General features: G+C 41.6%; 54 protein-coding genes (2 of these 54 cut by a window edge). 37 read left to right on the forward strand and 17 right to left on the reverse strand.

Going from position 1 to position 57,671, the window contains the following annotated elements; translation table 11 throughout:
• Together IEV36_RS14270 and IEV36_RS14275 are read left to right on the forward strand one after the other, a co-directional pair.
• Positions 1 to 129, forward strand: partial view of an AraC family transcriptional regulator gene (locus tag IEV36_RS14270; RefSeq protein ID WP_005256165.1) — the 3' portion only. Its footprint begins 912 nt before the window's first position; only the last 129 of its 1,041 coding nucleotides appear in the window; the start codon falls outside the window, past its left edge; it ends in the stop codon at positions 127 to 129.
• A 236-nt stretch (positions 130 to 365) separates the two neighbouring features.
• A complete protein-coding gene (locus IEV36_RS14275; RefSeq protein ID WP_005256166.1) occupies positions 366 to 536 on the forward strand; it encodes a hypothetical protein in 171 nt (56 codons plus the stop codon).
• 120 nt (positions 537 to 656) lie between these two features.
• On the opposite strand, the gene IEV36_RS14280 is transcribed toward IEV36_RS14275, so the two are convergent.
• The 3 genes from IEV36_RS14280 to IEV36_RS14290 all read right to left on the reverse strand — a co-directional run bounded on the left by IEV36_RS14280 (position 657) and on the right by IEV36_RS14290 (position 5,125).
• Positions 657 to 1,940 carry a ribonucleotide-diphosphate reductase subunit beta gene (locus IEV36_RS14280; RefSeq protein WP_004770757.1) on the reverse strand — a complete coding sequence of 428 codons (1,284 nt, stop codon included), beginning with the start codon at positions 1,938 to 1,940 and terminating at the stop codon, positions 657 to 659.
• 143 nt (positions 1,941 to 2,083) lie between these two features.
• The gene (locus IEV36_RS14285) at positions 2,084 to 2,215 is read right to left on the reverse strand and encodes a hypothetical protein (protein WP_004655460.1); all 132 of its coding nucleotides are present in this window, start codon (positions 2,213 to 2,215) and stop codon (positions 2,084 to 2,086) included.
• 69 nt (positions 2,216 to 2,284) lie between these two features.
• Entirely contained in the window at positions 2,285 to 5,125 is a 2,841-nt protein-coding gene (locus IEV36_RS14290) for a ribonucleoside-diphosphate reductase subunit alpha (protein WP_004770761.1), read from the reverse strand.
• Between the two features lie 544 nt (positions 5,126 to 5,669).
• On the opposite strand from IEV36_RS14290, the gene bfmR reads away from it, so the two are divergent.
• Together bfmR and bfmS are read left to right on the forward strand one after the other, a co-directional pair.
• The gene (gene bfmR, locus IEV36_RS14295) at positions 5,670 to 6,386 is read left to right on the forward strand and encodes a response regulator transcription factor BfmR (protein ID WP_004770762.1); all 717 of its coding nucleotides are present in this window, start codon (positions 5,670 to 5,672) and stop codon (positions 6,384 to 6,386) included.
• 106 nt (positions 6,387 to 6,492) lie between these two features.
• A complete protein-coding gene (gene bfmS, locus IEV36_RS14300) occupies positions 6,493 to 8,133 on the forward strand; it encodes a sensor histidine kinase BfmS (RefSeq protein WP_005256169.1) in 1,641 nt (546 codons plus the stop codon).
• A 119-nt stretch (positions 8,134 to 8,252) separates the two neighbouring features.
• Here the strand turns inward: bfmS and IEV36_RS14305 are convergent, their stop codons facing one another.
• The gene (locus tag IEV36_RS14305) at positions 8,253 to 8,609 is read right to left on the reverse strand and encodes a hypothetical protein (RefSeq protein ID WP_004770764.1); all 357 of its coding nucleotides are present in this window, start codon (positions 8,607 to 8,609) and stop codon (positions 8,253 to 8,255) included.
• A gap of 582 nt (positions 8,610 to 9,191) precedes the next feature.
• Here IEV36_RS14305 and IEV36_RS14310 point away from each other — a divergent pair.
• The 17 genes from IEV36_RS14310 (at position 9,192) to IEV36_RS14390 (ending at position 28,633) form a co-directional block, all read left to right on the forward strand.
• Positions 9,192 to 9,743 (forward strand): NADH-quinone oxidoreductase subunit A, encoded by a 552-nt coding sequence (locus IEV36_RS14310; protein ID WP_004770765.1) that lies wholly within the window; start codon positions 9,192 to 9,194, stop codon positions 9,741 to 9,743.
• Positions 9,744 to 9,749: 6 nt separating this feature from the next.
• Positions 9,750 to 10,427, forward strand: coding sequence for a NuoB/complex I 20 kDa subunit family protein (locus tag IEV36_RS14315; protein WP_004655450.1), 678 nt, complete (start codon positions 9,750 to 9,752; stop codon positions 10,425 to 10,427).
• Positions 10,428 to 10,515: 88 nt separating this feature from the next.
• Positions 10,516 to 12,303 (forward strand): NADH-quinone oxidoreductase subunit C/D, encoded by a 1,788-nt coding sequence (nuoC, locus tag IEV36_RS14320; protein WP_004770766.1) that lies wholly within the window; start codon positions 10,516 to 10,518, stop codon positions 12,301 to 12,303.
• A 12-nt stretch (positions 12,304 to 12,315) separates the two neighbouring features.
• Complete coding sequence (nuoE, locus tag IEV36_RS14325; protein WP_004770767.1) at positions 12,316 to 12,825, forward strand: NADH-quinone oxidoreductase subunit NuoE; 510 nt, start codon at positions 12,316 to 12,318, stop codon at positions 12,823 to 12,825.
• Positions 12,822 to 14,147: an NADH-quinone oxidoreductase subunit NuoF gene (gene nuoF / locus IEV36_RS14330; RefSeq protein WP_005256170.1), complete on the forward strand. Its 1,326-nt coding sequence runs from the start codon at positions 12,822 to 12,824 to the stop codon at positions 14,145 to 14,147. Before nuoE ends, nuoF begins: the two co-directional genes overlap by 4 nt.
• An 11-nt stretch (positions 14,148 to 14,158) precedes the next feature.
• A complete protein-coding gene (gene nuoG, locus IEV36_RS14335; protein ID WP_005256171.1) occupies positions 14,159 to 16,843 on the forward strand; it encodes an NADH-quinone oxidoreductase subunit NuoG in 2,685 nt (894 codons plus the stop codon).
• A gap of 3 nt (positions 16,844 to 16,846) precedes the next feature.
• Positions 16,847 to 17,863: an NADH-quinone oxidoreductase subunit NuoH gene (gene nuoH / locus IEV36_RS14340; RefSeq protein ID WP_004770773.1), complete on the forward strand. Its 1,017-nt coding sequence runs from the start codon at positions 16,847 to 16,849 to the stop codon at positions 17,861 to 17,863.
• A gap of 18 nt (positions 17,864 to 17,881) precedes the next feature.
• Positions 17,882 to 18,424, forward strand: coding sequence for an NADH-quinone oxidoreductase subunit NuoI (gene nuoI / locus IEV36_RS14345; RefSeq protein WP_004655439.1), 543 nt, complete (start codon positions 17,882 to 17,884; stop codon positions 18,422 to 18,424).
• Positions 18,424 to 18,942, forward strand: a complete 519-nt coding sequence (gene nuoJ, locus IEV36_RS14350) for an NADH-quinone oxidoreductase subunit J (RefSeq protein ID WP_171068004.1) — start codon at positions 18,424 to 18,426, stop codon at positions 18,940 to 18,942. The genes nuoI and nuoJ overlap by 1 nt, the downstream gene beginning before the upstream one ends.
• Positions 18,942 to 19,250: an NADH-quinone oxidoreductase subunit NuoK gene (nuoK, locus tag IEV36_RS14355; protein ID WP_004770776.1), complete on the forward strand. Its 309-nt coding sequence runs from the start codon at positions 18,942 to 18,944 to the stop codon at positions 19,248 to 19,250. Before nuoJ ends, nuoK begins: the two co-directional genes overlap by 1 nt.
• Positions 19,247 to 21,142 (forward strand): NADH-quinone oxidoreductase subunit L, encoded by a 1,896-nt coding sequence (gene nuoL, locus IEV36_RS14360; RefSeq protein WP_004770778.1) that lies wholly within the window; start codon positions 19,247 to 19,249, stop codon positions 21,140 to 21,142. The genes nuoK and nuoL overlap by 4 nt, the downstream gene beginning before the upstream one ends.
• A 1-nt stretch (position 21,143) precedes the next feature.
• The gene (gene nuoM, locus IEV36_RS14365) at positions 21,144 to 22,742 is read left to right on the forward strand and encodes an NADH-quinone oxidoreductase subunit M (RefSeq protein WP_004770779.1); all 1,599 of its coding nucleotides are present in this window, start codon (positions 21,144 to 21,146) and stop codon (positions 22,740 to 22,742) included.
• A 3-nt stretch (positions 22,743 to 22,745) separates the two neighbouring features.
• The gene (gene nuoN, locus IEV36_RS14370; protein ID WP_005256173.1) at positions 22,746 to 24,242 is read left to right on the forward strand and encodes an NADH-quinone oxidoreductase subunit NuoN; all 1,497 of its coding nucleotides are present in this window, start codon (positions 22,746 to 22,748) and stop codon (positions 24,240 to 24,242) included.
• A gap of 106 nt (positions 24,243 to 24,348) precedes the next feature.
• Positions 24,349 to 24,984 (forward strand): uracil phosphoribosyltransferase, encoded by a 636-nt coding sequence (gene upp / locus IEV36_RS14375; RefSeq protein ID WP_004770784.1) that lies wholly within the window; start codon positions 24,349 to 24,351, stop codon positions 24,982 to 24,984.
• Between the two features lie 122 nt (positions 24,985 to 25,106).
• Positions 25,107 to 25,397: a cold shock domain-containing protein gene (locus IEV36_RS14380; protein WP_004770785.1), complete on the forward strand. Its 291-nt coding sequence runs from the start codon at positions 25,107 to 25,109 to the stop codon at positions 25,395 to 25,397.
• A gap of 116 nt (positions 25,398 to 25,513) precedes the next feature.
• Complete coding sequence (locus IEV36_RS14385) at positions 25,514 to 26,209, forward strand: cold shock domain-containing protein (protein WP_005256174.1); 696 nt, start codon at positions 25,514 to 25,516, stop codon at positions 26,207 to 26,209.
• A 282-nt stretch (positions 26,210 to 26,491) separates the two neighbouring features.
• Positions 26,492 to 28,633, forward strand: coding sequence for a TonB-dependent receptor (locus tag IEV36_RS14390; RefSeq protein ID WP_171068005.1), 2,142 nt, complete (start codon positions 26,492 to 26,494; stop codon positions 28,631 to 28,633).
• Between the two features lie 54 nt (positions 28,634 to 28,687).
• On the opposite strand, the gene gigC is transcribed toward IEV36_RS14390, so the two are convergent.
• A complete protein-coding gene (gigC, locus tag IEV36_RS14395) occupies positions 28,688 to 29,572 on the reverse strand; it encodes a LysR family transcriptional regulator GigC (RefSeq protein WP_004770787.1) in 885 nt (294 codons plus the stop codon).
• A gap of 84 nt (positions 29,573 to 29,656) precedes the next feature.
• Between gigC and IEV36_RS14400 the strand changes: the two genes are divergently transcribed.
• A complete protein-coding gene (locus IEV36_RS14400; protein WP_005256176.1) occupies positions 29,657 to 30,418 on the forward strand; it encodes a ferredoxin--NADP reductase in 762 nt (253 codons plus the stop codon).
• 48 nt (positions 30,419 to 30,466) lie between these two features.
• On the opposite strand, the gene IEV36_RS14405 is transcribed toward IEV36_RS14400, so the two are convergent.
• Positions 30,467 to 30,889, reverse strand: coding sequence for a hypothetical protein (locus IEV36_RS14405; RefSeq protein ID WP_004770789.1), 423 nt, complete (start codon positions 30,887 to 30,889; stop codon positions 30,467 to 30,469).
• A gap of 205 nt (positions 30,890 to 31,094) precedes the next feature.
• Here IEV36_RS14405 and IEV36_RS14410 point away from each other — a divergent pair, with 205 nt between their 5' ends.
• The 3 genes from IEV36_RS14410 to IEV36_RS14420 all read left to right on the forward strand — a co-directional run bounded on the left by IEV36_RS14410 (position 31,095) and on the right by IEV36_RS14420 (position 33,614).
• Positions 31,095 to 31,295: a hypothetical protein gene (locus IEV36_RS14410; RefSeq protein WP_005256177.1), complete on the forward strand. Its 201-nt coding sequence runs from the start codon at positions 31,095 to 31,097 to the stop codon at positions 31,293 to 31,295.
• 229 nt (positions 31,296 to 31,524) lie between these two features.
• Complete coding sequence (locus IEV36_RS14415; RefSeq protein WP_005256178.1) at positions 31,525 to 33,153, forward strand: mechanosensitive ion channel; 1,629 nt, start codon at positions 31,525 to 31,527, stop codon at positions 33,151 to 33,153.
• Between the two features lie 281 nt (positions 33,154 to 33,434).
• Positions 33,435 to 33,614, forward strand: coding sequence for a hypothetical protein (locus IEV36_RS14420; protein ID WP_005256180.1), 180 nt, complete (start codon positions 33,435 to 33,437; stop codon positions 33,612 to 33,614).
• 49 nt (positions 33,615 to 33,663) lie between these two features.
• Here the strand turns inward: IEV36_RS14420 and IEV36_RS14425 are convergent, their stop codons facing one another.
• The 5 genes from IEV36_RS14425 to IEV36_RS14445 form a co-directional block, all read right to left on the reverse strand.
• On the reverse strand, positions 33,664 to 34,860 hold the full coding sequence (locus IEV36_RS14425) for a BaiN/RdsA family NAD(P)/FAD-dependent oxidoreductase (protein WP_005256181.1): 1,197 nt from the start codon (positions 34,858 to 34,860) through the stop codon (positions 33,664 to 33,666).
• 55 nt (positions 34,861 to 34,915) lie between these two features.
• Positions 34,916 to 35,788 (reverse strand): 1-aminocyclopropane-1-carboxylate deaminase/D-cysteine desulfhydrase, encoded by an 873-nt coding sequence (locus tag IEV36_RS14430; protein ID WP_005256184.1) that lies wholly within the window; start codon positions 35,786 to 35,788, stop codon positions 34,916 to 34,918.
• A 66-nt stretch (positions 35,789 to 35,854) separates the two neighbouring features.
• Entirely contained in the window at positions 35,855 to 37,018 is a 1,164-nt protein-coding gene (locus IEV36_RS14435; protein ID WP_004770795.1) for an HlyD family secretion protein, read from the reverse strand.
• Between the two features lie 29 nt (positions 37,019 to 37,047).
• Entirely contained in the window at positions 37,048 to 38,694 is a 1,647-nt protein-coding gene (locus IEV36_RS14440; RefSeq protein WP_005256186.1) for an MFS transporter, read from the reverse strand.
• A 13-nt stretch (positions 38,695 to 38,707) separates the two neighbouring features.
• Positions 38,708 to 39,256: a TetR/AcrR family transcriptional regulator gene (locus IEV36_RS14445; protein ID WP_005256189.1), complete on the reverse strand. Its 549-nt coding sequence runs from the start codon at positions 39,254 to 39,256 to the stop codon at positions 38,708 to 38,710.
• A 185-nt stretch (positions 39,257 to 39,441) separates the two neighbouring features.
• Here IEV36_RS14445 and IEV36_RS14450 point away from each other — a divergent pair, with 185 nt between their 5' ends.
• The 3 genes from IEV36_RS14450 (at position 39,442) to IEV36_RS14460 (ending at position 41,743) form a co-directional block, all read left to right on the forward strand.
• Positions 39,442 to 40,122 carry a DUF1345 domain-containing protein gene (locus IEV36_RS14450; RefSeq protein ID WP_005256191.1) on the forward strand — a complete coding sequence of 227 codons (681 nt, stop codon included), beginning with the start codon at positions 39,442 to 39,444 and terminating at the stop codon, positions 40,120 to 40,122.
• A gap of 96 nt (positions 40,123 to 40,218) precedes the next feature.
• Entirely contained in the window at positions 40,219 to 40,980 is a 762-nt protein-coding gene (locus IEV36_RS14455; protein WP_005256193.1) for a class I SAM-dependent methyltransferase, read from the forward strand.
• Positions 40,981 to 41,119: 139 nt separating this feature from the next.
• Positions 41,120 to 41,743 carry a LysE family translocator gene (locus IEV36_RS14460; protein ID WP_005256195.1) on the forward strand — a complete coding sequence of 208 codons (624 nt, stop codon included), beginning with the start codon at positions 41,120 to 41,122 and terminating at the stop codon, positions 41,741 to 41,743.
• A gap of 61 nt (positions 41,744 to 41,804) precedes the next feature.
• On the opposite strand, the gene IEV36_RS14465 is transcribed toward IEV36_RS14460, so the two are convergent.
• Positions 41,805 to 42,782, reverse strand: coding sequence for an MBL fold metallo-hydrolase (locus IEV36_RS14465; RefSeq protein ID WP_005256197.1), 978 nt, complete (start codon positions 42,780 to 42,782; stop codon positions 41,805 to 41,807).
• A gap of 121 nt (positions 42,783 to 42,903) precedes the next feature.
• Between IEV36_RS14465 and IEV36_RS14470 the strand changes: the two genes are divergently transcribed.
• Positions 42,904 to 43,734, forward strand: coding sequence for a restriction endonuclease (locus IEV36_RS14470; RefSeq protein WP_005256199.1), 831 nt, complete (start codon positions 42,904 to 42,906; stop codon positions 43,732 to 43,734).
• A gap of 128 nt (positions 43,735 to 43,862) precedes the next feature.
• Here the strand turns inward: IEV36_RS14470 and metG are convergent, their stop codons facing one another.
• From metG to IEV36_RS14485, 3 genes are all read right to left on the reverse strand, one after another.
• The gene (gene metG / locus IEV36_RS14475) at positions 43,863 to 45,920 is read right to left on the reverse strand and encodes a methionine--tRNA ligase (protein ID WP_005256201.1); all 2,058 of its coding nucleotides are present in this window, start codon (positions 45,918 to 45,920) and stop codon (positions 43,863 to 43,865) included.
• 132 nt (positions 45,921 to 46,052) lie between these two features.
• On the reverse strand, positions 46,053 to 46,523 hold the full coding sequence (locus IEV36_RS14480; protein ID WP_005256203.1) for a hypothetical protein: 471 nt from the start codon (positions 46,521 to 46,523) through the stop codon (positions 46,053 to 46,055).
• A 73-nt stretch (positions 46,524 to 46,596) separates the two neighbouring features.
• The gene (locus IEV36_RS14485) at positions 46,597 to 47,094 is read right to left on the reverse strand and encodes a hypothetical protein (RefSeq protein ID WP_005256205.1); all 498 of its coding nucleotides are present in this window, start codon (positions 47,092 to 47,094) and stop codon (positions 46,597 to 46,599) included.
• Between the two features lie 109 nt (positions 47,095 to 47,203).
• Between IEV36_RS14485 and IEV36_RS14490 the strand changes: the two genes are divergently transcribed.
• Entirely contained in the window at positions 47,204 to 47,740 is a 537-nt protein-coding gene (locus IEV36_RS14490) for a GNAT family N-acetyltransferase (RefSeq protein ID WP_032863843.1), read from the forward strand.
• A 21-nt stretch (positions 47,741 to 47,761) separates the two neighbouring features.
• On the opposite strand, the gene IEV36_RS14495 is transcribed toward IEV36_RS14490, so the two are convergent.
• A complete protein-coding gene (locus tag IEV36_RS14495) occupies positions 47,762 to 49,816 on the reverse strand; it encodes a TonB-dependent siderophore receptor (RefSeq protein WP_227591695.1) in 2,055 nt (684 codons plus the stop codon).
• Between the two features lie 413 nt (positions 49,817 to 50,229).
• Here IEV36_RS14495 and IEV36_RS14500 point away from each other — a divergent pair, with 413 nt between their 5' ends.
• The 3 genes from IEV36_RS14500 (at position 50,230) to IEV36_RS14510 (ending at position 53,238) form a co-directional block, all read left to right on the forward strand.
• On the forward strand, positions 50,230 to 50,679 hold the full coding sequence (locus tag IEV36_RS14500) for a hypothetical protein (RefSeq protein WP_004770808.1): 450 nt from the start codon (positions 50,230 to 50,232) through the stop codon (positions 50,677 to 50,679).
• A gap of 308 nt (positions 50,680 to 50,987) precedes the next feature.
• Complete coding sequence (apbC, locus tag IEV36_RS14505) at positions 50,988 to 52,217, forward strand: iron-sulfur cluster carrier protein ApbC (protein ID WP_005256209.1); 1,230 nt, start codon at positions 50,988 to 50,990, stop codon at positions 52,215 to 52,217.
• A 145-nt stretch (positions 52,218 to 52,362) separates the two neighbouring features.
• Positions 52,363 to 53,238, forward strand: a complete 876-nt coding sequence (locus IEV36_RS14510) for a 5'-methylthioadenosine/S-adenosylhomocysteine nucleosidase (protein WP_171067978.1) — start codon at positions 52,363 to 52,365, stop codon at positions 53,236 to 53,238.
• 24 nt (positions 53,239 to 53,262) lie between these two features.
• On the opposite strand, the gene IEV36_RS14515 is transcribed toward IEV36_RS14510, so the two are convergent.
• Positions 53,263 to 53,820 carry a DUF2062 domain-containing protein gene (locus IEV36_RS14515; protein ID WP_005256211.1) on the reverse strand — a complete coding sequence of 186 codons (558 nt, stop codon included), beginning with the start codon at positions 53,818 to 53,820 and terminating at the stop codon, positions 53,263 to 53,265.
• Positions 53,821 to 54,131: 311 nt separating this feature from the next.
• On the opposite strand from IEV36_RS14515, the gene IEV36_RS14520 reads away from it, so the two are divergent.
• The 4 genes from IEV36_RS14520 to IEV36_RS14535 all read left to right on the forward strand — a co-directional run.
• Positions 54,132 to 54,725: a LysE family translocator gene (locus tag IEV36_RS14520; RefSeq protein ID WP_005256212.1), complete on the forward strand. Its 594-nt coding sequence runs from the start codon at positions 54,132 to 54,134 to the stop codon at positions 54,723 to 54,725.
• 105 nt (positions 54,726 to 54,830) lie between these two features.
• Positions 54,831 to 55,400: a dCTP deaminase gene (gene dcd, locus IEV36_RS14525; protein ID WP_002120290.1), complete on the forward strand. Its 570-nt coding sequence runs from the start codon at positions 54,831 to 54,833 to the stop codon at positions 55,398 to 55,400.
• Between the two features lie 252 nt (positions 55,401 to 55,652).
• Entirely contained in the window at positions 55,653 to 57,044 is a 1,392-nt protein-coding gene (locus IEV36_RS14530) for a hypothetical protein (protein WP_005256214.1), read from the forward strand.
• Positions 57,045 to 57,331: 287 nt separating this feature from the next.
• Positions 57,332 to 57,671: the start of a hypothetical protein gene (locus IEV36_RS14535; RefSeq protein ID WP_005256216.1), read on the forward strand. It continues 1,046 nt past the right edge of the window; the window shows 340 of its 1,386 coding nt (coding positions 1-340); it begins with the start codon at positions 57,332 to 57,334; the stop codon falls past the right edge of the window.

Below are 57,671 nucleotides of genomic sequence, written 5' to 3' on the forward strand. Positions count from 1 at the left end.
TCAATCAATGAAATCGCAGTACGGACTGGGTATAGTGATGACTCAGCATTTTCTCAAGCTTTCAAACGTTGGAAGGGCATAACTCCAGGTCAGTGGCGTAGGCATGTTGAACAAGATAAGGATAGATGAAAGGGATATTTCTGCTGATATAGAGTGTAGCTACTCTCTATTGAAGTAAGTAAAGCAGAAGGTTTATCAGAAAGTTTTAGATCTTGTAGCAAGACAGGGCTATAGTTTACCCACAAAAAACTGTAAATACTTGGTTTCTATATTGTGGCTTGCAAAGAGAAATCACGAAAGATATTGCTATATTAATAAGTAAGGTGCATGAGGGTTTATGATTTAAATATAAAGAAATTATAGAGATGCTTGATAATACTGTTTACTCAAGCGAGCTTCTATTAAGCAATATTATCCAAGTGATTCTAAATTTAGATGATGAAGTTGGTAAGTTAGTTTTCGATGGTTTAAAGGCTTCTTTTGCTATAGATTCTAAAGAGTATCAATATTTAGCAAATTTTGATTTGATTCACTGATAAAAAATAGAGCCATTAGGCTCTATTTTTTAATTAATGTAGTTGATGGGATTTGTAACAATCTCGAAATATGTGTCAAAAATCTCACATCAACTGTCATTCAGCGGTTGTTAATCAAACTTACCAGCTTAACGCACCACCAGTTTGGTAATCCGTTACACGCGTTTCAAAGAAGTTCTTCTCTTTACGCAAGTCCATCATCTCAGACATCCAGCCAAACGGGTTAGTTACACCAGCAAACTGCTCTGGTAAACCAAGTTGCGCTAAACGACGGTTACAGATGAACTTCAAGTATTCTTCCATCATGCTTGCGTTCATACCCAATACACCACGTGGCATGGTGTCACGCGCATATTCGATCTCAAGCATAGTGCCTTCAAGAATCATTTGAATCACTTCTTCTTGGAACTCAGCAGTCCACAAGTGCGGGTTCTCGATCTTGATCTGGTTGATCATGTCGATACCGAAGTTCAAGTGCATAGACTCATCACGCAAGATGTATTGGAACTGCTCAGCAACACCATTCATCTTGTTACGACGACCCATACTCAAGATTTGAGTAAAGCCACAGTAGAAGAAGATCCCTTCAAGAACACAGTAGAATGCGATCAAGTTACGAAGTAAACGTTGGTCGTTTTCAGGTGTGCCTGTGTTGAAAGTAGGATCACTTAAAGATTGAGTGTACTTCAAGCCCCATGATGCTTTACGCGCAACACTTGGAATCTCGCGGTACATGTTGAAGACTTCGCCTTCGTCCATACCCAAAGATTCGATACAGTATTGGTAAGCATGTGTGTGAATCGCTTCTTCAAATGCTTGACGCAAGATGTACTGACGACATTCTGGGTTGGTAATGTGACGGTAAATCGCCAATACCAAGTTGTTTGCAACCAATGAATCGGCAGTCGAGAAGAAACCTAAAGAACGCATGATAATGGTACGCTCATCTTCGGTTAAGCCATTTTCAGACTTCCAAAGTGCGATATCGTGGTTCATGTTGACTTCTTGTGGCATCCAGTGGTTTGCGCACCCGTCGAGGTACTTCTGCCAAGCCCACTCGTATTTGAATGGAACAAGCTGGTTCAAGTCTGCACGACAGTTGATCATGGCTTTATCATCAACCTGAACGCGCTGAGCGCCCATTTCAAGTTCTTCTAAACCCGGTGCAACGTCTAGGTGTTCTAGGGCTGCAGATGCTCGAGCCAGCGAATCGGCTGAATCTGTTGATCGCACGGTACTGGTTCCAGCGGATTGTGGAGCTGCCACGCGCGGCGATGATTGCTCTGAATCAGATACCACTTGCGTATTAACCGTTTTTTGCGTGTCGATGGGCGCAGACTTGTGTTCAGGTGCAGTCGGTTTTTGCGAATCATCTTCAAAATCGTCCCAACTAAGGATAGACATATCAATTCTCTCTTCGTTGCTTTATATCTTTTATGAAGACATCTCAATCAAGAAGATGTCCTTACTATACGCTCAATTTGTGTAAGCAAAATTAAGTTTTATTGATTGATTTTTTATAAGTGACCAGTGGGCACTGACAATCCCTAAGACTTATTTTGATTACGCTGTTGTCTACGTATTTTAAAAAACGCGTAAACGAGGGGGATATAAAACACTAGAAAGGCACAAATCAGAACAATCACACCAAATTGATAATTATGACTGAGATGGAACATGATCTATGCCTCTATAGATTTAAATCTTGCAAGGCCCTTCCAGAGTGAGAAGGGCGTATGCGGATTTAATTACTGACAAGCTTCACAGTCTGGATTGTCGATTGAACAAGCCATTGGTACTGGTGCTGCTGTCGTAAAACCATCTTCTTCAACTGGAGTTTCTGGTTTTTTCTCTGCAACCGCCGCAGGTGCTGCTGCAACAACAGGCGCTTCAACCGATGCTGGTTTTACTGCATTGAGTGCACCCGTATTAATGGTTGATTTCTCAGCAGAGGTCGCACCTAAAGCTCGGAGGTAATATGTGGTTTTAAGACCACGTAACCATGCCATCTTATAAGTGATGTCAAGTTTCTTACCGTTCGCGCCAGCGATATAAAGGTTCAATGACTGTGCTTGGTCGATCCATTTTTGACGACGTGATGCAGCATCTACGATCCAGCGCGTATCAACTTCAAACGCTGTTGCGAAGATTGCTTTTAATTCGTCAGGAATACGTGCAATCTTTTGAACCGAACCTTCAAAGTGTTTCAGGTCGTTTACCATCACTGTATCCCAAAGACCACGTTCTTTTAATGCACGAACAAGGTAAGGGTTGATCACAGTGAATTCACCAGACAGGTTAGATTTCACATACAAGTTCTGGAATGTCGGCTCAATTGATTGAGACACGCCACAAATGTTTGAAATAGTTGCTGTTGGTGCAATCGCCATTACATTCGAGTTACGCATACCGTCTTTTTGAACTTTGGCACGTAAAGTGTCCCAGTCTAAACGTTGAGTGCGATCTACTTCGAACATGCGTTCTGGACGTGATTTTGCAACGATTTCTAAAGAGTCGATTGGTAGGATGCCTTGATCCCACAATGAACCTTTGAATGTCGAGTAAGCGCCACGTTCGATTGCAAGATTGCTTGATGTTTCGATTGCGTAGTAGCTGATCACTTCCATCGATTCATCAGCAAAATCAACTGCTGCGTCAGAACCGTAAGCAAGATTCATTTCATATAATGCATCTTGGAAGCCCATGATACCCATACCCACAGGGCGGTGTTTCATGTTTGAGTTTTTCGCTTGTGGAACAGCGTAGTAGTTGATGTCGATTACGTTATCGAGCATGCGTACCGCAGTTTTTACTGTACGAGCAAGCTTCTCACGGTCTAACACACCACCTTGAACGTGTTGTACAAGGTTGATCGAACCTAAGTTACATACCGCGATTTCGTCTTGGTTGGTATTTAAGGTGATTTCTGTACACAAGTTCGATGAGTGAACCACGCCCACGTGTTGTTGTGGTGAACGTAAGTTACATACATCTTTGAACGTGATCCACGGATGACCTGTTTCGAATAACATCGAAAGCATTTTGCGCCATAAGTCTTTCGCACGTACTTTCTTGTGTAGCATGTTTTGTTCTTTTGCTACAGCTTCGTAGTGTGCATAACGCTCAGCAAATTCAGCACCTGTTAAGTCATGCAGGTCTGGTGTTTCAGAAGGGGTGAACAGCGTCCATTCCGCATCTTCAAATACACGTTGCATGAATAGATCAGGAACCCAGTTTGCAGTGTTCATGTCATGGGTACGACGGCGGTCATCACCTGTGTTTTTACGTAGCTCTAGGAATTCTTCAACATCCAAGTGCCAAGTTTCGAGGTACGCACAGACTGCACCTTTACGCTTACCACCCTGGTTAACCGCAACCGCTGTATCATTCGCAACTTTAAGGAATGGTACAACACCTTGTGATTTACCGTTGGTGCCTTTGATATAAGAGTTCAATGCACGTACAGGTGTCCAGTCATTACCTAAACCGCCCGCCCATTTTGACAGCATTGCGTTGTCACGCATTGCGCCGTAAATGTCATACAGGTCATCACCAATTGTGGTTAAGTAACAGCTTGATAACTGTGGACGTAACGTACCTGAGTTAAACAGGGTTGGTGTAGATGCCATGTAATCGAAGCTAGACAATAAGTCATAGAATTCGATTGCGCGGTCTTCTTTATGTTCTTCGTTGAGTGCAAGACCCATTGATACACGCATAAAGAATAATTGTGGTAATTCGAAACGTACACCATTCGAGTGAATGAAGTAACGGTCAAATAAAGTTTGTAGACCTAAATAGGTAAACTGGTTTGAGCGCTCTGGCTTGATTGCAGCTGCCAATTTTTCAAGGTCAAAGTCAAGCAGGTCAGCAGAAAGAAGATCAAGCTCAATACCTTTCTTCAAGAAGGTTTCTAAAGCATTGCCTTCAGGTGTATCTGAAGGTAGACCTAAGAATTCAAGACCTGTGCTCACCAATTCATTTGATAATAAACGTGCAGTCACATAAGTATAGTTTGGCTCTTGTTCGATACGCGTACGGGTCGCCATCATCATGGTCGTCGCGATATCGCTTTCTTTTACGCCGTTATATAAGTTTTTAACAGTCTCATCAACGATCGCTTGAACATCAATACCTTCCAAACCTTCGCTTGCCGTCTGGATGGTTGCAGTCAACGCATCAAGATCTAATGGCTGGAGCTGGCCATTGCTGTCGGTGATCTGAAGAGTAGGGTGATGGTTCGCACCAGTTTGCTGACGGGCACTTGCGCGTTGGTCACGATAGATCACATACGCACGGGCAACTTTTTGCTCGCCAGTACGCATCAGGGCCAATTCAACCTGATCCTGAATTTCTTCGATATGGATCGTGCCACCAGAAGGTAGGCGACGGTTAAATGTATTCATAACCATTTCTGTAAGTTGGGTGATGCGGTCATGGATACGACTAGAGTCAGTACCTTGTTGACCTTCAACAGCTAGAAATGCTTTCCCAATCGCAACAGAAATTTTCTCGGCATTAAATGGCGCAATCTCACCGGTGCGCTTAATGACCTGAAGTTGGCCAGGAGTAGAAGTGATGATGCTCATGTCAGCATAGCTCCATTATCATCTATTTTTATGTTCATTGACCGTTTGAATCGAGCAAAAAGCATGCCACGATGTTTGAGGGATAAACACAATACTTAGTGGTTAAAGTTTATTTTCAACACAAGATACGGGATTTTTAGTACTAGATCAATCCTTGACATTTTACTAATTTTTTTTTCATGTCTTAACTGCTGAATTCACAGGGACATAGCATAACAAAGCCATTAAAAAAGGCTTATAGATAACTCTGTGGATAAGTCAAAAAACAGACACTTAAATTGTTATAGGCGAAGAAAGAAACAAATTGTTTAACATTGGCACAAAATCTATACTAAACATCCATCCTGAAGAAAAAACGCTTACAATTCTGAAAAATATATTAAAATTCATAATTTTAATAAAAAGATAACAAAACAGGGTAAGCGTGTATCAGTTTGGTGAACGGCTACTTGTTTACAATGTAAACGTGTGTATATTGCAATTCATAAACCAATGTATCTGTCAGATTTCATAGACAGATTCACTCAGATTTTAGGGGCAACAAATGAGCCAAGAAGAAAAGTTACCGAAGATTTTGATTGTTGAAGATGACGAGCGTTTAGCGCGTTTAACACAAGAGTATTTGATTCGTAACGGTTTAGAAGTTGGTGTTGAAACTGATGGTAATCGTGCCATTCGTCGTATTATCAGCGAGCAGCCAGATTTAGTGGTTCTCGATGTGATGTTACCTGGTGCAGATGGCTTAACCGTTTGTCGTGAAGTTCGTCCGCATTATCATCAACCCATCTTGATGTTAACTGCTCGTACTGAAGATATGGATCAGGTACTGGGTCTGGAAATGGGCGCAGATGACTATGTTGCCAAGCCTGTTCAGCCACGCGTACTGTTAGCGCGTATTCGTGCCTTATTACGTCGTACCGATAAAACGGTTGAAGACGAAGTTGCACAACGTATCGAGTTTGATGATCTTGTGATTGATAACGGTGGTCGTTCGGTGACTTTAAATGGTGATCTGGTTGATTTCACCAGCGCTGAATATGACTTGTTATGGTTACTTGCCTCAAATGCGGGCCGTATCTTGTCTCGTGAAGATATCTTCGAGCGTTTACGCGGTATCGAATATGACGGTCAAGACCGTTCAATTGACGTACGTATCTCGCGTATCCGTCCAAAAATCGGTGATGACCCAGAAAATCCAAAACGTATTAAAACAGTACGTAGTAAAGGTTATCTCTTCGTTAAAGAAACCAACGGGATCTAAATCCCTAGAATCCTCCTTCTTTAAGGGGGATTCTTTCCTTTCTGCTAAGGACTTGCGTAGCAGGCTGCTCAAGCGGGGTTTTAATGAGCTTGGAATTATTTAGCTTATGGTAAGTCGAGTACTGAAAAACAGCATATTCTTGCGTATTTATGCTGGCTTGGTGGTTTTGGTTGTTGTCGTTGCCGCATTTTGTTATTTGCTGGTGCAGATTATCAACTACCAACGGGCGCAAGAATATCGTGAATCTCTGACCGATGGCATTTCCTATGTCATTAGTGAGGGGGTATCTCGCCAGCCAGAAAAACAACAGAAACTCGACTGGATTTCCGATGCATCTGATTTGCTGGAATTACCAATCTACTATGTGGATGCGGAACGGGTAGAGTTATCGCGTACCGAGAAAAAGCGCATTGCCGAGCAAAAGTCGGTGGTTCGTTATGATGCCAATAATGGGATTGGCTATATCATTATCGGTCTAAAAGACGATCCTAAGCATTTTCTCTATATCAAAGTCGATAAAATTGGCGAACGCCAGATGAAGGCGCTGCCGATTTTTGTACTGGATTATTTAATTTTCTATCCAGGACAAGAGCGTGAATATTTAGACCGAATCAAAAAGCATTTCTATTATCCGATTGAAATTGCAGATATTAAAGATATTAATCTGGATTCAGAGCAAATTGGTCGTTTACGCCAAGATCAAAGTATCTTGCTTTATAAAGACAGTGCAACAGTTCGTGGCACGACCATTTCGATTGTATCTCCAATGCCAAACCATCCTGCACAAGTGCTGATCCTAGGCCCAGTGCCGATGTTTAACTGGATGCCATTCCAGCTTTCAGCAGGGATTACCTTATTCAGCTTATTCTTGCTGAGTTTGGGTGTCTATGGTTTGATTCTGCCGCTTGAACGTAAAATCCGTCAGGTACGTTATGCCTTGAACAAGATGAAGTCAGGTGATTTGTCTTTACGTGTTCCGATTGAAGGAACCGATGAAATGGCGAATCTGGCATCAAGTTATAACAATATGTCGGATCATATTCAGCGTTTGATTGAAGCACAGCGTGAATTGATGCGTGCGGTATCACATGAACTCAGAACCCCTGTCGCACGAATCCGTTTTGGGATGGAAATGCTGGCAGAGGAAGATGACTATAATTACCGTATCCAGCAAGTCGATATGATTGATAAGGATATTGAAGCACTCAATACCCTGATTGATGAAATCATGACCTATGCCAAACTGGAGCAGGGCACACCATCTCTCGATTTTGAAGAAATTGTACTGGTTGAAGTTCTAGACCAAGTGGCAATGGAAACGGAAGCGCTGAAGACACAAAAAGAAATCGAGTTGATTGCACCACCAATGGCGTTGCAGGTCGATGCAGAGCGTCGCTATCTACACCGTGTGGTACAGAATCTGGTTGGAAATGCAGTGCGCTACTGTGACCATAAGGTGCGTATTAGTGGTGGTATCCGTGCCGATGGCAATGCCTATGTCTGCGTTGAAGATGATGGGCCGGGGATTCCTGAGCAGGAGCGCGCCCGTATCTTTGAAGCCTTTGCGCGTCTGGATGATAGTCGTACTCGTGCTTCAGGTGGTTATGGACTTGGTTTGTCGATTGTCAGCCGTATTGCTTACTGGTTTGGTGGTACCATTCAGGTTGATCAGAGTCCAAATCTGGGCGGTGCACGTTTTATCATGACTTGGCCCGCAAAACGATATAAGCAAGTCTTAAAGAAATAATCAAAGAAAAAGGAATGGCAAGCACCATTCCTTTTTTGTTTTAAAGCCCATAAAAAAGCCAAAGCGATAAACGCTTTGGTTCAATTGAAATAAAAACTTTTAAATCAATTCATCTACTTTTACTCATGAACCGAAGGATCTGGTTCGATCAATGGTTTGCCTGAGCGAAGCGCATGTAATGCGTCGGCATTGAAATCAATCAGTAGGGAATTGTTTTTAATATCGATTTTATAGCCTTGGATCAGTGCCTGATCTCCATTTAAGGTTTCAACTTTATAACTGTCTGCAATATTAAGAATACTTTCTAAATTGGTTGTGGTTGCGGCAAAATCCTCTCTAAATACTTCATAGATATCTCTTAAATCGAAAATTGCATTATCAGCATCTGGATGTTTTCGAACATAACTTTCTATATGACGCATGAGTAGTTGTGAAAAAAAGAAATAATCCGAGTCGTGTGTGTATTCTAGATGCATGTTTTTCTCCTTCTTTACTTCTATTAGAATAACGATCTATTGCTCGAGCTGTGTATAAAGATAATTAAAGTATTTAGCTGAATTGCAACATATTATGTCGAAATGACAACTTGATTTCAGTGTGATCTTTTAGTCGGATAAATTGCTTCATCTGCCTGTTTAAATCATTGTTTAATAGAATAGGGATTCTCCGCTTGATAAATACAAATATAGAGGGGGAGGTGAATAATTTTTGTTTAAATTTTCAGCACAAATTTGTATCAATGCAATGATTTAGTTCGTGCTGCCATATTTAGGAACATTACGCAGAAATGATGAATGTTTTTGATGCACTAATAAAGAAAAAAATGATCAATATAGAGTCTTTGATTAGATAATTCGATTTCTAGGGGTGAATTAACCATGATCTTGTATATATCAGTAACTTTATGGACAAAATCATCCGAAAGACTAAAGCGCTTCAACTAGCATGAGAAATTAGAAATCAGGTACAATTGGCGGGATTAATTTTGTGTTTGGTGTATTTGAAGGCCAATACATACATTCTTTGTTAAAAATAGGCCTGCCAGGAGTTATCCCCGCATGAGTGCCATTACTCCATACGATTGGGCAATTATTGCCTTCGTGATCGGCGTTACATTTCTTTGCGTTTTTATGCTCACTGTTCCCTTACTCCTAGGGGGTAAAGCATGGGGACGTGCGAAGCAAGAGCAGTTTGAGTCAGGTGTAGTTGGTGCGGGCGGTGCTCGTATCCGCTTGTCTGCCAAGTTCTATTTAGTTGCAATTTTCTTTGTGGTTTTCGATCTGGAAGCCCTCTATCTCTACGCTTGGTCAACTTCAGTTCGTGAAGTCGGTTGGGTTGGTTTTGCAACTGCCGCAGTCTTTATTCTAGTTTTATTAATTGGTTTGATTTACGAACTTTCAACAGGCGCACTCAACTGGGCTCCTTCTGATCGCCGTAAAGCTGCTGGTGTTAAAACTAATATCGGTTCGCCAAATATGAACATTGCTGACATTACCCGATTCAATAACATTGAAGAGTTGGTTGTCGATCCTACTGGTCATATTCCAGCACAGTCTTCTGGTCGTGTTAAATCTAAAACACCGACTACCTCAACATCTGAACAGGAGTAAGTCGGGATGAAATATACTTTAACCCGTGCGAATCCGGATGCCGATCAATATCCATTACAAGATCGTCAAATTGTCACTGATCCTCTTGAGGAAGAAGTTAATAAAAGTGTGATGATGACACGTCTTGAAGATGTGTTGCATACAGCGGTGAACTGGGGGCGTAAAAACTCTTTGTGGCCATTTAACTTTGGTACTTCATGCTGCTACGTTGAATATGCAACCACATTAACCGGCGTTCATGACTTGTCACGTTTTGGTGCCGAGGTTATTCGTGCTTCGCCGCGTCAGGCAGACTTGATGATTGTTGCAGGGACCTGCTTTGTCAAAATGGCACCTGTAATTCAACGTTTGTATGAACAAATGCTTGAGCCTAAATGGGTCATCTCAATGGGTGCTTGTGCTAACTCTGGTGGTATGTACGACATCTATTCTGTGGTTCAAGGTGTAGACAAAATTATTCCTGTTGATGTGTACATCCCAGGTTGCCCACCTCGTCCAGAAGCATTGATTCAAGCATTGATGTTACTTCAAGACCAAATTCAACTAGAGCGCCGTCCACTTTCAGCGGTTATTGGTGATGATCTTCAGCCTGTGTATAAGCCAAAGATGATGCCAGAACGTGACCGTAAAAATGCTGAACGTATTGCGGTGAAAAACTTACGCTCTATGGATGATATTAAATAATTTTAACGATGAGTTTTTGACGTATCCCGTGATGGATATGGTCATCGGAAAAATTGCCAGAATTTGTATTAAATAGGAAGCCAAGCCAATGGCTGAAACTGACATTGCTATGCCAGAATCAACTCCAGTTGATTCACGCCCAGCATTTGCAATCGTAGAAGAGCTCAAAACCAAATTTGGTGAGAACTTTTACGTGCAGGCGACTTTTGAAGAGTTTCCAACAGTCTGGGTTGAGCGCGCACGCGTGCAAGAAGTCCTTATGTTCCTCCGTAAAGTGGAACGTCCTTATGTCATGCTGTTTGACTTGTCTGCGGTAGATGAGCGTTTACGTGTTCACCGCGATGGTTTGCCAGCATCTGACTTCACCGTGTTCTATCATTTGTTATCGCTTGAGCGTAACAGTGACATCCGTATCAAAGTTGCGTTGAATGAAAATGATTTAAGCATTCCAACGGCAACCAATATTTGGCCAAACGCCAACTGGTACGAGCGAGAAGCTTACGATATGTTCGGTATCGATTTCGCAGGGCATCCAATGCTCCGTCGTATCTTGTTACCAACCTATTGGGAAGGTCATCCGTTACGTAAAGAATATTCTGCGCGTGCGACAGAATATACGCCGTACATGCAAGACCAGGCAAAGCAAGATTTCGAACAAGAACACTTACGCTTTGTGCCAGAAGACTGGGGTCTAAAACGCGGTAATGATGACGAAGACTTCATGTTCCTGAACTTGGGTCCTAACCATCCATCTGCGCACGGTGCGTTCCGTGTGGTATTACAGTTAGACGGCGAAGAAGTTAAAGACTGTGTGCCTGATATCGGTTATCACCACCGTGGTGTGGAAAAGATGGCTGAACGTCAAACATGGCATTCATTCATTCCTTATACGGATCGTGTTGACTACTTGGGTGGTTGTGCGCAAAACATGCCATACGTGATGGCTGTTGAACAAATGGCAGGGATTAAAGTTCCTGAGCGTGCACAAGTCATTCGTGTCATGTTGAACGAATTATTCCGTATCAATAACCACTTATTGTTCTGTGGTACAGCGATTCAGGATGCGGGTGGTATGACACCAGTATTCTATATGTTCGCAGACCGTCAAAAAGTCTATGACATCGTTGAAGCGATTACCGGTTACCGTATGCATCCAGCATGGTTCCGTATCGGTGGTACAGCACACGACCTTCCAAACAACTGGCAAAAACTTGTTAAAGAATTGCTAGAGTGGATGCCGAAGCGTTTGAACGAGTACTACACTGCTGCACTTAAAAACTCGGTATTTATTGGTCGTACGCGTAACGTTGCGCAATACGATGCTAAATCTGCATTGGCTTGGGGTGTAACAGGTACAGGTTTACGTGCGACAGGTATTGATTTCGACGTTCGTAAATATCGTCCATACAGTGGTTATGAAAACTTCGACTTTGATATTCCTGTGGAATATGAAGGCGATGCATACGCACGTGTCTTGGTTCACTTCCGTGAAATCACTGAATCATTGAAAATTATTCAACAGTGCTTGGATAACATGCCATCTGGTCCATATAAAGCGGATCACCCATTGGCTGTTCCACCACCAAAAGATAAGACATTACAAGATATTGAAACCTTGATTACGCACTTCTTAAGCGTATCTTGGGGTCCTGTAATGCCAGCAGGCGAGTCTTCATTTATGACTGAAGTTGTGAAGGGTGCGAGTACGTATTACCTCACTTCTGATAAGTCAACCATGAGTTATCGTACGCGTATTCGTACGCCAACGTTCACGCATTTACAGCAAATGCCATCTGTGATTAACGGCAGTCTGGTTTCTGACTTGATCATTTATTTGGCGACCATTGACGTGGTTATGGCTGACGTGGATCGCTAGGGGTAAACGATTATGATGATTTTGACTGATAAAAAACCACGTGTGAATGTTGAAGGAATTTTGACTGCTGACGAAATCCATGAGATTGAACATCACATTGGTCATTACCCATACCCACGTGCAGCCTCTCTGGATGCATTGAAGTGTGTACAGCGCCGTAATGGCTGGGTAGATGACGCACAAATGAATGCGATTGCACAATTGCTCAGCATGAGTGTGGCAGATCTGGAAGGCGTAGCAACGTTCTATAACCGAATCTACCGTCAACCTGTTGGCCGTCACGTGATTTTATTGTGTGACTCGATTGCATGCTTCTTGATGGGTGCAGAAACTTTGGCAGAAGCGTTCCAGCGCGAGTTGGGAATCCAGTATGGACAAACCACAGCAGATGGTCGTTTTACCTTGCTCCCAATTTGCTGTCTAGGCAACTGCGATAAAGGGCCAACCTTAATGATTGATGAAGATACCCACGGTTTAGTGGATGTGTCATCAGTTAAACAGTTATTGGAGAAGTATGTATGAATACTGAACCAAAACCAATTTATGGCGACGGTAATCCAGAAACTCATCCGCTGACTTGGCGTTTGAGCAAACAAGATGCAGTACGTAATGCTGACGAGTACGAAACACTAGAAGGCTATGCAGGCTTTAAAAAAGCACTGAGCATGCCACCAAAAGATGTACTTGAAGTCATTAAAGCTGCGACGGTAAAAGGTCGTGGTGGTGCAGGTTTCCCAGCAGGGATCAAATGGTCATTGATGGCACCAAACGATGGTGGCCCTCGCTATTTGATCTGTAATGCCGATGAAATGGAACCGGGTACCTTTAAAGACCGTTTGTTGATGGAAAAACTTCCACATCAATTGATCGAAGGTATGTTGATCGCTGGTTATACCCTAGAGGCAACTCAAGGTTATATCTTCATCCGTGGCGAATATATCGAAGCTGCTCAATACTTAAATGAAGCATTAGAGCAAATCCGTGCTAAAGGTTACCTAGGCGAAAATATCCTCGGAACTGGCTGGAACTTTGATTTACACGTTCATACAGGTGCTGGTCGTTATATTTGCGGTGAAGAAACTGCATTGATTAACTCGCTTGAAGGCCGTCGTGCCAATCCGCGTACTAAGCCACCATTCCCGCAAGTTGCAGGGGCATGGGGTCGTCCAACGATTGTAAACAACGTTGAGACCTACAATAACTTGCCAGCAATCATGTTGCGTGGTCCTGAGTGGTATATCAACCTTTCAGCAGGTAAGTCAAAAGATCCAGGCACCAAGATTTATGGTGCATCAGGTAAAGTCAAATTCCCTGGCCTTTGGGAACTTCCATTCGGTACAACTGCGCGTGAAGTGATTGAAGAACATGCGGGTGGTATGCGTGATGGTTTGACCTTGAAAGCCTGGTTACCAGGTGGGGCATCAACTGACTTCTTGGCAGCTGAACACATTGACCTACCAATGGATTCTGAAAGCATCATGAAAGCAGGTTCACGTTTAGGTACGTGTCTGTTGATGGTGGTCGATGAAACTCAATGTATGGTCTCTGCTACACGTAATTTAGAAGAATTCTTTGCGCGTGAATCATGTGGTTTCTGTACGCCATGCCGTGATGGTTTACCTTGGGCAGTTAAAGCGCTTAAAGCACTGGAAACAGGCGAAGGTAAGAAAGAAGATATCGAACATTTACAAGAGCTTACTCGTAAATTATGGATTGGTAAAACTTTCTGTGCTCACGCACCAGGTGCGATGGAGCCGCTTATGGGCGCACTTAAATATTTCCGTAGCGAGTTTGAAGCAAAGGTTAAAACCCATGCTCCAGCTCTAGACGTAGAACAAGCTTAAGGAATTCGACTATGGCTACAATTCATGTCGATGGAAAATCGTATGAAGTCAACGGCTCAGAAAACTTGCTACAAGCATGTCTTAGCCTTGGCATCGACATCCCGTATTTTTGTTGGCACCCATCCTTAGGTTCTGTTGGTTCTTGTCGTCAATGTGCGGTAACTCAGTATGCGAATCCTGAGGACACACGTGGACGCTTGGTGATGTCATGTATGACACCTGCTGCCGACAATACCTATATCTCGATTGAAGACAAAGAAGCAACGGATTTCCGTGCGTCGATCGTTGAATTCTTGATGACGAACCACCCACACGACTGCCCAGTCTGTGAAGAAGGTGGTCATTGTCATTTACAAGATATGACGGTGATGACACAGCACGATCGTCGTCGCTATCGCTTTACCAAACGTACTCACTATAACCAAGAGTTAGGTTCGTTTATTGCGCATGAGATGAACCGTTGTATCGCTTGCTACCGTTGTGTGCGTTACTACAAAGATTATGCTGGCGGTACTGATTTTGGTGTTTATGCCAATGCTTCACGGGTGTATTTCGGTCGTCCAGAATCAGGCACTTTAGAATCTGAATTCTCGGGTAACCTGACTGAAGTCTGCCCAACAGGTGTATTCACGGATAAGACGCATTCAGCACGCTACAACCGTAAATGGGACATGCAGTATGCGCCAAGCGTATGCTTCGGCTGTTCTTCTGGTTGTAACATCTCTCCGGGTGAGCGTTATGGCGAAATCCGTCGTGTTGAAAACCGTTTCAACGGCTCAGTAAACCAATACTTCCTTTGTGATAAAGGTCGTTTTGGTACAGGCTATGTGAACCGTGAAGATCGTCCACGTCAACCGCAGTTCCGTAATGGTGAAACTGTTGCGACTGTGAGTGTGGATCAGGCACTTGATCAGGTGATTGCTCAACTTCAAGGTAAGAAAGTCTTAGGTATTGGTTCACCACGCGCAAGCTTGGAATCAAACTACGCACTTCGCGAACTGGTTGGACAAGACAACTATTCAACAGGTATGTCTCAAAAAGATCAGAATCTGGTTGAATTAGCTGCATCAATCATGCAAACACAGGGTATCTATAACCCGAACATGCGTGAAATTGAAAGCTATGACGCCGTGTTGATCTTGGGTGAAGACTTAACTCAAACTGCGCCACGTATGGCTTTATCTGTTCGCCAAGCTGCGAAAAATAAAGCCAAAGAAATGGCTGCTGCAACACGTACACCAGACTGGTTAGCTGAACCTGTTCAACGTATTGGTCAAGATGCAAAATCACCAATTTATATCCTTGCTGCAACGCAAACCCGTTTAGCGGATGTTGCAACAGGTGAAGTGGTTGCGTCTCCAAATGACATCGCACGTTTAGGTTTTGCGGTTGCTGCTGCTGTTAAAGGCGAAGCGCTTGCTGGTTTAGCTGATGATGCAAAAGCATTTGCGCAAACCATTGCGGATACCTTGAAAGCTGCTAAAAAGCCATTGATTATTTCTGGTACCAGCTTACAAGATCCTGCAATCATGGAAGCTGCGGCTCAAGTTGCGCAAAACCTTGGTGAACATGCAGGCTTGTCATTGACCGTTCCTGAAGTGAACTCAATGGGCTTAGCTCTGTTTGGTGGCTTAAGTTTAGAACAAGCATTTGCACAAGATTATGATGCTGTCGTTGTCATTGAAAATGACTTGACTCGTCGTTTACCAGTAGCACAAGTGAAAGCTGCATTTGACAAGGCTGAAACTGTGATCGTACTCGATCATAGCGAAACTGAAACCTTGAAACTTGCAGATATCGTACTTTCAGCAGCAAGTTTTGCTGAGGGTGATGGTACTGTTGTGAGCCAAGAAGGCCGTGCACAACGTTTCTATCAAGTGTATGACCCAAGCTACTATAAACCTGAATATGCGATCAAAGAATCTTGGCGCTGGTTACATGCCATTGAGACAGGTCTTAAAGGCAAAGCTGTGGATTGGACACTCCTTGATGATGTGATTGATGACATCGTGAAGAATGTTCCTGTGCTTGAAGCGATTCAAGATGTTGCACCTGATGCGGGTTATCGTATCCACGGTTTGAAGATTGCGCGTGAACCACGTCGTTACTCTGGCCGTACAGCAATGCGTGCGCCGTTATCGATTCATGAGCCTAAACAACCGACTGATCCTGATTCGGCATTAACATTCTCAATGGAAGGTTATGTGGGTAATCAGACAGCATCTTCACTGGTACCTTTCGCATGGTCTGCGGGCTGGAACTCACCACAAGCTTGGAACAAATACCAAGATGAAGTGGGTGGTCACTTAAAAGGTGGTGATTCAGGTGTTCGTTTATTCGATCGTTTAGCAAAACGTCCTGCACGTAGCTATGTCGCGCCGTCGGCTGTGGTTGTGAATCCTGAAAGCTTCCGTCTTGTGCCAATGCACCATATTTTTGGTTCTGGCGAATTCACCATTAAAACACCTGCGATGGAATCTCGTATTCCTGAAGCGATGTTTGCTGTGGGCGAGCAAGATGCGACACGTTTAAATGTTCAGGATGGTCAACGTATTACCGTGAAAACGGGCGAGACTAGCATCAGCTTACCGGTACAAGTGATCGAATATTTACCAACAGGTTATATCGGTTATCCAATTGGTCTGGCACCAACAGTTTCATTGGCAGAGCCTGTTTCTGTGGCGGTAGGAGTGTAATTCATGAATCAAGAAATTATACGTCAAACGCCACTTTGGGCTGAGAACTGGCCAATCGCTTATTCAGTGATTCAAGCCATTGTGATCTTGCTGGTGGTGGTTTTGGTTGCTGCGTTAATGTCATTTATTGAGCGTCGTCTCTTGGCATTATGGCAAGACCGTTACGGTCCAAACCGTGTTGGTCCGGGTGGTATGTTCCAGATCGTTGCCGACATGCTCAAGATCATGTTCAAAGAAGACTGGACGCCAAAGTTTGCTGATAAGTTGACTTTCCGTTTAGCACCAGCAGTTGCGATGGCAACTGCGGTACTTTCGTTTATGGTTATTCCAGTAAGCCCTACACTGGGCGTTGCGGATATGAGTATCGGCCTATTGTTCTTTATGGCAATGGCGGGTATCGCAGTTTATGCAGTGCTATTTGGTGGTTGGGCATCTAACAACAAATACTCATTACTCGGTGGTCTTCGTTCTGCTGCTCAAACCATTTCTTATGAAGTGTTCTTGGGTATCTCGTTGATGGGTGTAGTTGCGATTGCAGGCTCATTCAACATGCGTGAGATTGTTGAAGCACAACGTGATATGTGGTTCATCATTCCTCAATTCTTAGGCTTCCTGATCTTCGTTGTTGCTGGTGTTGCAGTCACGCATCGTCATCCATTTGACCAACCAGAAGCTGAGCAAGAATTGGCTGAAGGTTACCACGTAGAATATGGTGGTATGAAGTGGGGGATGTTCTTCGTTGCGGAATATGTCAACGTGGTATTGATCTCTGCTTTGATCGTGACTTTATTCTTCGGCGGATGGCTTGCACCATTTAATCTGGAAATTCCATTTGTTCCACCATTATTCTGGTTCATTATCAAAACAGCATTCTTTGTGATGATGTTTGTCTTGGCACGTGGTTCGTTAATGCGTCCTCGTTATGACCAAGTAATGAACTTTGGTTGGAAAGTTTGTTTGCCATTGGCGTTGGTCAACTTGTTAGTGACTGGTGCTGTGATTCTGATGAATCAGGCCTAGGACAGCAGGGAGTACAAAATGTATAAAATTCTAGCTGGCTTTGGATCGATTGTACGTTCGTTATGGATGGTGTTCAGCCATGTAACGCGTAAACGTGACACGATCTTATATCCAGAAGTACCAGGTGAACAAATTGCACCTCCACGCTATCGTGGTCGTATCGTGTTAACACGTGACCCAGATGGTGAAGAGCGTTGTGTGGCATGTAACCTTTGTGCGGTTGCTTGTCCTGTTGGCTGTATTTCATTACAGAAAGCGGAAAAAGAAGATGGACGTTGGTATCCAGAATTTTTCCGTATCAACTTCTCACGCTGCATTTTCTGCGGTATGTGTGAAGAAGCTTGCCCGACCACTGCGATTCAAATGACACCAGATTTCGAACTCGGTGAATATGTACGTCAAGACTTGGTGTATGAGAAAGAAAACTTACTCATCTCTGGACCAGGTAAATATCCTGACTATAACTTCTACCGTGTCACTGGTATGGCAGTAAGCGGTAAAGAAAAAGGTCAAGCACAAAAAGAAAGTGCACCAGTTGATGTACGGAGCTTATTACCATGATGTGGCCATTTTATTTGATGGCACTCGTGGCCATTGTTTCGACAGTACGTGTTGTGACTAACACCAATCCTGTGCATGCATTATTAAGTTTGATCGTTTCTCTTCTTGCTGTTGCAGGCATTTTCATGATCGTAGGCGCGCCATTTGCTGGTGCGCTTGAGATCATCGTTTATGCGGGTGCAATCATGGTCTTGTTCGTCTTCGTTGTCATGATGTTGAATCTTGGCCAGGATACGGTCGAACAGGAAAGCAAATGGTTGACCTCAGATGCATGGGCATATCCTGCACTCATGAGCTTCTTGTTGGGCTTAATCCTTGTATGGATGTTAGGCGGTGAATACACCACAATTTCTGCGCCAATGGGTACAGAAGTTGTTGGCCCTAAAGCAGTCGGTCAAGCACTATTTACTCACTATCTATTATTGGTAGAAGTTGCCGCGATGTTATTGCTTGCAGCACTAGTTGCAGCATTCCACTTAGGCAAACGTGAACCAGGTGCAGAAGAGGATAAAGAATAATGGGACACATCCCTTTAGAACATGGTTTGATCGTTGCAACCATCCTTTTTGCACTCGGTTTTTACGGTGTGATGGTGCGACGCAACCTATTATTTATGCTAATGAGCCTTGAAATCATGATGAATGCCGCTGCGTTGGCATTCGTTTTGGCAGGTAGTGTTTGGGCACAGCCAGATGGACAAGTCATGTTCATCCTGATTCTGACCCTTGCTGCAGCAGAGGCATGTATCGGTCTTGCGATCGTCCTTCAGTTTTATCATCGCTTCCATCATCTGGATGTGGATGCTGCTAGTGAGATGCGCGGATGAGTACATTATATTTAACCGTTTTATTCCCGCTCATTGGTTTTATCCTTTTAGCGGCAGGGCGTGACAAACTTTCTGAAAATGTAGCTGCCATTATTGGTGTCGGTTCAGTCGGTTTATCTGCGTTATTTGCTTTAATTGCTGGTCTTGCATTTACCAGCAGCGGTCAAACCGTTTTTGTTCAGCACTTATGGACGTGGTTCAGTGTTGGCGGTTTTGAGCCAGGTATCAGCTTGCACCTTGATGGCTTGTCATTATTGATGACCGGTATGGTCACTGGTGTTGGCTTCCTGATTCACATTTTCGCATCATGGTATATGCGTGGTGAAGAAGGCTATGCGCGTTTCTTCTCTTATTTCAACCTGTTCGTTGCCAGCATGTTGTTGTTGGTATTGGGTGATAACCTTGCGTTATTATTCTTGGGTTGGGAAGGCGTAGGTCTGTGCTCATATCTCTTGATTGGTTTCTACTACTCAAACCCTGCAAATGGTTGGGCAGCAATCAAGGCATTCACGGTAACACGTGTGGGTGACGTATTCTTACTCATCGCATTGTTCCTGCTTTATCAACAGTTTGGTACTTTGAATATTCAGTACATTGTTGAAAATGCAGCAACTGTGATGACGCAAAGCTCATCATTGTCAATCTGGACAGCATTGATGTTGTTCTTGGGTGCAGCAGGTAAATCTGCGCAAATCCCATTGCAAACATGGTTGGCAGATGCGATGGCTGGTCCTACACCAGTATCTGCATTGATCCACGCTGCGACAATGGTTACAGCGGGTGTGTACTTATGCTGCCGTATGTTCTCTGTGATGGAAATGGCACCAGAAGTGATGCAGTTCATCTCGATTACAGGTGCAGTGACCTTGCTTGTGGCTGGTTTTGCCGCATTGGTTCAAACCGATATCAAACGTATTCTGGCTTACTCAACCATGAGTCAGCTCGGTTATATGTTTATGGCGGTGGGTGCTGAAGCGTACCAAGCAGGCTTATTCCACATGCTTGCTCACGCATTCTTCAAAGCATTATTGTTCCTTTCTTCAGGTGCCGTAATTCTTGCATGTCATCACGAACAGAACATTTTCAAAATGGGTGGATTACGTCACAAGATTCCATTCGTATTCTGGTGTTTCGTGATCGGTGGTGGCGCATTGGCAGCACTTCCAATCGTAACCGTTGGTTTCTTCTCTAAAGATGCGATCTTGGGCGCGGTATATGCTCAATCGACCATTGCAAACCTTCCGCTTTACAATACCTTGTACTGGGTAGGTGTTGCGGGCGCATTCTTAACGTCTATTTATACATTCCGCTTAATCTGGGTCGTATTCTTCGGCGAAGAGAAAACGCATGCACATGCCATTCATGGTGTAACTTATTGGGGCCCGCTTGCGATTCTTGCTGCACTTTCAACAGGTATTGGTTACTTCTTACAAGCACCAGTTGCCAAGTTATTGACGGCTGCAAATATTCCAAGTTTTGTGATTCCTGAAACATTAGAAGCTGCCGTTTCTCATGCTGAACATTTAGCAAGTGGTGTTGCCCTTGTTGGTCTGGCTGTAGGTATCTTCTTGTTTGCCTTTGCGTATGGTGCAGTTAAATCATTTGCTCAAAGTTCTTTGGGTTCAGGTTTGGCGCATATTTGCCGTACTGCATTTGGTTTTGATGCTTTGTATGACATCGTATTTGTAAAACCTTACTTATTGATTGCGAAAATTTTAGGTCGTGATCCAGTTGATGGTCTATGGTTAGTACTCCCTGCAATTGTGAAGGGTGGTAATAGCTTTACAAGTTCGCGTCAAACAGGTTCATTACGTGAATACGCATCAAGCATGTCACTCGGCGTAGTGGTGTTATTGATGATCTTGATCGTGATTCAGGTTGTGGGGAAATAAAATGGAAAACAATTTAATTTTACCCGCACTGATTTTAGTTCCTTTCATTGCTGGTTTTATTTGCTGGTTGGTTGATAAATTTGACCAGCACTTACCGCGTTGGATTGCCTTAATTGGTATGCTCATTACTTTTGGTTTGGGCATTGCACTTTGGCAAAGTGGTACATATAGCTACGAGTTGGGCGGTAAAGTCCCGACTTGGGCGGCTGAATTCCATCTTCCATGGATTCAGACTTTAGGTATTAGCATTCACTTGGCAGTGGATGGTTTATCTCTTCTTATGGTGTTGTTAACCGCATTACTTGGTGTACTTGCAGTTGGCTGTTCATGGGGCGAGATTCAAAAGAATGTTGGTTTCTTCCATTTAAACTTACTTTGGAGTTTAGGTGGGGTGATCGGTGTATTCTTGGCGATTGACTTATTCTTGTTCTTCTTCTTCTGGGAGATGATGCTTGTACCAATCTACTTCCTGATTGCGTTATGGGGTCATAAAGGTTCGAATGGTCGTTCACGTGTTTACGCTGCAACCAAATTCTTCCTCTATACACAAATCGCTGGTTTGATCATGTTAATCGGTATCTTGGGCTTAGTTGTCTATGGATACATGATGACAGGCATGATCGGTTTCGATTACAACTATTTATTGGCTGTTGCGAACCACTTACCACCTGAAGTTGCTTATGCATTCATGCTGTGTTTCTTCATCGGCTTTGCGGTGAAATTACCAGTATTCCCATTACACGGCTGGTTGCCTGATGCGCATGCGCAAGCACCAACAGCGGGTTCTGTGGATTTAGCGGGTATCTTGATTAAGACAGCTGCGTACGGTTTGCTTCGTTTCGTAATTCCATTCTTCCCAGCAGCGTCAGCACAATTTGCTGATATCGCCATTATTCTGGGCTTGATTGGTATTTTCTACGGTGCTTTCCTTGCTTACCAGCAAACCGATATGAAGCGCTTACTTGCGTATACGTCTATTTCGCACATGGGTTTCATCTTACTTGCAATCTACGCAGGTAATATCCTGACATTCCAAGGCCTCATGATCATGATGTTGGCACATGGCTTGTCATCTGCTGCATTGTTCATTATGTCTGGTCAGGTTTATGAGCGTTTACACACACGTGATTTACGTTTAATGGGCGGCCTTCGTGGTCAGCTTCAATACTTGCCATTCTTCCTGATGTTCTTTGTTGCAGCATTGGTTGGTGTACCAGGTCTAGGTAACTTTATTGGTGAATTCCTGATTCTTATGGGTTCATTTAAAGCTTATCCAGCTTTCACTATCATTGCAGCAGTGAGCTTGGTATTTGCTGGTCTTTATGGTCTGATCCTGATTCACAAAGCATTGTTTGGTGAACCAAACCCAGAGCAAAAACAGCACTATACCAGCCCGCTTAAAGATTTATCTGCACGTGAAGTCAGCATTTTGATGATCTGTGTGATCGGCTTAGTTTGGTTAGGTATTTACCCACAAACCTTCTTGGATATGTCACATTCAAGCATGCAGTGGTTAGTAAATAGTTATATGCCAGTACAAGAAGTTGTTGAAACTGTTCAACAGGCTGCAACTCAACTTGAACATGTGGAGATGCAATAAACCATGAACTTCACAATTTCTTTTTCTGAGCTGATGCCTTTAGCTCCAGTGATGATTGTGGCACTGACCGCAATCGTCGTGATGTTGTTGACTGCGATTAAACGTAATCACAACCTCATTGCGACCACTTCGGTTGTAGGTTTAAACCTTGCTGCAATCTTTATTGCATACACCACGTTTACTGGGCACTTTGCGCCAGTAAACGTGATGGGCATGTTTATGGTTGATCCATTTACCATGCTCTATCAATTCCTGATTTTGATTGCTGCTTTAGCGTGCTGTACCTTGTCTCATGCGTATATCGAGACCTATAAGGAAAACCGCGAAGAACTTTACATCTTGTTGCTGTCTTCAGTTGCAGGTGCAATGTTATTGGTTGCTAGTTCGCACTATGCAGCATTCTTCATCAGCTTAGAATTGATGTCGATTCCTGTATACGGCATGTTGGCGTATACCTATCAGCGTAGCCAGTCTTTGGAAGCGGGGATTAAATACCTTGTACTTTCAGCGACTGCGTCTGCAATGTTGTTGATGGGTATGGCGTATATCTATGCTTATACAGGTTCATTGTCATTCTATGACTCTGTTCAGGCATTGTTTACTGCGATCAAACAACCAATGGTGTTATTGGGCTTAGGTTTAATTATCTTTGCTGTTGCATTCAAACTTTCACTTGCGCCATTCCATAAATGGACGCCAGATGTGTATGCCGGTGCGCCAGCGCCAATGGCAACCTTCTTGGCTACGGCTGCGAAAGTTGCAACGATCGGTTTATTTGTTCGTTACTTACTCACTTCTGGTGCGATCCTGATTGAGTCAATTGTGACAGTGATTACCATCATTGCAGTATTGTCGATTGTCGTGGGTAACTTACTTGCAGTACGTCAAGTTAACTTGAAGCGTATCTTGGGTTATTCATCAATTGCACATTTTGGTTATTTGTTGATTGCTTTAATCAGCATGACTTATGCAAGCCTTGGTAGTGTGACAGTTTATGTGATTACTTATGTACTCACTACAATCGGTGCATTCGGTGCAGTTGCATTAATGTCTAGTCCGTACAACAACGTTGATGAAGCACAAAGTCTTGCAGACTACCGTGGTTTGTTCTGGCGCCGTCCGATCTTGACTGCAACATTAACTGTAATGATGTTGTCTTTAGCGGGTATTCCATTAACTGCAGGCTTCATTGGTAAGTTCCTTGTGGTGATGGCTGCGGTAACCACACAACACTGGTTCCTAGCTGCAATGATCGTTGTGGGTAGTGGTATCGGTTTGTATTACTACTTACGTGTGATGGTTGTCATGTACATGACACCACCAGATGTACCACGTATTGATGCTGATGCACACTGGGGTACTAAAGTGGGTGGCTTGATGGTGCTTGCTGCTGCATTACTTGTATTCGTATTGGGTGTCTACCCAGATCCGATGATTAACCTCGCATTGAAGGCTGAGATCATGTCTCCATTGCACTTTATGTTGTCTCAACAACAGTAATCGTCTGATTTGTACAAAAAAGCCTCCAAAATTGGGGGCTTTTTTATTGCCGAGTAAAAAAACGCTTTATAATAGACAAAGATTAACATTACCTAGGTACTCACTCGTGTCGATTCAAGAAATTCGTCATCCGCTTATTCGCCATAAACTTGGTTTACTACGTCGTTCTGACATCAGTACCAAGAATTTTCGTGAATTAGCGCAAGAAGTCACGATGTTACTGACTTATGAAGCAACAAAGGATCTTCCTGTTGTTGAGCATGAAATTGATGGGTGGGCAGGGAAAGTCTCAACTCAGCGTATCGCAGGGAAGAAAATCACAATTGTACCTATCTTGCGTGCTGGTATTGGGATGTTAGAAGGCGTACTGAGCCTGATCCCAAGTGCGAAAGTGAGTGTTTTGGGTTTAGAGCGTGATGAAGCAACTTTGGAAGTTCGTACTTACTATAAAAAGTTAGTGCCAGATGTTGCGAATCGTTTGGCTATGATCATTGATCCAATGCTTGCGACGGGTAATTCACTCATCGCTGCGATTGATGTATTGAAAGCAAGTGGCTGTAAAGATATTCGTGTTATGGTCTTGGTTGCCGCACCAGAAGGTGTTGCTAAAGTAGAAGCGGCACATCCTGATGTTCGCATTTATACTGCCTCGATTGACCAAGGTTTAAATGAAGAAGGTTATATCGTTCCTGGTCTGGGTGATGCAGGCGATAAAATCTTTGGTAGTGTTCAAAAAGACTAATTTTTGACACATTCTTAAAAGAGACTTGATCTCATCCTGAAGCTATTTTGAGGATTGATTGAAAGTCTCTTTTTTATTTTTATATACTGTCATCATCGCATTGAGAAAATAGGATAAATGTCATGAAGCAAGAATTCTATCAAGGCAAAGTTAAACAATATAATCCAGACAAAGGCTTTGGTTTTATTGGGACATCTGAAGGGGATGTATTTTTTCATATTTCAGAGTATCCAGCCGATGCTGAGCCAAAAAGAAATGAAAAAGTGAAATTTATCGTCGTTGAAAATGACGGGAAGTACAAAGCGACCAAGATTGAACGTCTTGATCCGAATCCTGCCAAAACCAAGAAAACCAAAATTGCTGAGCACAATAATTCGATTACGTCGGCATTATTGTCAAACTTCCGTCGCTAAATACACAACATTTATCCTTTTTTTATTTAGGTATCCACTTAAATATTATGAGAAAAGAGGCTTTTTAGCCTCTTTTTTTATTAGAATAGAAGCAATATAAAAATAGAGCGTACGCAATGTTTCTTGAGGGAAAAATTAAAAAATACAATTCAGAGCGCGGTTTTGGTTTTATTCAGGTAGAAGGAAGAACATCAGATATTTTCTTTCATATTACTGATTTTCCAAAAATGACTGGTGAACCGAAACTAGGGGAAAGGCTTAAATTTCTGATTGTTGAAGAGCATGGAAAATTTAAAGCAACTAATATTGTTCGATTGGACTTAAAAAGGGAAAGCCCGATTTCTGAAATCACTCCTAATGAAAAATTGACTGTACCAACGTTATCTAACCGTACTCAAGAGACTTCCAAGAAAGGAGTAACATTTACCATCGTGGGCTTGATTGTAATTGCAATCTTAAGTGGTTTAGTTTTTCATAAGTATCAATCTTATCAGCAATCAAAAAAACTAAAAGCTGCTCAGTTGATCGAAGAGCAAAGGAAAATTGTAGAACAACAACGACAAGCTATTGGTGAATTACCAGAGGTGAAATTGTCAGAAAAAACCAAGAGGGCACTCGAATCTAGTCATGTCCAATCTGTTCAGAACAAATCATCTACTAAAGCAAATCACCAATTCCAGTGTGATGGACGAGAGCACTGTTCCCAAATGAGCTCTTATGAGGAAGCATTGTTCTTTTTAAAAAATTGTCCTAATACAAAAATGGATGGTGATGGGGACGGTATTCCTTGTGAACGTCAATTCGGACGTTAAATATGGAGCATAGGCAGTGAGGGAGAGTACTGTTTAAATAACACATGTTATTGAATAGACTAAAATTAAGATAAGACAAAATAAAGTTTCTAAGATAGCGGTGTAGACTTTGAGATGAATTTCCGAGGTTGCTTCTTATTGTTAAAGTAATAAATAGTTATTACTTTATTAATGGTTTTTATTATCATTTGTTAATTATTCTTATATAATATGATCAAATTTTTATCGGGGTATGGTCACTTGAAAAAGAATATATTGTTTCTATCTCTCATTGCATTACCTATGTTTGCTGTGGCTGAAGAAAATACAGTTTTACCAACGATTGTCGTAAAAGCCGACTCACAAGCAACAGATGCAACAGGTAAACTTAAAAAAGATGCAAGTTTAGGTATCCTCGGTGAGAAAGCTGTATTGGATACGCCGTTCAGTATCCAGTCCTATACCGAGCAGGCAATTAAAGATAAGCAAGCGGATTCGATCGCAGGCATTCTTAAAAATGATCCAAGTATTCGTACCACCACCAATAGTGGGCATTTAAACGAAAACTTTATGATTCGCGGCTTTGCGGTGACATGGGAAGATGCCAATATTAATGGTGCTTATGGCATGTCGCCAAGTGGTCGTACACCGACTGATATTTTAAGCTCTGCCAGTGTATTGAAAGGTCCAAATGCATTAATTGCAGGCATGGCACCAGGTGGGAGTATTGGTGGAGTCGTAATGGCAACGACCAAACGTGCGGATCGCGATCTGACCCAAGTCTCTGCGATGTACGAGGATGGTGGTTACTACAAATCAGGTTTTGATGTATCTCGCCGTTTTGGTGAAGACAACAAATTTGGTGCGCGTGTCAGTGCGACTTATGGACAAGGTGAACATATTGTTGACGGGCTAGAAGATGAAAATACGGCTGCGGTACTAGCACTCGACTATACGACTGATCAGGCCAAAATTAACTTTGATGCTTATTCGGTACGAGATAAGCGTGATGGTGGTTCACCAGCAATGATCTCTTTTGCGACTTTGGGACGTGTTTTACCAGCACCAGATGGAAAACTGAATTATTTCCCACATTTAGAAGGTATGCAAAGTGCTAATTATGTGGGCTTATCAGGAGAATATAAGCTTCTACCAAATTTAAAAGCATTTGCTGGCGCTGGGTTCAATGAGCGTGAATACCGTGGGCATTTATTTGGTACCCGTATGATCGTAGGCGATTATCCCGTTAATCATCAAGGCATAGGTAATACCAGTCCATTGGTCGGTGCGGATGGCGATGCACTGGCACAATATTATCGAGTCGGTTCAAAGGAACATAACACCACCTTTAATGCAGGTTTAGAAGGTCAGATTTTTACAGGTGATATTTCTCATACACTGGCATTCCGAGCAGATTACCTGAAACGTAAATATAGTCAGCATCAAGGACGTGGTGCAAAAGAAGTTTACTTTCCGACCAATATCTATGATCCAAGTAGCGAAGGGCATATGCCTGATACTTGGCCAGTCATTGTACCTTTCGCAGATGATGTCTATGTCAGCTATAGCTTAAGTGATCAGATTTCTATGCTGGATGACAAGCTACAGTTTATTTTAGGTGTACGCTATCAAGACATGAATTTAAAAGCGCTGACGACCAATGCACCGCCATTGAAAGATGATAAGTTATCTCCAAGTGCCGCCATTGTTGTGAAACCTTTTGGTGAAGAAACTTCATTCTATGTGAGTTATGTGGAAGGTCTGGTTCGAGGTGCAACGGTATCTAATGAGGCAGATGCAAATTACAATAAAACATTTGCCCCATTTGAAAGTAAGCAATATGAAATTGGTGCGAAATATCAAGGTGATCGTTGGTTACACACTTTAGCGCTGTATCAAATTAAAAAACCGAGCACGATGACAGATACAAGCTATCGTGATCCGAACAATGCAAATATTAAGCAAATCACAACAGATGGTGCGAAGACTGAATCAAAAGGTGTTGAGTACGGTTTCTCTGGTAAAGTGACGGAAGACTTAATCGTTTACGGTAATCTGGCTTATATTGATACCGAATATAAGAAAGGACTCTTAACGGGTGGAGTCGATATATCTGGCAATACCATTGAGGGTACACCAGAGATTACCGCAGGCGTTGGTGTAGATTACACCTTACCCTATGTAGAAGGTTTAAGCGTAAATGCATTTGTGACTTATGTGGATGACCAATACTTAACTGCGAACAATAATTTAAAATTACCTGATTATACCTTGGTTGATTTAGGGGCGAAGTACGCAACTAAATTGGGTGGAGTAAATACAACTTTCCGTGCCAATGTGGATAATGTCGCTGATAAGAAATATTGGGATGGCGTGTTTACCAGTGGCTTTACTACAGTTGGCGCAGGTCGTACTTATAAACTTGGTGTGAGCTTCGACTTCTAAACCGAACTGCATAAAAAAATGCTTCCAAGTGGAAGCATTTTTTTATTTGAAAATTTAAACCTTTGCTTCGCAAAATTGCAAAAAGGCTTTTAAACCTGGCCCTTGATATTTTTGGCGATGGACGAGCATATAAAGCGGACGGGTTAATTCCCAATAAGGCGTATCTAGAATGACTAACTGGCCTTTTTCCTGAAGAGGTTCAATCGCCAGTTTGGAAATACATGACATGCCCAAACCACCTGCGACTATTTTTAAAATCGCTTCATTATGGCCCAGTGTTAAACGGATATTGGCATCTGGTAAATCTTGTAAAATAGCATTATCAAACACTTCACGTGTTCCTGAACCTTCTTCACGTAAGATCCATTCTACTTCATCAAAATCTGCCGGTGTAATGGGGCGGTTGAGCTGTGCAAGAGGATGATCAGGCGCACAACATACAGCCAGTTCATCATTACGCCAATGAATACATTGCAGTTGTGGTAAATGACATGAACCTTCGATTAAGGCGAGATCAAGCTGAAATTGATTCACTGCTTCAATCATTTGACGGGTATTACCCACTTGCAGTTGGAGATGCGCTTGCGGATGACGTTGTAAAAAATCAGCCATCAAATCAGGCATTAAATAATCACTGATGGTGAGTGTTGCCCCAAGGCGTAAATCAATGCTTTGCAACTCGCCTTTGGCCGCTTGTTCAAAAGCTTCACAACGCCCTAAAATCTCAAGCGCTTGAGGAAGTAAAAAACGTCCTAGATCATTCAGTTGTAAGCGTTTTCCTAGACGGTCGAATAGTGGTGCGCCCAGACCATCTTCTAAATCTGCTAAGGCCATACTTGCCGCACTTTGTGTGAGACGAACAGCATCACTCGCTTTGGTTACAGTTCCCTCTTGAGCGACCGCCACGAAAACAGCCAATTGGCGTAATGTCATGCGCATGTTAAATAGCCTTAATGTTTTGAGTATCCATCATTTATTCGATCATGCTAACATGAGCCTACTGTTTCGTGCCACGTTCAAATCATGTCAATTGAAAAATTTAGCGTAGAAAAGGTTTTATCTGTACACCGCTGGGCTGACAATCTGTTTAGTTTTACCATGACCCGTCCAGCCCATTTTAAATTCACCGCAGGGCAGTTTGCCCGTATTGGTTTAATGGTGAATGGCGAACTGGTGGTTCGTGCTTATTCGGTGGTGTCTTCACCCTTTGATGAAACGCTAGAATTCTTTTCAATTGTGGTACCCGATGGCGCATTTACTTCAAATCTGCAACACCTTAAAGTGGGTGATGAGCTGTATCTGGAAAAGATCTCGTATGGTTATTTAACCCTTGCGCGTTATCAACAACCTTTACCGCAGGATTTATGGTTATTGGGGACAGGGACTGGTCTGGCGCCGTTCTTATCGATGCTGCAAGATTTTGAAACATGGAATAAATATCAGCACATCAATCTGGTTTATAGCGTTCGTACCGAGTCTGAACTGGCTTATGTAGATCGTATTCAAGAGATTGCGGCGCTGTTTGGTGAAGGGCATACGGGCTTTAAATTTGTCCCGATCATCACGCGTGATCCAGAGGCGCCATTACATGATCGTTTACCTGTGCTGATTGGTAATGGTGAACTGGAAAAAGCCGTTGGCTTGGATTTGAATCCAGCCAGCAGTCATGTGATGTTATGTGGTAATCCGCAAATGGTGGAAGACACCAAAGAAGCGCTAAAACAGCGTGGTTTAATTATGAATCGTCGTGGTGAAGGTAATATTGCCGTAGAAAATTACTGGTAACAGACTTCGGTTGAGACGATTCATTTGAATGGGAGAGGAGGGATATGTTTAGTGAACAAACATATCCATAAATTCACGGATTTCCTGAATCGCCGTGTCTACATCGGTGGTTAACCAAGTCGGTTCAAATAACCCAATGTAATGCTCAAGGCGTTCTTGAGGAACGACCAGACGTACAGGACAATCTTCTTCCAGTAAGCGCCACGGCAAGATGGGAACTTCGTTGTCTAAAAAAGGCTGTACATTACGAATATCAATGATCATGGCATTGATACAGTCTGGTAATGGCATCACCGAAAACTCTTCTGTGCGGCGACGAAAATATTCCAGATCACCCCATTTCAGGATATAGCTTGGCTTATTAAATTCAATAATTCCAATCAAATGTTCATCGCGTGTGTGATGTAAAAAACATTGATGTGTTACATCAGTGTCCAAATCAAGAGAAACACTTTGTTGGCTATAGGACATAAAGCAAAACATTTAAAAAACGGGACTGAGCATTATAGCTTATTTTTGTTGCCCGCTAAAGCCGCCTATATTTTAAACAAAAAATAAAATAAAAAAAGTAGAGTTCTGCAACCAGCGCAACGATAGTCCGAAGCTTCTTCACACAATGCTACACAGCACGTTGCTAATATAAATATTGAAAAGTAAAAGGATGAGGGCTGCTATCATGCATGATTTTAGTAAGCCACAACCCCATGTGGCGAGCAAAGAAGAAATTACCAAAAAGAGAAGATTACCCGTTTATATTTTGATTCTGGTGGGAATCTTCCTGATTGCATTACTTGTTTATATGGTTGCTGATCATTCAGCCAATCCAACTGCACAAGTGATTCTGTCACAAATGCAGTCGGCAGTTCTGAATGCTTAGACAAGCATATTTTAAGACCGAGAATTAATTCTTCAAAAAGCTCATTGGTGTGAATCAATGAGCTTTTTTGCAATATTTTGCGCACTTTTTGTTGTATTAGTGCTGCCATTTATTGATTGGAAAATAGACAAAAATTATGGTGGAAGCATCCATAAATCATGTTCTTAGTTCATAGAGCAACCATGGGTGGACTGTACAAGACTGAAAAACACAACATAAGGATAACAACATGAATGAATTTTTTAATGACCCCTCCAACCGAGGAGGATTTGATGCAATGTATTATTGGGATCAATTTCACCCGATTTTAGCTGCAATTGTAATTCTGCTGGTCGGCTGGATTATTGCTCTGGTGGTTGCAGCGGGTGTAAAAAAATTACTGCAAAAACTTGATACCAATCATAAATTGTCGTCTGCAACTGGTCGTACCCCAAATATTGAGAATCTGATTTCCAAGCTGGTATTCTGGTTTATCATGATTCTAGCGGTTGTGGGTGCATTAAATGTCTTAAATATCAGTGGTGTGAGTGATCCATTTAGCAATATGGTCGGGCGGATTCTGGCCTTTATTCCTAACCTGTTTGCTGCTGTTGCAGTCGGTTTTATTGGCTGGATTGTTGCCCGTCTGGTACGCGCAGGATTAACCAATGTACTTGCCAGAACCGAGCTGGATGAGAAGCTGAGCGGTGAGGTCGGTGTCAGTTCACTGAGCAGCAATATTGGTGAGATTTTTTACTGGCTGGTTTTATTACTGTTCTTGCCGATTGTTTTATCGATTCTCGGTTTAACAGGGCTATTAATTCCTGTACAGAACATGGTGAATGATGCCGTTGCTTATTTACCGAATTTATTTATTACTGGTGTCATTATCTTCGTCGGTTATATTCTTGCGAAGATTGTACGTGGCATTGTTGAAGGTTTAAGTAATAGTCTGGGTTTACAAACACAGGCTGAAAAAGTAGGGCTATTTAAAAATTCAAATGTCTCTAAATTTTTAGGCTCTTTTGTCTTCGCCGTCATTATTATTACCACTTTAATTGTGGCATTTGAAGCACTTGGTATCGAAGCGATTTCTCAACCAGCGACATCAATGCTGAATGAAATCATGCACGCGATTCCACAAATTATTGCGGCAGGCCTGATTCTAATTGTGGCTTATATTGTTTCGCGTTTTGTTGGACGTTTAGTGGCTGAATTGATTTCAGGTGCGGGTGTCGATGAAATTCCAATGAAACTCGATGTACAACGTTTCCTTGGACAGACTCGTGTTTCAGATGTGGTTGGCTGTCTAATCGTGTTCTTCACCATGCTATTTGCTGTTTCAGAAGCAGCGAATCGTCTGGGGCTGGAACAGGTGAGCGTACTCATCGCCATGTTTATCCAGTTCGGTGCAAGTATCCTTCTAGGTGCAGTAATTCTGGTGATCGGCTTCTGGCTGGCGAATGTGGTTGCCAATGTCGTTCAACGCGGTGAATATAATAGCTCTCGCTGGTTAGGTAATCTGGTCCGTATTTTAATTATGGGACTTGTGATTGCGATGGGCTTGAAAGCAATGGGTATTGCCGATTCTATTGTTAATCTGGCATTCGGTTTAACACTGGGTTCAGTTGCAGTCGCATTTGCATTGGCCTTTGGTTTAGGCGGTCGTCAACCGGCAGAGCGTTTACTTGGTGATTTACTGGATAAGGCAAAAACAGAAGGCAACAAACCAAATCCGTTGCACAAGGATGAGGTTAAGCCAGCAGCGCCTGTGAGCCCAGCGCCAACGACTCCAGTGAATCCTGTGAGTCCGACACCAACTTCATCAGATACTCCGGCGAATCCAACACCACCAACTCCGCCATATTCGGATGAATAGTAAAAAATAATCTTTGATTTTTTCAATCAATTCGACCACTCTAAGCAGGGTGGTCGTTTTGTTTTTATTCGCACTTTTGACCTTTATTTGTAATGCTGTCCAGAGTTGTTAGGACTCACGTTTTGCATCCAGCTCAGCTCACAATGTGGAAAATTCTGAGCGAAGTGGAATGGGCAAGTTGCGCATTCGATTGGGTCGAAGTGAAAACTTGGCCTAAAAAGCAATTCATTTATAGATAAAGTCCCCATAGTCTCTCAATAAAAAGTTAATAGGAGAACAGAATGAAGAGGCCAAATCGTGTATTTGCACCGATTATTATTGCAGGTATTACTGTTGGTTTTTTGGCAAGTGCTTACAAATTTGTCGTGGCGAAATCAAGCCCAACCAAAGAGAAATCAATCGAAAATACCCAGAAAATCCCGTCTTCGGAAGCTGCTAATTCTTCAGATGAACCACATTAAGTATTGATTCATCTGAAGCCAAAGCGAAGGGTAAGTATCAAAACCGTATTTAAACGAATTGGGCTGCTGCCTGTGCAGATGACCATGCCCATTGGAAGTTATAACCGCCTAAGTGTCCTGTCACATCGAGTACTTCACCAATAAAATATAGGCCTTTCTGCTTCTTACTTTCCATGGTTTTTGATGAGACTTCGCTGGTATCTACACCACCCAGTGTCACTTCTGCTGTGCGATAACCCTCGGTTCCAGACGGTTTGACAGAAAAAGCATGGAGCTGTGCAGCAATTTGCTCTAGTTGAAGGTCGCTTATATTGCCAATCGCAGTTTCACTTTGCTCTGCCCAGATCAATTGCTGTAATTCAAGTACGATGCTTTTGGCGGTAAATTCGCTTAGCAAGGTCCGTAACAGCACTTTCGGCTGAGATTTTTTCTTTTCTTTGAAAAATTGAGCGAAGTCCTGACTCGGAAAGAAATCAATTTTAAAGCTTTCACCGACATGCCAATAGTTGGAAAGTTGCAAAGCGCTTGGGCCGCTGAGGCCACGATGGGTAAAGAGCAAAGCTTCGGTAAATTGATGACGTTCATTAATTAACGTTGCATCTAGCGCATTACCGCTTAAACGGGTGGTCACTTCCTTAAATTGATCTGAGAAGGTAAAGGGAACCAGACCTGCGCGTGTTGGGTAGACATGATGTCCGAACTGTTGTGCAAGCTCATAACCAAAGCCAGAACCGCCTAACGTTGGAATAGACAAACCGCCTGTCGCAACCACCAGTGATTCACATTGATAAGTCCCTTGACTGGTTTCAATGATAAAGCCTGAATCTGCTTGTGCTTTGACTTGCTGTACTTCGCAATGGGTTTGAATCTGTACACGTTTGGCTTTATCACATTCTGAAAGTAACAGCTCAAGGATTTCTTTTGATCCTTTTAGGGTAAAAAGCTGACCGTGCTTGCGTTCTTCATATTCAATTCCGTATTCACACACCAGACCAATAAAGTCCCAGTTGGTATAGCGGGTGAGGGCAGAAATAACGAAATGTGGATTTTCAGAAAGATAGTTCGCAGGCTCGACATCCAGATTGGTAAAGTTACATTTACCCCCACCAGACATCAAAATCTTTTTACCGACTTTATTGGCTTTTTCAAGCACTGCAACCGAGCGCCCACGTTTGCCTGCTTCCGCAGCCAACATCAAGCCTGATGCACCTGCACCTAAAACAACAACATCAACTTGATGGATCATGGGGGAAATACTCAAGAGCGGAAAAGCGGGCAATTATAAAAGATTTATGCAGCTTTTAGTATGTTTTCAATTTTCCTTGTAAACCACCTGTGTGAATCGCAAGAATACGGGTATTTTCTGGGAAATGTTGCTGCTGAATCAGGTCAAAAAGTCCCATCATCATTTTAGCGGTATAAACTTGTTCTAATGGAATCGCATATTGCTGTTCAAACTGTTGCATAAATTGCAGTAGCGCTGGACTGGTTTTGGCATAACCACCACTACAATAGGCATCAGTTAAAGACCAATTTTTTTTATCTGTCCACTGTTGAATGTCTTGTTGTAGAAAATCACCTTTTAAGGCAGAAAAGCCCAGCACATGCTGTCGATCTGAACTGCTTTCAATCAGCCCTGCAATGGTTCCACCTGTACCAACTGCACAGCAAATCACGTCATGATTTTCTCGATCATGAGCAGATAGTATTTCTTGGCTGCCTTGCAAGGCAAGTGCATTGGTCCCTCCCTCTGGAACGATGAAAGCTTGCGGATATTGTTGTTGTAGCTGTTGTAAATATGCGGCTTCATGGCGCAGTCGATATTCGGCCCGACTCACAAAATGCAGTTGCATACCGAAATCATGCGCAGTTTGTAGTGTTGGATTTAAGACTTGCGAAGCCAACTCGTCTCCGCGAATAATGCCAATACTTTGAAAACCAAAACGTTGAGCGGCATACGCCGTTGCGGCAATATGGTTAGAAAAAGCCCCACCAAAAGTCAGTATTTTTGAGCAGCCTTGTTGCTGTGCGGCAAGCAGGTTGTATTTGAGTTTGAAAAACTTATTACCCGAAATGTGGGGATGAATCTGATCCAGACGCTTCACGGTGAGTTGAACTGGCGCAGGAAGATCTAAGGTCTGATAGGGAGTGGGAAAAGCAATGTGATCAAACATCTTAGATCATGAAAAAAGAGCTTGATCACATTGTAAATGGATTTGATTGAAAATGTCAGTATAGGTTTAGGAACTGGTGTCTACCGAAGTAATGACAGACATCCCTGGACGTAAATTTTCCATCCCTTTCTGATTTGGATCTACGGTGATCCGTACAGCAATACGTTGTACCACTTTGGTGAAGTTACCTGTCGCATTGTCAGGCTTCAATACACTGAATTCTGAACCAGCGGCAGGAGAAATCTGCTCTACCTGTCCAGTGAACTTCTGATGATTCATTGCATCCACAGTAAAATAGGCTTTTTGCCCAATTTTCATATTGGCAATTTGAGTTTCCTTAAAATTGGCAATGACCCAGGTTTGTTGTGGAATTAAATAGAGCAGTTGTGTGCCTGCTGCAACGTATTGGCCTACACGTGGATTGACTTCACCGAGTTGACCATCCAGTGGCGCAACAATAGTGCTGTAATCCTTGGTGGTGTTGGCTTGATCCAGTTGTGCCTGAGCGCTATTTACTTGCGCTTTTAAGCCTGCTTCAGCGACTTGCGCCGTTTTTAAGGCTTCTTGCGCAACCAGAATATTGGCTTGAGCCTGTTTGAGCAAAGCAAGGTTATTCTGTGCATCAGCCGCAGCTTTATCCTGTTCTGATTTTGAGGCAGCGCCACTATCGCCCAGTTGTTGATAGCGTTTAAGTTGTGCAACAGATAGATCGTATTGCGCTTTGACCTGATCCAGTTTGGCTTGGGCTGCAACGACATCTGCCTGACGTTGGGCAATGGCTTGAGTCTGATTGGCAAGGCTATTTTCCGCTTGTTCTACCCCAGAAACAGCTTGCGTCACCTTTTGGTCATAGGTGGTTGCATCAATATGCATGAGTACCTGACCCTGTTTAACATGATCAAAGTCCTTAACCAGAACATCCTTGATATAGCCATTAATCTGTGAAGAAAGAATAGTGGTTTTACCTTTCACATAGCTATTGTCAGTATGTTCAATCGCCGAGTGAAATGGTCCGATTCGCCATGCCCATAAAATAATCGTAATTCCGACAATTAACACCAGCAGCATCCACCACAAGGTTGAACGCTTGGTCTTGATCAACTTACTGGTTGGCGGTGGAGGAGGCGGTGGCATTTGCGTCACAGCTTCTGGTGCCTTTTCAGGTTGAACCGTCTGGTTTTGCTCATTGTTCTGAGCATTTGTATTTTCTGGTTTATCTTGTTCAGACATAATGTTTTCTCAATCAAATACCATAAGGGTTAACTGGCTGCTTGCAGATTTTTTCGGGTCATGTACTTATTACGTACATATTTAAATAACCCCCATAGCAGTAAAACAACAGCAAAAATGCCATTTAATACAATTACATCGTTATAGGCGCGAACCTGTGCTTCGCGTGTCACCACTTTATTCAGGTTTTGTAGTGCCTGATTATTTTGTAGAACGGGATCATTGGTGGTTACCATTGCACTATGCTGATAAGTCTGTAAGCGTTGTGCAACCAAAGGATCAGTCGGATTAAGATTGCTGTTAATCTCGACTTTATAACCATAAGTATGATGTTGCTGGTAAGTATTAAAGAAGGATGAACCGACCAGACCACCAAAGTTTTGTGTGGCTGAAAAAAGAATAATAAAGGTCAAGACATATTGAGGTCCACGCTGCAAGGTGCGCATAAAGCCCATCAATAGTAATGGCCCGATAAACACGCCACCTGCAAAACTCACTAAAAATTGACTGCGATAGAAATTGGCTGGGCGCACATCACTGGTGAGGTGATAGTCCAGTGCACAGGCAATGAAAATCAGGATTTCAGCAAGGAACAAATTTAAAATGAGCCGCTCGCGATGGAAGGTCAAAGCACTAAACACTGAACCTGCAATCGTCCCACAAAAGATCACCACATATAGGGGAACAAATTGATCCGGCCCCATACCCATGGTTTTCAGAAAATTCACCGCTGCATAACTTTGTTCTGACATGAGCAAACGTAATGCAAAGGCACTGAAAACAAAACTGAGTAAATCACCAGCCGCTAACCAGCGGGTCATAATTAATGGATTGGTCCGATAATGTTCGTAAGTGAGGCCCAATACAATCAGACAAAAACCTGCGATCAAGATATAAGCCAGCCAAGGACTATCGAACCACCACAGAATAGGCCCTTGCGTCAGTACGATACAGAGGCAGGCGAAACCAGGTGCCAACAGGGCAAAGGTAAAGAAATCCTGCTTCTCAAAGACCTGCAGACGTAAGCTACGTGGCAATTTGAGTGAAACAACCATTGCAAAACAACAGATGGCCAGACCTAATTCAAAGGTATAAATCACATCCCACGGATTTGCTTTGAGTAGGAATGGGGAAAGAATCCATGCCAATGGCAATCCCAGCTGCTGAAATCCGAAAGCCAGATAAATCCCTTTGGCCATATCTGCTTTGCCAAAGGCCTGCATGGTGTAATACATGCCAAGTGAACTGAGTGGCGCTGCGGCCAAGCCTGCAATAAAGCGGGCAAAGAGTGCCATTTCATAGGTTTGTACAAAGAGATGCAGAACCAGTACGCCAATAAATACCAGTAATCCCAGTTCTGAAAACAGGCGTAAGCCATATTGTTGCCGAGCTTTAAACAGAATCAGGTTGGCACTGACATTGGCCATGACATAAGACGCAGGAAGCCATGCTGCCTGTGATGGTGTTAAACCATATTCACCCTGAAAGATGGGCAAATTGGCAATAATAAAACCATTACTGAGACTTGCTGCAATACTGATAATCAGACCAATAGTAAAATAGGCAATACGTTTTGGTCGGGTATGCGCAATAGCTGCAGGCGAACCTGGTAAGGCTGGGCGCTCTTCAGCAGTCCAATCTGGGGGAGTCTCTAGATAGCGAGGGCTTTTATCCATTTTATTCCTCGACCTACACTTTAATGCCGTTTAATAATAATTCTATTGCGCGTTTTGCCAGTCTTAACTGATCGCTCGCCTGATGTCCTTGAAATGATGCCCCTAAAATCCCCGTAATCATACCGAAATCTTGAGGGGTAAGATCAGGGCGACATAATTGGTGCTGAATCGCTTGATCAATCAGAGGCTGTAGCGCTTTATTCCGTCGTTCATAAATGTTTAGCATGATTGGGTCTTCACGATCAATAATGCGCCAGTAATCAATCAGCACGACGAGCTGAGGTATTTGTTCAATATGGCTTTCAATTAAACGGATAAAACCATCATTAAAGATAAGTAATTCTTTCGCCTTTTGCTCCAAACGGGTAATGGCGCGTTCCAGCAACGCTGCGATTAAGGCTTTACGATCGGCAAAATTACGATAAAAAGTTGCCCGCCCAACACCAGCATGATCAATGATGGCCTGTAGTGGCACATGCACACCTTGCTTGCGGAAAACTTCCTCTGCGGCATTGAGGAGTTCATCACGATTGTGAGCCGCCAATTGCTGACGTTTTACCATGACCAAAGCTCGTGGAATATTTAATGTGAATTAAACGGACATTTTTGTCCGAAGTAAATATGTAGCAGAAATTTATTTTGTTTAATTTAGGTAAAATCCATCATAGAAGGTACTTTTCTAAGTCCATACAGTGTTAAAAAATAAGACTTAATCAATCATGAATAAAAACGACAATCAGGTGAAGTATGCAGGGATTTGTACAACGTTTTGCAACAGGGATAAAACATCGTCCATATCTCTCCGCAACTTTTAGCTTAGGTTTGCTGATCTATGCAGCATTGCACTTTTTTACTGACTGGAAATGGGCTACCTGCTTGCAGTTAGGCTGGAATATTGCGATTTGGCTGTATCTATTCCTGATTTTGAAAATGATGTGGCATCTGGATGCAACACATATTTTAAAACGTGCCCAGCAACAGGATGAAGGGAAGTGGGTGATTTTAACTGTGGTACTGATTGCGATCGTGGTGTGTTTTATTTCGATCGTGGTGCAACTCAGTCATGTACCAAAAGATTCTCCTATTTTAAAAAGCGCACTGATTCTGCTGACCATTGGCACAATATTTTCAACTTGGTTATTGCTGCATACTTTATTTACGATTCACTATGCCCATGACTATTACCTGGCAAAAAGCCGTCACCAAGAAGCTGGGTTGGATTTTCCCAAGACAGATCAACCCGACTATCTCGATTTTATTTATTTCAGCTATATCATTGGTACGTCTGCGCAAACAGCAGATGTGTCCATTACCAGTTCATCGCTTAGGCATTTAAATATTTTTCATTGTGTACTGGCATTTATCTTTAATACGGTCATTTTGGCGGTCGCGATCAATGTTGCGGCAAGTTTGATTGGATTTAATTGATAACTTATTTTTATTGATTAAATTAAAATTGATCATTTTTATTTTTTGTTGTGCTTGGCTATTTTAAATAGAGACAGGCACAGCAAGGATAAAAACATGATCACCCAGCATCAAGTCAATCAACAGCAATACCAAGATAAATCTCAGGCCTATTTAAGCAGTACTGTGCATGCGCAGGGGATTGAATTTCAGAAAATGCAGCAGTTGATCCAGTCACATCAATTTAAAACAGTGCTGGATTTGGGCTGTGGCGGCGGACATGTCAGCTATCAAGTTGCACCGTTTGTAGATCAGGTGACTGCCTACGACTTAACGCCGTCGATGGTGGAGCTGGTTGCTGAACAGGCCCAACAACAAGGTTTCGATAATATCATGACTCAGCAGGGTGCAGCCGAGACATTGCCTTTTGCAGACCAAAGTTTTGATTGTGTTATTACCCGCTATTCAGCCCACCATTGGCACAATGTCGCACAAGCCATGAGTGAGATGTATCGTGTCGTAGCGCAACAGGGCAAAGTGATTATTGTTGATATTTTAGGAAATTCGAATCCTGTGATGGATACCTTTTTTCAGACCATTGAAACAATTCGTGATCCAAGTCATGTGCGTAATTATAGTTTAGGAGAATGGGCACGTTTTGCTGAATATGCAGGATTTACGCTAGAAATTGTTGAAAAACAACATTTAGATTTAGAATTTCAGAGTTGGACTGAACGGATGAAAACACCAGAATATGCGGTTCAGACCATACGGGATTTGCAGCACAAAGCTTCTGATCAGACACGTCAATATTATCAGATTCAGGCAGATGGTTCGTTTCGTAGTGAAGTGATGTATCTTGTTTTGAGTCGGGCTTAGGTTTTTAATGAAAGGAATCGACTCAAAAATATTGAGTTAAAGCGATAAAATGAGGCAGCAAATCAAAATTTATCTATCACCTGCATCCTGTTTTTAAGTAAAATCATTGCTTGAAAATTATTCTAATCTAGAGGTTATCTTGGAATCGTTATTGATTTTAGGCTCAATTGCGTTGGCCTTAATGTTGGGTGCGATTAGCCCAGGCCCTACATTTATATATGTAGCGAAGAACTCAATTGCGATTTCACGTAAACATGGTTTATTTACCGCTTTAGGAACAGGCACGGGCGCAGCGTTGTTTGGTTTGCTTGCGGTTATGGGGTTACAGGCAATTCTATTAGCCGTGCCTTCTGCTTATATCGCTTTAAAAGTATTTGGTGGTCTATACTTACTTTGGCTGGCGTATAAAATTATCAAACATGCCAAAGAGCCAATGGAAACGGTGAATGGTACTGTGAAGCGCATGAGTTATGCACAGGCTTTTCGTTTGGGATTAATTACCCAGCTCAGTAACCCGAAAATTGCCATTATTCTTGCCAGTATTTTTACTGCATTATTACCGAAAGAAATCCCAAGTTATTACTATGTGGTGTTGCCAATGCTGTGCTTCTTTATTGACGCAGGTTGGTATTCGCTGGTGGCTGTTGTATTGTCAGCAGAAGGGCCACGCAAAGTTTATTTAAAATCCAAATCACTGTTTGATCGTATCGCAGGTGGTGTGATGACACTGTTGGGATTAAAGCTGATTTTTGGTATGAAATAATAGAGCAGAAAAAGCGACCAAGAAGGTCGCTTTTTTATTACCTAAAATTCGCTTATTCAGCTTAATCTTTAAAATGTATCGGAATCCATTGATAGCTCTTACCATCTGCTGAATAAATATGTCCAATCCCCGGGAATGGTAAATGTGGTGCAGCAATGGTTTGTCCATTTTTCGCGAAATCAGCAAACTGTTTTAAACGCGTTGCCACTGCTTTCTTAGGATCAATGTCATATTCAATCGCAGTTTTGGGTTGATCAAATTGCACGGTATGTGAATGCACAATATCCCCAATAAAGACCACGCTTTCGCCTTTGCTTTTTAATTCATAGCTAAAGTGACCGGGCGTATGTCCCGCCGTGTTAATGACTTTAAAGCCCTGAATTACATCACCGAGTTTATAAGTTTTAAAGCGTTGCTTGGCTTGGTAAGGGGCGATGGCTTGTTTAATTTGCTTCACTGTTCCTTCATAACCCGCTTGTTTGTCTTTTGGCAGCTTGGCTGCCTGTTTTGGATCTAGCCAATAATTGGCTTCATCACTAGAGACATACACGGTTGCATTGGGGAAATTGGCAACGCCATCTTTGCTGATGCCACACACATGATCGGGATGTAAATGGGTGAGTAAAATAGTATCGACTTGTTCAGGTTTGTAGCCCGAAGCAACCAGATTTTTTAGGATTGAACCTAAATGTGGACCAAAACAACTGGCTGCACCGCTATCGACGAGTACCAGCGATTTTCCTGTATTGACGAGGAAAGCATTGATGGATGTTTGCACCCCTTTGTCTTGATCAGCGTAATACTTTTTCAGGATATGTTGGACTTGTTGCGGTGAAATATCTTTAAACAAGCTGGGTGACATAAAGTTGGTGCCATCAAGCAAGGCAGTGATTTGTACATCACCAGATTGATATTGATAGAAGCCATCAATCTGTTTTTGTTGCTCAATGATTGGCAGGGTCTTGCTTGTTTCTGCGTAAGTAAGTAAAGGGAAGCTGCTCAATAATGAGATAGAAAGGAGGAGGGCTGTTTTTTTCATTTATAAATATTCTCAAGTTTAGTTGAATTGTCTACTTTTTAGCATACAATAGACTTTTAGGTAGAAAGTTTTTCATAGAATATGTAAATTAATAAAAAGAATTTTTATTAATAAACTCAAAATGATGACAAAAGAATGGTTTAATTTTCAAGAAAAAATTGCAGAGCATTTCAGAAGTTTGGGAGTGCAAGCTGTAACTAATAAAACAGTCAAAGGAGTTCGAACTGAACATGATATTGATATATATGCTACTTCTAAATATCTAGGAACAAATATTAAATGGGTAATCGAAGCAAAATATTGGAATACTAAGATTCCAAAAGAGAAAGTTTTAGCTCTACGTACTATTGTAGATGATATAGGTGCAGATAAGGGTTTTATAATATCTCAAGTTGGTTTTCAATCTGGTACGATTGAAGCAGCTGAAAATACAAATATCCAACTCTATACATTTGAAGAATTAATTTCTAATACTAAAAATTATATACAAAGTGAAATTTTGGAGACTTATCTTCGAAGGGCAAGATTACTAGAAAAAAGATATTTTTCACATAAAAAACAAATTCGTAAGGATTATGGTCTCAGAGAAGAGATTTATAATCCAACGCATTTCTCTGGTTCATGGTTATTGTCTACAGTATTTAGGATTTTAATTAAAGCAAAAAAAAATTTATATCCTATTAATTTAAAAACTAATCTAATAGAAAAGGTTGGAAATGATTCTGCTGATGATTTTATAGAGTTAATTCAATGGCTAAACCTAAATCTTAATTGGCTAGATGAAAAAATACTAACCGCTGAATATGAAATGATGAAAGCAAATGTTTTCAATCCCAGCTTAAATGATCTAAATTTAAATCAACAATCAACAATCAACAATCAACAATCAACAATCAACAATCAACACATGAGGCTATGGAAGATATTCGTCTATCAAATCTCTCTAATTTAGAGCAAGTTCTTCTTGATTATTTTGAATCTAGAAAGAAATAAATTAGTGAGCCTGTTAAATGATCAGTACCTTCTAATTTAAAAGCCCCTACATCAGTAGAGGCTTTTCGTCATCTTAAATTTAAAACCTTAAGACACTTTATCACCTGGTTTAGCGCCTGATTCAGGAGAAATTAACCAAACACCTTCGCCATTACCTGCAGCAAGTACCATACCGTTAGAAATACCAAAACGCATTTTACGTGGTGCAAGGTTAGCCACCATCACCACTAATTTGTCTTTTAGATCTTCTGGTTGATAGAACTCACGAATACCACTAAACACATTACGCGGTTCAACTTCACCCACATCCAAAGTCAATTGCAGCAATTTATCAGAACCTTCAACAGTTGCGGCTTCCAATACTTTTGCTACACGAAGATCAATTTTCATGAAATCTTCAATACCGATAATTTCAGCTTCACCTACTTTCGGCTCAGGCTTTTTCTCGGCTTTCTTTTCTTTTTTCTTCTCTGCTTTTGGCGTTTCTGCCGCCGCAGCTAAAGAATCTTTAGATGCATCTACCATTGCAGCAACAGCTTTGGCATCAACACGTTGCATTAAAGGCTGGAATTGCGCAATTTCATGTCCAACTAAAATTTGCTGACGTGATGCAAAGTCAAAGCTTTCAAGTTGTAAGAAGGCTTGAACTTGTGCCGCAAGCGTTGGTAAGACTGGCGCCAAGTAAATCGCAAGTTGACGGAATAGGTTAATACCCACCGAACACACATCATGAACTTGTTGCTCTTGACCTTCTTGCTTGGCAAGAGCCCACGGTTTTTTCTCATCAATGTACTGATTCGCACGGTCAGCCAACGCCATGATTTCACGGATTGCAGCTGAGAATTCACGTGCTTCATAGGCTTGCGCAATTGAATCGCCTGCATCAATAAAGCTTTGAACCAGTTCAGACTCTGCACATGTGTTCGACAAGGTATTATTGAAGTTGGTGTTAATGAATTTTGCACAACGGCTGGCAATATTCACCACTTTACCGACAAGGTCAGAATTCACTTTCTGAACGAAGTCATCTAGGTTCAAATCTGAATCTTCGACTTTGTCTGAAAGTTTAGATGCAAAGTAGTAACGTAAATATTCAGGATTTAAGTGCTGTAAATAGGTTTCAGCTTTGATGAAGGTACCGCGAGACTTCGACATCTTTTGACCATTCACGGTTAAGAAACCATTTACGAATAAACCTGATGGGGTACGGTAGTTCGCACCTTCAAGCATTGCAGGCCAGAACAGAGCGTGGAAGTAAACAATGTCTTTACCGATGAAGTGATAAACTTCTTTATCGCTGTCTTTTTTCCAGAAATCATTAAAACTTAAATCTGGACGTTTGGTTTTGATGTAGTTTTCAAAACTTGACATATAGCCAATAGGTGCATCGACCCAAACATAGAAATATTTGTTAGGCGCATCTGGAATTTCAAAACCGAAATAAGGCGCATCACGCGAAATATCCCAATCCGATAAACCTGCTTCAAACCATTCATCTAGTTTATTTGCAATCGAAACTGGCAGACGACCTTGATCACGCGTCCACTTCTGTAAGTATTCTGAGAAGTTTGGAAGTTTAAAGAAATAATGATCTGATGATTTCTCAACAGGGGTCGCACCACTTAGTGTTGAACGTGGGTTTTCTAATTCGGTGGCGTTATACGTTGTACCGCATACTTCGCAGGCATCGCCGTATTGATCTTCAGCCTTACATTTCGGGCATGTGCCTTTAATAAAGCGGTCAGACAGGAACATACCTTTTTCAGGATCAAATAACTGGGTAACAGGGCGAATTGCAATATTGCCTGCTTCACGGTTTTTGATATAGATTTCTTCTGAACGTGCTTTGTTCTCATCACTGTTGGTTGAATCATAGTGATCGAAATGCACGCCAAAACCATCAAAGTCACGGATATGTTCTTTCTGAACATTGGCAATTTGCTGTTCTGGGCTGATGCCATTGGCTTCAGCACGTAGCATGATCGCTGTACCATGAGCATCATCCGCACATACATAAGTCACATCATGGCCCATTGCACGCATTGCACGAACCCAAATATCTGCTTGGATATAACCGAGTAAGTGACCCATATGGATAGGACCATTGGCATAAGGTAGGGCATTGGTGACTAAAATTTTACGCACGGATATTGTTCTCTCATTCGTATTTGCAAGGCAGATGATTTTACATGACTTGACCCCGACTTGCACAAGGGATTCAGTGAAATCTTTTCAGCCGCTTAATGCTTGGGTTGGTCAAGCTTTCTCTATTTGCATTTAAATCATTTTAATTAAGCTGATAATTTGGTCTTCATGATAGAAACAAAGCTTATAACTTTTGAGTTTACTGAGATGAGCATTCATGATGAAAACACCTGAACAGGGTACTTGCCATTGGTTTTCTGTATTCTCAGTAAAGCCGATCCAAGCATGGCCACTAAATCTAAATGTACGATCGTCTTTCATAGTAAATTGATCGAAATAGACCGCATCACACCAGAATGTATTTTTACCAAAATCTAATTTAGAAAACTTCCAGCAACTTAAAAAAGCGATACTGCTTTCTAAACATTCATCTTTTTGTTTGTATGTTTTGAATTGATTAATATTTTGGGCAATATCTCGTTCTAAGCTCAAGACTCTACGTTGAATTCTTCTTTTACTAGCATAAACATATTTTGACCATTTGATATATTTTTCATCCTCTTGTTTTTGTTGGTTAAGTTCTAAAAACTCTTCTTTATTCATATTCTATTTTAGTTGGTTTTATCTATGAATTTTCATTCATGGGATTTAGAGAAAAAGTATGTATCCCGAAGGATTACATACTTTGCATTTGCTTGACTGTTACACTGTGTTTAGAGTTCTTTCTTAACGAAATGACTTTTCCTTTAGATAGGAAATGGATGTAATAGCTCTTTAAGCCGTCCGTTTTCGGATCAAGCGTAATCTCAGCACACATCGGCGTTTGCCAAAGTTCATCACTACCCAAAATACCTAACCATGCCTGTGCTTTTAATGCCACAGTAAATTGATCTTTGATTTCAAGGTCAGTAATGCTGAGTTCGCTGCACCAATGTTCAGTTTTAGGAAACTCGGCTTTAGAAAATTTCCAGCAGATCGTCAGCGCCAAACTGCTTTCAACTGGCGCTTTATCATCACTGATTTGATCAATAACAGGAATTAACTGTTCAGCCAGATCCTTTTCAAAAGACAGAATCATGTTTTGGATTCTTCTTTTACTTGAAAGAATATAGTTCAAGCGTTTTTCTTGGGCCTGAAGTTCCTGTTGAATTTCTAGAAGTTCATTTTCATTCATATAGGCAATTTTTACGACAAGGTCTATGATTGAGATATTTGCAGCAGTATATCCGATCTATCTCCTTATATTGTTAATACTTTTTAATACACATTTATTGGTTCTAAAAATGATCGAAACAGCCCGATTACGTCTCAGACAATGGCGAGCAGAGGACTATGCAACCTTTGCCGCAATAGGTAGCAATCCACAAGTGATGGAGTATTTTCCCAAACTCCTGACCCGAGCAGAAAGCGATGCCATGATTGATCGAATGAAATCAATAATCGACACGCAAGGCTGGGGTTTCTGGGCGGTTGAGTTAAAGCACAATCAGCAGTTTATTGGCTTTACGGGCTTGCATGATCAACCGACACAATTTTCATTTTCGCCGTGTGTAGAAATCGGTTGGCGGCTCGATCAGGCCTATTGGGGGCAAGGCTATGCACCCGAAGCTGCTCAAGCCGCGCTTGCATTTGCTTTTGATCAATTAAAACTGGACAAAGTGGTGGCCTTTACCACGGTGGACAATGCGAAATCACAAAAGGTCATGCAAAAATTAAACATGAAATACGTCACTCAATTTCAGCATCCTGCTTTGGCTGTAGATCACCCTTTAAGCAGGCATGTGCTGTATGAAATTCTAAAGGCTGACACTCAAATCTAAATCAGAGGCATCATATTTTATCTAGAATTTAATGCTGCTAGAGAATATAAGAGTTCTAGGATCGCCTAAAATAGACTCATTGGCCCAGTAATGTTTATTGAATAGATTATTAATATTTAATCGAAGCGTCATAGGATGGTCTTTTAAATCAAACTGATAACGCGCACCTACGTTAAAAAGAGTGTAGGCAGGAAGTTTATCTGTATTTTCAGCATCGGCATAACTTTTGGCAGTATGGTTAAAACCTGCGGAAAGACTAAGAGCTTCGTAGTTCGGAACTGTATATTCTGTATAGAGTTTAAACATTTTTTGTGCCACTAACGGTGGGCGTTTACCTTCAAGCAGCGGATTCTGTTTCTGTTTTTTTATTTCAGGATCTAGCCAAGTAAAGCCTCCAAGAATGCTTAAATGATCGGTTGCTTTTCCTATTGCTGTAAATTCAATACCTTGATGTTCTTGTCTGCCATCCTGAACAAATTTAGGCGCAGTCGGCATACTCACATCATAATATTGTAAACCTTTATCAATTTTAAATAAGGCTGTGGTGAGCAACAGATCACCTAAACTGAGTTTCGTACCTAATTCAATTTGCTGACTTTTTAATGGAGCGAAAATATCACCTGCATTGCTTACTCGAGCGCCACGATACTCTTCAGCTGCTATTCCACCAGCCTCTAAAGACTCGATATACGTCAGATAAGTAGTGAGCGCGGGATGTGGACGATATGAGATAGAGAGGTTGGGTGATATTTTTGATTCGTCATAACCTGCTCCCATTTTATTGATAATGTTGACATAGGCTGCACCCAAGAGTAACGACCATTGATCATTTAGAGTAATGTCATCGCCAATTAACCAGCTTTTACTTTGTGTATGAGATCGGGTTTGAATATCACCTCGGTCAAGTTGTTGTCCCACAGGCTTCGGCATGGATACAGGGAAGTCGAGGTTTAAATCTTTAAATACCACTTCCTTTGCTTCTTTTTGATAACGCTTTTGTTGAGTGTCGCTCATCTGCAAACCAGTGGTAAGTTTGTGGCTGATCTGACCAGTATCAAAAGCAAAATCCACATAAGTGGCCCAGCGCTTATCGTACTGTTGACTACTCATTCGGTCTATACCCGCAGCATAAACACGTGAAACAGTTTGATCATAAGTATGGTCTGATGTAACCGTATTGGTGGTTAATTGCGTGCCTCTACGGCTATAACTATCTAGGTATGAACTTCTTATCGTAATATTCTGATTTGGAGTCCACTTGAGATGAGCACCATAACGCTCGGAATGATAAAAATTATTGGTCCAAGGAACGCTCCAAGAAATGTTGTTTTTGAGTCGATCTGCTGAAAGTCGGTCGATTCCTTTCGCAAAGTTCCAGTTGGCAGCTCCACCATTAATATCATAGTCTCGTTGCATGGCATCAACTTGAATGAGCAAACTATCCAAAGCTTGCCAATCCAGCGCAAGGCTTACAAAGTCTTTTTTAATTTCTTGTTGTTTAATGGCAGTATCACCTCCTTGTTTTGCCAGATTGAGTCGATAGCCAAATTTTCCAGCGTCATCAAACTTTCCACCAAAGTCAGCATGGGTATACCAGCTTTTACCTCCCAAATTCGCCAAGTTAATTTCATTTAATCTTGTATCTGTTGAGCGTTTGGTGACGTAGTTAATCAAGCCGCCAACATTGCCAGGGCCATATAAGAACCCAGATAATCCATTAAATACTTCTATTTTTTTTGCATCTTCAGTGGTCGTGCCGTGTCCATATTGGTCTCCTTCCATGCCATCTCGATAGGCATTTGCGACCCTAAAGCCACGTGTATAGGTAACAGGTTGATCATTCTCATATTGGGAACGACTTAATTGACTGGTTGGATTCAGACGATAAATTTCATCTGGATTGGAGGTTGCTTGAATATTTTTGAGCAAATCATTCGAAAAGACCTGTATGGAATAGGGTAGCTGCTGTAAGGAACGACCTTGCCAAAGACCTACTTGAGATACCGTATCCTCTTTATATCCTTGTTCAGCAGTGCCTTGAGTATCCTTTGATGCTGTGACTTTTATTGGGGTCAAGACATTAACGCTAGATTGCTCTTCGGCGAAAACATGATGACTAACACATGCGGATGAGACGATTATGCTGCTCTGCATGAAGAGTGAAAAATGAGTACTGAGGACTGTTTTTTTTAAAATGAATTGCTTATTTTCTCGTAACAATTTATTCACCTTTCATATTGTTTAAATTAAGTTATAGAAGAATATTTACTTGTTTATTAGAAGGAATATTCTTTTAAATGCAATTGTAATTGATTATTGTTATCATTTGTACAATTGTAATTTCATATTCCTGAAAAGTTAAAATATTTGAATCTTCCTGTATCCCATTTGTTTCAATTTGCAGCACTTGGCAAAAAACAGTTTTAAACGCGGTATAACTAAGATTGCTCCAAACGATATGTTTTTTTTACCTATAGTGAGGAAATACCATGACAAATGAAAAACTTGATGAATTAAAAAACCAAGCTGCTGAATTGGGCGATGACTTAAAATACAAAGCAAAAGAAACTCAGCTACAAGGTGAAAAAGCAGTTGATGACTTAAAGCATTCCGCAGAGGAATTGAAGTTAAAAGGCGAGAAAGCGCTGGATGATTTAAAGAAAGATGTTTCTGAACAAAATGCTGAAGGTAAAGAAGCCGTTTCAAATAAAGTGGATGATATTAAAGCCAAGCTTGAAGATACCCAGCATGCGGTTCAAGACAAATTTGATCACTTTAAAGAAGAAGCAGGTCATAAACTGGATGATGCCAAAGCCAAAGCCGCTGAATTGAAAGATGAGGCTGCGGCAAAATTTGATGATCTAAAAGCTCAGGCTAGTCACAAGCTGGATGATTTAAAGAAAGCGGCGACGGATACCATCAATAAATTCAAAGGTTAATGATTTTAATCTGCGAATAGGATGAAAGACTTCCCCAAACATATCCACGCTATGTTTGGGGATTTTTTTATTTGAAGAAATTTAAAATTGTCCAATATGGTTCACTATAAGATGGATGATCCAGTTATACGCTTATCAATTTCAACCTTTCCTTCCAAAAAACCTGCGTTGTAGGGCAGAGAAATCTAAAGCAGAAAAGTTACTATAAAAAATGAGCAATTATCTGCTTTGAGAGGAGCGTGGATTCTTCAATACTGCTAAACTAAGCGAACTCAATGCTATGTTGATCTGTTTTTGGAGTAAACAAAATGTCGTGGCTTTCTTCCTTAAAATCTGTTTTTTCACCAGCGCAAGAAGTGAAGGAAGACGAGATTCAAACAGTTCTACAAAGTTATGTGTTACCACATTCAGAAAATGCGCTCAAAGATCGCATTAGTCAGGTCAATGTACAAGGTCGAATTCTGCAACTTACGGTGAATACTTTTCCTGAAGAAAAAGACCACTTACAACAGATTCATGATGAGCTTGCAGAAGCATTGGAAAAATGTGGTATTCAGGAATTAAACCTACATATTATTCAACAAAAACATGCAGCGCATGGTGAGGCAGGACATAGCTGCTCATCAAAGCCAAAAGCAGAAAATAACAACTTACCACCTGTGATGGATGCTTCACCTAAAGCAGAAGCAGATCCAAATAATCCTCCGATTCAAAAAGCTGCACCGCAACAGCGCGATGTGGCAGCACATCCTCGTATTCAGAATGTGATTCTGGTTTCATCAGGTAAAGGTGGTGTTGGTAAATCAACCACCACAGTAAACCTTGCATTGGCTTTACAGCAGCTTGGGTTAAAAGTTGGGGTGCTGGATGCCGACATTTATGGTCCAAGTATTCCAACGATGCTGGGCAATGCAGGCAGAACTCCGCAGATTGAAAATGAACACTTTGTGCCTTTAGATGCCTATGGCATGGCGGTATTGTCAATTGGTCATTTAATTGGTGAGCACAATACACCTGTCGCTTGGCGTGGGCCAAAGGCAACGGGTGCATTGATGCAGTTATTCAACCAGACTTTATGGCCTGATCTGGATGTGCTGGTGATCGATATGCCGCCTGGCACTGGCGATATTCAATTGACTTTGGCACAACGTATTCCTGTAACAGGTGCGGTGATTGTAACCACCCCACAAAATGTGGCGTTAATGGATGCGACTAAAGGGATTGAGCTATTCAATAAGGTGAATATTCCTGTATTGGGTGTGATTGAAAATATGTCGACCCATATTTGCTCGAATTGCGGACATGAAGAACAGATTTTTGGTACAGGTGGCGGAGATCAATTATCTGAGCAATATCAGATTCCATTACTTGGACGTCTTCCTTTAGATGCGAAAATTCGTGAGCATGCAGATCAGGGAACGCCAAGCGTAGTTGCGAAAGATGCGGCTGCTGAAAGCTATCTCAATATCGCACAAGCGGTGTTGCAACAAATGGATAAGCTGCCAAAACGCCAGAAAGACGATAAACGTATTTTCTAATTACACCAAAAACCCAACATCAGCATGTTGGGTTTTTGCTTTCTAAAGCAAATCACTTTTTATTTAGACCATTTCAAAACTCACCTTAATAGCAAAGTAGGTACGTTACTTGCTTTGTATAGGGTTTCTTTTTTAAGACAGGTTAATGATGCAAGTTAAATATTTTATCGGTATTGCCAGTGTATGTACGGCTTTATTTTTGGGTGCGTGTAATGGTGATGGCAATTCAAATTCGACTCAACCTCAAGAACAAGCGAAATTACAGCCGATCGTGATTCAAGGTGCATTACCTGTCGAGTCGGAAAAAATGGCTGCTCAGTTAGATAATGCGACTGTAGAAATGATTGGTGAATGGAAGTTCTGGAAGGGAACCTATAAAGGTTATCCTGTGGTAATTTCCAAGACGCGTATGGGTATGAGTAATTCTGCTGCGGCGACTGCACTTGCGATTCAACATTACAAACCGATTGCGATTATTAATCAGGGCACAGCCGGTGGTCATGATCCAGACTTACATGTGTTTGATATTGTGTTAGGCAAATACACCACCAATATCGGTACATTTAAAACACCGAATAAGCCAGTTGGCGGTGGTTCAAATGCATTAGAGTGGAATGAAGCTTTTGATGTATTACCCGATGATGAGTCTGATCCTGAGCCAATTGCAATCCGTAAATTTGAAGGGGACAAAGAACTTTTGCTTGCTGCTTATAAGGCAAAACCCAATTACACCAAAGGACAAGTGGTGGAAGGCACGATTGGTTCAGCAGATACATGGAACAACGAGCTTGATCGCATTAAGCAGTTCCATACCGTTTATGGCACTTCGGTAGAAGAAATGGAAGCTGCTTCAGTGGCACAGATTGCACATCAATTCGAAGTACCATTCCTCGGCATTCGTATCTTATCCAATAACATTACCAATAATGGTGCCTATGACCCTGCGACAGGTGAAGCATGTCAGGAATACGCACTTGATGTGGCTGAGCAATATATGAAAGCCAAAGCAGCAGCCAAATAAATATTCTTGTTAAGAGGAAACCATTTAGATGGTTTCTTCTTTTCTTTCTTTCTCACGATTTCTCCAGCTTCGAATTACACTCCAACGCCAGAGTAAGTGTGTCGCCGCATAAAATAAAACCGCGAATAAAATGGCTTCAATCATAAGCCCTGAAACCAGAATTTTGGCAAGGCTAAAATCAATATGTCCATGCCCAAAATTTTTGATCCAGTTTAGAATTTGATGTAAAACCCCCAGCAACATATCTTTATTGATCATATTGACGTGATAAATCTTACTCCCAAACCAGAACCCTAAATAAAGAATCGGTACCACTGTAAAGGGATTGGTTAACCACGCCATGCATAATCCAATCGGCAAGTTCACTTCAAATAGTAGCACGGTCAGGATAATAAACACGCTATGAAACGGAACCGGTAAAATGCCCCAGAAGGTGCCAATAAACATGGCTTTTGCAATAGAGCGGCGATTTACATACCAAAGCAATGGATTTAAGGTGCGTTCACCAAAAATCTTCATAAATTTTAGACGAGCGACTTTTTCCGAAGACGGCAGCCACTTATGAAAAAATTGCTTAGGCATAAATCATGGAGAGGTAACAAGAAAGAGAAGGGAATTGCATATAAAATAACATTAATTGCTTAGCAAAAACTTAAAATAATGTCCTTGCTTATTTGAGGGTGGTTGAGACAATAATCAAGCGGTCTCTAAAATTTGAATCTTAAATATCCAGAATTATCCCCGTGACTGTTGAGTTAGTGCTACTTGTAATTTTAAAAATATAAATAAAATAAAAACTTATGTAGGATTTAGTCATAAGTCCTTACAGTTATTTTTTTGCTATAGCTGTGTAATTGGATTAATCTGAAAATCTCTCTTAGTGAGGTCATTCAATGATTTCATGGTTTTTTATTGGTTTAGTGATAACCATTCTGCTGACTCCTGGTCCAACCAATACCTTACTTGCATCTTCAGGGATTCAGGTCGGATTACGTAAATCTTTATTGCTTATTCCAGCGGAAGCTGTCGGTTATATTATTGCCATTACTGCATGGGGAATGCTGATTGGCAAAGTGTCAGCGACTTTACCTTTATTACCCATATTTCTGAAATTATTGAGTGCGGCTTATATCGTTTTTCTTGCAATAAAGTTGTGGCGTACAGCCAATCAGGACGTGGTTTTAAACCAACCGACCATTCGCCCTAAAGAATTGCTTTGTGCAACCTTGCTTAATCCTAAGGCTTTATTATTTGCTTCAGCTATTTTTCCCGCTGCTGCATGGAAAAGTCAGGACATTTATATGGCGCACATGAGCACATTTGTCGGGCTTATTCTTCCGATAGCTTTATTCTGGATCTCTGTCGGTGCCATGCTGGCAACCAATAAAGTGAACTGGCTTTCTCAAGCTAAATTACAACGTACCGCATGTATCGTGCTGGTCAGTTTTGCGATCCCGATTAGCTATTCAGCGCTCAGCAACTTATAAAATTCACACCTCTATTGACGCTAAGGCTAGAGGTGTTGTTTTCATTAATACCATTTTAAGTTAAAGTACTCGCCAATTATTAACTTCGTCTTTGGATAAAAAGTCATGGCTATAAAATCTGATCGTTGGATTCGTGAAATGAGCGAAAAACACGGCATGATTGAACCTTATGCGGAAAATCAAGTTCGTTTTGATAAAAACGGTGAAAAGTTGATTTCTTACGGGGTATCGAGCTATGGCTATGATGTCCGTTGTGCACGTGAGTTCAAGGTATTTACCAATGTCCACTCGGCAATCGTCGATCCTAAGAACTTCGATGATAAAAGTTTTATCGATATTGAGTCTGATGTGTGTATCATTCCGCCGAACTCATTCGCTTTAGCGCGTACGATTGAATATTTCCGTATTCCACGTAATGTGTTAACCGTATGTCTTGGTAAATCAACGTATGCGCGTTGCGGAATTATTGTAAACGTTACGCCGTTAGAACCAGAGTGGGAAGGTCACGTTACACTGGAATTCTCTAATACAACAAACTTGCCAGCGCGTATTTATGCGGGTGAGGGTGTTGCACAAATGTTGTTCTTCGAAAGTGATGAAGTATGTGAAACTTCATATAAAGATCGTGGCGGTAAATACCAAGGTCAAACTGGTGTGACATTGCCGAAGACCTAAATATTAAAAAACTCACCCAATTGCGGTGAGTTTTTTTTCAGCTAAATACTTTAAAAATATTCAATTTTTTTATCGGTTAAATTGTTCAGATAAATGAACCTAGCATTTTAGAAAAAATAAGATACAATCTAATAAATTTGATTTTTTTTTGTACAGAATCACAGAAAAAATATAGATTTGGAATCTATAGTGATCATATAAATACGCGATAAAAATAAACATGTATGGATGTTTTAAACACGGAGGTCGGTTATGCGACAGTTCAAGTCTCTTCATTTGGCAATGCTCTTGTTAGGCGGCTCTTGCTTAAGTACGGCATATGCAACTTCTACTACAATGAAAAGCATGACGGATAGTGAACTGTCTGCAACGACAGGGCAGGCATTGATGAGCTTGTCCTATATCGCACCTACTGATTTAGCCAATAAAGAAGCACAGCGCGCTGGCGGAGATAAAACAATCGGTTTCTATAAGTTAGGTCTAGAAGCTGAGATGGAACTGAACGTGAATATTAAAAAGCTTCAGTTAGGTTGTGGTGGGGTGAATGGGGCAGGCGGTTGTGATATTGATATTGATTACCTGAGTTTAAGTGGTTTAGGTAATTCTGAAACTTCCAATACCGATAGCGCGGCCGATCGTGCCGCACGTGCAGGCTCATCTGCAGTTCTCACCAACCCATTTATTGAGTTTGCAATCAAAAACCCCGATAAAGCTTCAACTCGCCAAATTGTTGGACTAAATTTAAGCGCAGAGAAGGCTTTGGGTTTAATTACCTTTGGTCTAGAAAATGGCCCGACAAAAACGGGTATCAACTCACTCAGTGGTTATATGGAAATTGCTGCGACAACCGGTCTTGCCAATGTAAACGGGTTTGGCTCCAGTTTGGTATCTGGGGAAGCAGGGCGAGGAACCTTAAATCAGTCAGATGGCTATAATCCGATTACAGGTAAGGTATGTAGTCTTCCAGCTCTTTGCGTACCTACAATTAACTTTGAAACAACCTCTTATGCACTCAACCTTAGAGATAAAGCAACGGGGAGTAATATTCTAAAAGGTGATTTAACCTTAGAGCAACAAGCGATTACTGGAAAGCGAATTAGCAGTGCCAATTTAACTGCTACTGCAAAGGTACGTGATATTGACCTAAGTGGGAATATTGTGGCAAAAGCGATCGGGTTAAATCTGGATAGACAGGTAACAGGTACCATCCAGAATTTGCTGGTCGATGTTGCGATTAGTGAAGATTTGGGTTTTTTCCATAAAGCAAATTTAAATGGGACAGCAGCGTCACTTTCGTTACAATCACAGAATATTCAATGGAGTAATAATAAATCTGTTTCACAAAATGGCTGGTGGTTAGAGTTTAGTAATCCAATCGATATTGGTTTTATTCAACCTACCTTGAATGTTGACATTCCTAAAGCCACGCTCAATGAAGCATTTTCACAAGTATCTCAATATTTGACAGATCATCCGATTAATTGTGGAACATTTGGAGTATTAAATTGTCTTTTGGGTGATACGATTCCAACAGGGACTGTGAATTTAATCAATGCAACCCGCCCACAAATGGCGTTGACGAATTTAGAGCTAGCCACTCAAAAATTTACGCCGAACTGTTATGGTACTTTGAAGTTCTGCTAGTTTTATCTTAAAAACTTAAGCAGCTACGGCTGCTTTTTATTTGTCTATTCATTTATTACTCTAATATTTTGCGCGCTGGTTTAAAGAAAAAACCTATAAATAGATCCCCCCTTTAATAGACCAAAAATTAAATATTGGAGAGTTTCATCGGAAGTTACTTATTATTTAACAATAGTTTGATTATATTGCGTATGGGGGAAGGCAGAATTGTTAATAATTTGCCTATAAGTAAAACTTATATTGATGGTTAATTCATCTAAGTTTTAGAAAATAAAGGGATTTTTTCGATGAAAAATAGATATTCATTTATATTTTTTCTAGGGGTAATGAGTTGGTGTTGCAATGTGGCCTATGCAGTTCCGCATACTTTGAAAAGTATGACTGATAGTGAATTGTCTGCAGCAACGGGCCAGGCATTGATGAGTTTGTCTTATGTCGCACCCACTGATTTGGCAAATCAGGAAGCAAAGCGCGCTGGTGGAGATAAAACCATTGGTTTCTATAAGCTAGGCCTAGAAGCTGAAATGGAACTCAACGTCAATATTAAAAAACTTCAGTTGGGTTGTGGTGGTGTCAATGGCACTGGCGGTTGTGATATCGATATTGATTATTTGAGTTTGAGTGGTT

It is taken from the genome of Acinetobacter vivianii (assembly GCF_014635885.1).
Classification (GTDB): Bacteria; Pseudomonadota; Gammaproteobacteria; order Pseudomonadales; family Moraxellaceae; genus Acinetobacter; species Acinetobacter vivianii.

Coding starts and splice junctions, on each gene's coding strand:
- IEV36_RS14275 (WP_005256166.1), top strand. CDS start 366: ATGCTTGATAATACTGTTTACTCAAGCGAGCTTCTATTAAGCAATATT.
- IEV36_RS14280 (WP_004770757.1), bottom strand. CDS start 1,940: ATGTCTATCCTTAGTTGGGACGATTTTGAAGATGATTCGCAAAAACCG.
- IEV36_RS14285 (WP_004655460.1), bottom strand. CDS start 2,215: ATGTTCCATCTCAGTCATAATTATCAATTTGGTGTGATTGTTCTGATT.
- IEV36_RS14290 (WP_004770761.1), bottom strand. CDS start 5,125: ATGAGCATCATCACTTCTACTCCTGGCCAACTTCAGGTCATTAAGCGC.
- bfmR (WP_004770762.1), top strand. CDS start 5,670: ATGAGCCAAGAAGAAAAGTTACCGAAGATTTTGATTGTTGAAGATGAC.
- bfmS (WP_005256169.1), top strand. CDS start 6,493: ATGGTAAGTCGAGTACTGAAAAACAGCATATTCTTGCGTATTTATGCT.
- IEV36_RS14305 (WP_004770764.1), bottom strand. CDS start 8,609: ATGCATCTAGAATACACACACGACTCGGATTATTTCTTTTTTTCACAA.
- IEV36_RS14310 (WP_004770765.1), top strand. CDS start 9,192: ATGAGTGCCATTACTCCATACGATTGGGCAATTATTGCCTTCGTGATC.
- IEV36_RS14315 (WP_004655450.1), top strand. CDS start 9,750: ATGAAATATACTTTAACCCGTGCGAATCCGGATGCCGATCAATATCCA.
- nuoC (WP_004770766.1), top strand. CDS start 10,516: ATGGCTGAAACTGACATTGCTATGCCAGAATCAACTCCAGTTGATTCA.
- nuoE (WP_004770767.1), top strand. CDS start 12,316: ATGATGATTTTGACTGATAAAAAACCACGTGTGAATGTTGAAGGAATT.
- nuoF (WP_005256170.1), top strand. CDS start 12,822: ATGAATACTGAACCAAAACCAATTTATGGCGACGGTAATCCAGAAACT.
- nuoG (WP_005256171.1), top strand. CDS start 14,159: ATGGCTACAATTCATGTCGATGGAAAATCGTATGAAGTCAACGGCTCA.
- nuoH (WP_004770773.1), top strand. CDS start 16,847: ATGAATCAAGAAATTATACGTCAAACGCCACTTTGGGCTGAGAACTGG.
- nuoI (WP_004655439.1), top strand. CDS start 17,882: ATGTATAAAATTCTAGCTGGCTTTGGATCGATTGTACGTTCGTTATGG.
- nuoJ (WP_171068004.1), top strand. CDS start 18,424: ATGTGGCCATTTTATTTGATGGCACTCGTGGCCATTGTTTCGACAGTA.
- nuoK (WP_004770776.1), top strand. CDS start 18,942: ATGGGACACATCCCTTTAGAACATGGTTTGATCGTTGCAACCATCCTT.
- nuoL (WP_004770778.1), top strand. CDS start 19,247: ATGAGTACATTATATTTAACCGTTTTATTCCCGCTCATTGGTTTTATC.
- nuoM (WP_004770779.1), top strand. CDS start 21,144: ATGGAAAACAATTTAATTTTACCCGCACTGATTTTAGTTCCTTTCATT.
- nuoN (WP_005256173.1), top strand. CDS start 22,746: ATGAACTTCACAATTTCTTTTTCTGAGCTGATGCCTTTAGCTCCAGTG.
- IEV36_RS14380 (WP_004770785.1), top strand. CDS start 25,107: ATGAAGCAAGAATTCTATCAAGGCAAAGTTAAACAATATAATCCAGAC.
- IEV36_RS14385 (WP_005256174.1), top strand. CDS start 25,514: ATGTTTCTTGAGGGAAAAATTAAAAAATACAATTCAGAGCGCGGTTTT.
- IEV36_RS14390 (WP_171068005.1), top strand. CDS start 26,492: ATGTTTGCTGTGGCTGAAGAAAATACAGTTTTACCAACGATTGTCGTA.
- gigC (WP_004770787.1), bottom strand. CDS start 29,572: ATGCGCATGACATTACGCCAATTGGCTGTTTTCGTGGCGGTCGCTCAA.
- IEV36_RS14400 (WP_005256176.1), top strand. CDS start 29,657: ATGTCAATTGAAAAATTTAGCGTAGAAAAGGTTTTATCTGTACACCGC.
- IEV36_RS14405 (WP_004770789.1), bottom strand. CDS start 30,889: ATGTCCTATAGCCAACAAAGTGTTTCTCTTGATTTGGACACTGATGTA.
- IEV36_RS14410 (WP_005256177.1), top strand. CDS start 31,095: ATGCATGATTTTAGTAAGCCACAACCCCATGTGGCGAGCAAAGAAGAA.
- IEV36_RS14415 (WP_005256178.1), top strand. CDS start 31,525: ATGAATGAATTTTTTAATGACCCCTCCAACCGAGGAGGATTTGATGCA.
- IEV36_RS14420 (WP_005256180.1), top strand. CDS start 33,435: ATGAAGAGGCCAAATCGTGTATTTGCACCGATTATTATTGCAGGTATT.
- IEV36_RS14425 (WP_005256181.1), bottom strand. CDS start 34,860: ATGATCCATCAAGTTGATGTTGTTGTTTTAGGTGCAGGTGCATCAGGC.
- IEV36_RS14430 (WP_005256184.1), bottom strand. CDS start 35,788: ATGTTTGATCACATTGCTTTTCCCACTCCCTATCAGACCTTAGATCTT.
- IEV36_RS14435 (WP_004770795.1), bottom strand. CDS start 37,018: ATGTCTGAACAAGATAAACCAGAAAATACAAATGCTCAGAACAATGAG.
- IEV36_RS14440 (WP_005256186.1), bottom strand. CDS start 38,694: ATGGATAAAAGCCCTCGCTATCTAGAGACTCCCCCAGATTGGACTGCT.
- IEV36_RS14445 (WP_005256189.1), bottom strand. CDS start 39,256: ATGGTAAAACGTCAGCAATTGGCGGCTCACAATCGTGATGAACTCCTC.
- IEV36_RS14450 (WP_005256191.1), top strand. CDS start 39,442: ATGCAGGGATTTGTACAACGTTTTGCAACAGGGATAAAACATCGTCCA.
- IEV36_RS14455 (WP_005256193.1), top strand. CDS start 40,219: ATGATCACCCAGCATCAAGTCAATCAACAGCAATACCAAGATAAATCT.
- IEV36_RS14465 (WP_005256197.1), bottom strand. CDS start 42,782: ATGAAAAAAACAGCCCTCCTCCTTTCTATCTCATTATTGAGCAGCTTC.
- IEV36_RS14470 (WP_005256199.1), top strand. CDS start 42,904: ATGATGACAAAAGAATGGTTTAATTTTCAAGAAAAAATTGCAGAGCAT.
- IEV36_RS14480 (WP_005256203.1), bottom strand. CDS start 46,523: ATGAATAAAGAAGAGTTTTTAGAACTTAACCAACAAAAACAAGAGGAT.
- IEV36_RS14485 (WP_005256205.1), bottom strand. CDS start 47,094: ATGAATGAAAATGAACTTCTAGAAATTCAACAGGAACTTCAGGCCCAA.
- IEV36_RS14490 (WP_032863843.1), top strand. CDS start 47,204: ATGATCGAAACAGCCCGATTACGTCTCAGACAATGGCGAGCAGAGGAC.
- IEV36_RS14500 (WP_004770808.1), top strand. CDS start 50,230: ATGACAAATGAAAAACTTGATGAATTAAAAAACCAAGCTGCTGAATTG.
- apbC (WP_005256209.1), top strand. CDS start 50,988: ATGTCGTGGCTTTCTTCCTTAAAATCTGTTTTTTCACCAGCGCAAGAA.
- IEV36_RS14510 (WP_171067978.1), top strand. CDS start 52,363: ATGATGCAAGTTAAATATTTTATCGGTATTGCCAGTGTATGTACGGCT.
- IEV36_RS14515 (WP_005256211.1), bottom strand. CDS start 53,820: ATGCCTAAGCAATTTTTTCATAAGTGGCTGCCGTCTTCGGAAAAAGTC.
- IEV36_RS14520 (WP_005256212.1), top strand. CDS start 54,132: ATGATTTCATGGTTTTTTATTGGTTTAGTGATAACCATTCTGCTGACT.
- dcd (WP_002120290.1), top strand. CDS start 54,831: ATGGCTATAAAATCTGATCGTTGGATTCGTGAAATGAGCGAAAAACAC.
- IEV36_RS14530 (WP_005256214.1), top strand. CDS start 55,653: ATGCGACAGTTCAAGTCTCTTCATTTGGCAATGCTCTTGTTAGGCGGC.